This window comes from Nocardia barduliensis (genome assembly GCF_013315795.1).
Taxonomy (GTDB): domain Bacteria; phylum Actinomycetota; class Actinomycetes; order Mycobacteriales; family Mycobacteriaceae; genus Nocardia; species Nocardia barduliensis.
This window is the reverse complement of the sequence record NZ_JABLTE010000041.1, coordinates 1-56,270: the sequence shown is the minus strand read 5'-3', so window position 1 is coordinate 56,270 and position 56,270 is coordinate 1. Positions and strand designations below refer to the sequence as shown.

Annotated in this window: 57 protein-coding genes (1 of these 57 running past the window's edge); 26 read left to right on the top strand and 31 right to left on the bottom strand. The window is 68.5% G+C overall.

Going from position 1 to position 56,270, the window contains the following annotated elements; translation table 11 throughout:
- Nucleotides 1-1,086, bottom strand: the 5' portion of a protein-coding gene (gene egtA, locus HOV91_RS19235; protein WP_174186782.1) for an ergothioneine biosynthesis glutamate--cysteine ligase EgtA. The gene continues 261 nt to the left of window position 1, outside the view; 1,086 of the gene's 1,347 nt are visible here — the first part of the coding sequence; its start codon is at nt 1,084-1,086; the stop codon falls past the left edge of the window.
- Between the two features lie 176 nt (nt 1,087-1,262).
- Between egtA and HOV91_RS19230 the strand changes: the two genes are divergently transcribed.
- Nucleotides 1,263-2,453, top strand: coding sequence for an aminotransferase class V-fold PLP-dependent enzyme (locus HOV91_RS19230; protein WP_174186781.1), 1,191 nt, complete (start codon nt 1,263-1,265; stop codon nt 2,451-2,453).
- A 34-nt stretch (nt 2,454-2,487) separates the two neighbouring features.
- Here the strand turns inward: HOV91_RS19230 and HOV91_RS19225 are convergent, their stop codons facing one another.
- Entirely contained in the window at nt 2,488-3,048 is a 561-nt protein-coding gene (locus HOV91_RS19225; RefSeq protein ID WP_174186780.1) for a TetR/AcrR family transcriptional regulator, read from the bottom strand.
- A gap of 101 nt (nt 3,049-3,149) precedes the next feature.
- On the opposite strand from HOV91_RS19225, the gene HOV91_RS19220 reads away from it, so the two are divergent.
- Together HOV91_RS19220 and HOV91_RS19215 are read left to right on the top strand one after the other, a co-directional pair.
- Entirely contained in the window at nt 3,150-3,821 is a 672-nt protein-coding gene (locus HOV91_RS19220; protein WP_174186779.1) for a lysophospholipid acyltransferase family protein, read from the top strand.
- Between the two features lie 98 nt (nt 3,822-3,919).
- On the top strand, nt 3,920-5,572 hold the full coding sequence (locus HOV91_RS19215; protein ID WP_174186778.1) for a fatty acyl-AMP ligase: 1,653 nt from the start codon (nt 3,920-3,922) through the stop codon (nt 5,570-5,572).
- A gap of 23 nt (nt 5,573-5,595) precedes the next feature.
- On the opposite strand, the gene pth is transcribed toward HOV91_RS19215, so the two are convergent.
- Nucleotides 5,596-6,183, bottom strand: coding sequence for an aminoacyl-tRNA hydrolase (gene pth / locus HOV91_RS19210; protein WP_174186794.1), 588 nt, complete (start codon nt 6,181-6,183; stop codon nt 5,596-5,598).
- Nucleotides 6,176-6,778, bottom strand: coding sequence for a 50S ribosomal protein L25/general stress protein Ctc (locus tag HOV91_RS19205; protein WP_174186777.1), 603 nt, complete (start codon nt 6,776-6,778; stop codon nt 6,176-6,178). The genes pth and HOV91_RS19205 overlap by 8 nt, the downstream gene beginning before the upstream one ends.
- A 304-nt stretch (nt 6,779-7,082) precedes the next feature.
- On the opposite strand from HOV91_RS19205, the gene HOV91_RS19200 reads away from it, so the two are divergent.
- Nucleotides 7,083-8,726, top strand: coding sequence for a peptide chain release factor 3 (locus HOV91_RS19200; RefSeq protein WP_174186776.1), 1,644 nt, complete (start codon nt 7,083-7,085; stop codon nt 8,724-8,726).
- 1 nt (nt 8,727) lies between these two features.
- Here the strand turns inward: HOV91_RS19200 and HOV91_RS19195 are convergent, their stop codons facing one another.
- Both HOV91_RS19195 and HOV91_RS39940 read right to left on the bottom strand, forming a co-directional pair.
- The gene (locus tag HOV91_RS19195; RefSeq protein WP_174186793.1) at nt 8,728-9,297 is read right to left on the bottom strand and encodes a nuclear transport factor 2 family protein; all 570 of its coding nucleotides are present in this window, start codon (nt 9,295-9,297) and stop codon (nt 8,728-8,730) included.
- A 413-nt stretch (nt 9,298-9,710) separates the two neighbouring features.
- A complete protein-coding gene (locus HOV91_RS39940; protein WP_312884691.1) occupies nt 9,711-10,589 on the bottom strand; it encodes an Abi-alpha family protein in 879 nt (292 codons plus the stop codon).
- A 240-nt stretch (nt 10,590-10,829) separates the two neighbouring features.
- On the opposite strand from HOV91_RS39940, the gene HOV91_RS19185 reads away from it, so the two are divergent.
- Nucleotides 10,830-12,104: a DUF445 domain-containing protein gene (locus HOV91_RS19185; protein WP_312884690.1), complete on the top strand. Its 1,275-nt coding sequence runs from the start codon at nt 10,830-10,832 to the stop codon at nt 12,102-12,104.
- A complete protein-coding gene (locus tag HOV91_RS19180; RefSeq protein WP_174186774.1) occupies nt 12,095-12,988 on the top strand; it encodes an Abi-alpha family protein in 894 nt (297 codons plus the stop codon). The genes HOV91_RS19185 and HOV91_RS19180 overlap by 10 nt, the downstream gene beginning before the upstream one ends.
- Here HOV91_RS19180 and HOV91_RS19175 read toward each other — a convergent pair.
- Entirely contained in the window at nt 12,985-13,578 is a 594-nt protein-coding gene (locus tag HOV91_RS19175; RefSeq protein ID WP_174186773.1) for a TetR/AcrR family transcriptional regulator, read from the bottom strand. The genes HOV91_RS19180 and HOV91_RS19175 overlap by 4 nt on opposite strands.
- Before the next feature lie 78 nt (nt 13,579-13,656).
- Between HOV91_RS19175 and HOV91_RS19170 the strand changes: the two genes are divergently transcribed.
- Together HOV91_RS19170 and HOV91_RS19165 are read left to right on the top strand one after the other, a co-directional pair.
- Nucleotides 13,657-14,409, top strand: coding sequence for an SDR family oxidoreductase (locus HOV91_RS19170; RefSeq protein ID WP_174186772.1), 753 nt, complete (start codon nt 13,657-13,659; stop codon nt 14,407-14,409).
- Between the two features lie 90 nt (nt 14,410-14,499).
- Nucleotides 14,500-15,435: a 4-(cytidine 5'-diphospho)-2-C-methyl-D-erythritol kinase gene (locus HOV91_RS19165; RefSeq protein WP_174186771.1), complete on the top strand. Its 936-nt coding sequence runs from the start codon at nt 14,500-14,502 to the stop codon at nt 15,433-15,435.
- A gap of 155 nt (nt 15,436-15,590) precedes the next feature.
- Here the strand turns inward: HOV91_RS19165 and HOV91_RS19160 are convergent, their stop codons facing one another.
- Complete coding sequence (locus tag HOV91_RS19160; RefSeq protein ID WP_174186770.1) at nt 15,591-16,439, bottom strand: LLM class flavin-dependent oxidoreductase; 849 nt, start codon at nt 16,437-16,439, stop codon at nt 15,591-15,593.
- A gap of 269 nt (nt 16,440-16,708) precedes the next feature.
- On the opposite strand from HOV91_RS19160, the gene HOV91_RS19155 reads away from it, so the two are divergent.
- Together HOV91_RS19155 and HOV91_RS19150 are read left to right on the top strand one after the other, a co-directional pair.
- The gene (locus HOV91_RS19155; protein ID WP_174186769.1) at nt 16,709-18,520 is read left to right on the top strand and encodes an ABC-F family ATP-binding cassette domain-containing protein; all 1,812 of its coding nucleotides are present in this window, start codon (nt 16,709-16,711) and stop codon (nt 18,518-18,520) included.
- Nucleotides 18,521-18,689: 169 nt separating this feature from the next.
- Nucleotides 18,690-18,896 (top strand): heavy-metal-associated domain-containing protein, encoded by a 207-nt coding sequence (locus tag HOV91_RS19150; RefSeq protein ID WP_043697887.1) that lies wholly within the window; start codon nt 18,690-18,692, stop codon nt 18,894-18,896.
- Between the two features lie 72 nt (nt 18,897-18,968).
- On the opposite strand, the gene rsmA is transcribed toward HOV91_RS19150, so the two are convergent.
- The 3 genes from rsmA to HOV91_RS19135 form a co-directional block, all read right to left on the bottom strand.
- The gene (gene rsmA / locus HOV91_RS19145; protein ID WP_174186768.1) at nt 18,969-19,850 is read right to left on the bottom strand and encodes a 16S rRNA (adenine(1518)-N(6)/adenine(1519)-N(6))-dimethyltransferase RsmA; all 882 of its coding nucleotides are present in this window, start codon (nt 19,848-19,850) and stop codon (nt 18,969-18,971) included.
- 211 nt (nt 19,851-20,061) lie between these two features.
- On the bottom strand, nt 20,062-21,189 hold the full coding sequence (locus tag HOV91_RS19140) for a resuscitation-promoting factor (protein WP_217440738.1): 1,128 nt from the start codon (nt 21,187-21,189) through the stop codon (nt 20,062-20,064).
- Nucleotides 21,190-21,387: 198 nt separating this feature from the next.
- Nucleotides 21,388-22,215, bottom strand: coding sequence for a TatD family hydrolase (locus HOV91_RS19135; protein ID WP_174186767.1), 828 nt, complete (start codon nt 22,213-22,215; stop codon nt 21,388-21,390).
- Nucleotides 22,216-22,286: 71 nt separating this feature from the next.
- Between HOV91_RS19135 and metG the strand changes: the two genes are divergently transcribed.
- Both metG and HOV91_RS19125 read left to right on the top strand, forming a co-directional pair.
- Nucleotides 22,287-23,873, top strand: coding sequence for a methionine--tRNA ligase (gene metG, locus HOV91_RS19130; protein ID WP_281370914.1), 1,587 nt, complete (start codon nt 22,287-22,289; stop codon nt 23,871-23,873).
- 222 nt (nt 23,874-24,095) lie between these two features.
- Nucleotides 24,096-24,764, top strand: coding sequence for a TetR/AcrR family transcriptional regulator (locus HOV91_RS19125; protein ID WP_174186765.1), 669 nt, complete (start codon nt 24,096-24,098; stop codon nt 24,762-24,764).
- 72 nt (nt 24,765-24,836) lie between these two features.
- On the opposite strand, the gene HOV91_RS19120 is transcribed toward HOV91_RS19125, so the two are convergent.
- On the bottom strand, nt 24,837-25,589 hold the full coding sequence (locus tag HOV91_RS19120; protein ID WP_174186764.1) for an isocitrate lyase/PEP mutase family protein: 753 nt from the start codon (nt 25,587-25,589) through the stop codon (nt 24,837-24,839).
- Between the two features lie 66 nt (nt 25,590-25,655).
- Entirely contained in the window at nt 25,656-26,495 is an 840-nt protein-coding gene (gene rsmI, locus HOV91_RS19115; RefSeq protein WP_174186763.1) for a 16S rRNA (cytidine(1402)-2'-O)-methyltransferase, read from the bottom strand.
- 242 nt (nt 26,496-26,737) lie between these two features.
- On the opposite strand from rsmI, the gene HOV91_RS19110 reads away from it, so the two are divergent.
- Nucleotides 26,738-28,363: a dolichyl-phosphate-mannose--protein mannosyltransferase gene (locus HOV91_RS19110; RefSeq protein ID WP_174186762.1), complete on the top strand. Its 1,626-nt coding sequence runs from the start codon at nt 26,738-26,740 to the stop codon at nt 28,361-28,363.
- A gap of 323 nt (nt 28,364-28,686) precedes the next feature.
- Here the strand turns inward: HOV91_RS19110 and HOV91_RS19105 are convergent, their stop codons facing one another.
- Together HOV91_RS19105 and arcA are read right to left on the bottom strand one after the other, a co-directional pair.
- Nucleotides 28,687-29,046: a GntR family transcriptional regulator gene (locus HOV91_RS19105; RefSeq protein WP_174186761.1), complete on the bottom strand. Its 360-nt coding sequence runs from the start codon at nt 29,044-29,046 to the stop codon at nt 28,687-28,689.
- A gap of 7 nt (nt 29,047-29,053) precedes the next feature.
- On the bottom strand, nt 29,054-30,310 hold the full coding sequence (gene arcA, locus HOV91_RS19100) for an arginine deiminase (RefSeq protein WP_174186760.1): 1,257 nt from the start codon (nt 30,308-30,310) through the stop codon (nt 29,054-29,056).
- A gap of 123 nt (nt 30,311-30,433) precedes the next feature.
- Between arcA and soxR the strand changes: the two genes are divergently transcribed.
- Entirely contained in the window at nt 30,434-30,922 is a 489-nt protein-coding gene (gene soxR, locus HOV91_RS19095; RefSeq protein ID WP_043731956.1) for a redox-sensitive transcriptional activator SoxR, read from the top strand.
- On the opposite strand, the gene HOV91_RS19090 is transcribed toward soxR, so the two are convergent.
- The 7 genes from HOV91_RS19090 to HOV91_RS19060 form a co-directional block, all read right to left on the bottom strand.
- Nucleotides 30,891-31,781, bottom strand: a complete 891-nt coding sequence (locus HOV91_RS19090; RefSeq protein ID WP_174186759.1) for an SDR family oxidoreductase — start codon at nt 31,779-31,781, stop codon at nt 30,891-30,893. The two genes, soxR and HOV91_RS19090, sit on opposite strands and share 32 nt — an antisense overlap.
- A gap of 51 nt (nt 31,782-31,832) precedes the next feature.
- The gene (locus tag HOV91_RS19085; protein ID WP_174186758.1) at nt 31,833-32,960 is read right to left on the bottom strand and encodes a glycosyltransferase; all 1,128 of its coding nucleotides are present in this window, start codon (nt 32,958-32,960) and stop codon (nt 31,833-31,835) included.
- Nucleotides 32,961-33,053: 93 nt separating this feature from the next.
- Nucleotides 33,054-34,895, bottom strand: coding sequence for a putative bifunctional diguanylate cyclase/phosphodiesterase (locus HOV91_RS19080; protein ID WP_312884694.1), 1,842 nt, complete (start codon nt 34,893-34,895; stop codon nt 33,054-33,056).
- A 43-nt stretch (nt 34,896-34,938) separates the two neighbouring features.
- Nucleotides 34,939-37,074 (bottom strand): Rv1355c family protein, encoded by a 2,136-nt coding sequence (locus HOV91_RS19075; protein ID WP_174186757.1) that lies wholly within the window; start codon nt 37,072-37,074, stop codon nt 34,939-34,941.
- The gene (locus tag HOV91_RS19070) at nt 37,064-37,837 is read right to left on the bottom strand and encodes a hypothetical protein (protein WP_174186756.1); all 774 of its coding nucleotides are present in this window, start codon (nt 37,835-37,837) and stop codon (nt 37,064-37,066) included. The genes HOV91_RS19075 and HOV91_RS19070 overlap by 11 nt, the downstream gene beginning before the upstream one ends.
- 250 nt (nt 37,838-38,087) lie before the next feature.
- Nucleotides 38,088-38,522, bottom strand: a complete 435-nt coding sequence (locus tag HOV91_RS19065; protein WP_043731971.1) for an effector binding domain-containing protein — start codon at nt 38,520-38,522, stop codon at nt 38,088-38,090.
- On the bottom strand, nt 38,519-38,962 hold the full coding sequence (locus HOV91_RS19060; RefSeq protein ID WP_039801088.1) for a GyrI-like domain-containing protein: 444 nt from the start codon (nt 38,960-38,962) through the stop codon (nt 38,519-38,521). The genes HOV91_RS19065 and HOV91_RS19060 overlap by 4 nt, the downstream gene beginning before the upstream one ends.
- A gap of 339 nt (nt 38,963-39,301) precedes the next feature.
- On the opposite strand from HOV91_RS19060, the gene HOV91_RS19055 reads away from it, so the two are divergent.
- On the top strand, nt 39,302-40,075 hold the full coding sequence (locus tag HOV91_RS19055) for a uracil-DNA glycosylase (RefSeq protein ID WP_438822679.1): 774 nt from the start codon (nt 39,302-39,304) through the stop codon (nt 40,073-40,075).
- Nucleotides 40,076-40,107: 32 nt separating this feature from the next.
- Here the strand turns inward: HOV91_RS19055 and HOV91_RS19050 are convergent, their stop codons facing one another.
- The 3 genes from HOV91_RS19050 to HOV91_RS19040 all read right to left on the bottom strand — a co-directional run bounded on the left by HOV91_RS19050 (nt 40,108) and on the right by HOV91_RS19040 (nt 42,080).
- Nucleotides 40,108-40,341: a metallothionein gene (locus HOV91_RS19050; RefSeq protein WP_174186754.1), complete on the bottom strand. Its 234-nt coding sequence runs from the start codon at nt 40,339-40,341 to the stop codon at nt 40,108-40,110.
- Between the two features lie 86 nt (nt 40,342-40,427).
- A complete protein-coding gene (locus HOV91_RS19045; protein WP_174186753.1) occupies nt 40,428-40,613 on the bottom strand; it encodes a ferredoxin in 186 nt (61 codons plus the stop codon).
- 3 nt (nt 40,614-40,616) lie between these two features.
- On the bottom strand, nt 40,617-42,080 hold the full coding sequence (locus HOV91_RS19040; protein ID WP_174186752.1) for a cytochrome P450: 1,464 nt from the start codon (nt 42,078-42,080) through the stop codon (nt 40,617-40,619).
- A gap of 101 nt (nt 42,081-42,181) precedes the next feature.
- On the opposite strand from HOV91_RS19040, the gene HOV91_RS19035 reads away from it, so the two are divergent.
- Nucleotides 42,182-42,847: a TetR/AcrR family transcriptional regulator gene (locus HOV91_RS19035; protein WP_174186751.1), complete on the top strand. Its 666-nt coding sequence runs from the start codon at nt 42,182-42,184 to the stop codon at nt 42,845-42,847.
- On the opposite strand, the gene HOV91_RS19030 is transcribed toward HOV91_RS19035, so the two are convergent.
- On the bottom strand, nt 42,831-43,457 hold the full coding sequence (locus HOV91_RS19030; protein ID WP_174186750.1) for a TetR/AcrR family transcriptional regulator: 627 nt from the start codon (nt 43,455-43,457) through the stop codon (nt 42,831-42,833). The two genes, HOV91_RS19035 and HOV91_RS19030, sit on opposite strands and share 17 nt — an antisense overlap.
- A gap of 133 nt (nt 43,458-43,590) precedes the next feature.
- Between HOV91_RS19030 and HOV91_RS19025 the strand changes: the two genes are divergently transcribed.
- From HOV91_RS19025 to HOV91_RS19010, 4 genes are all read left to right on the top strand, one after another.
- On the top strand, nt 43,591-44,040 hold the full coding sequence (locus tag HOV91_RS19025; protein ID WP_174186749.1) for a hypothetical protein: 450 nt from the start codon (nt 43,591-43,593) through the stop codon (nt 44,038-44,040).
- 194 nt (nt 44,041-44,234) lie between these two features.
- Nucleotides 44,235-44,591, top strand: coding sequence for a DUF2511 domain-containing protein (locus tag HOV91_RS19020; RefSeq protein ID WP_174186748.1), 357 nt, complete (start codon nt 44,235-44,237; stop codon nt 44,589-44,591).
- 212 nt (nt 44,592-44,803) lie between these two features.
- Nucleotides 44,804-45,340 carry a hypothetical protein gene (locus HOV91_RS19015; RefSeq protein WP_174186747.1) on the top strand — a complete coding sequence of 179 codons (537 nt, stop codon included), beginning with the start codon at nt 44,804-44,806 and terminating at the stop codon, nt 45,338-45,340.
- A gap of 334 nt (nt 45,341-45,674) precedes the next feature.
- Entirely contained in the window at nt 45,675-45,932 is a 258-nt protein-coding gene (locus HOV91_RS19010) for an AAA family ATPase (protein ID WP_217440733.1), read from the top strand.
- A 540-nt stretch (nt 45,933-46,472) separates the two neighbouring features.
- Here the strand turns inward: HOV91_RS19010 and HOV91_RS19005 are convergent.
- Entirely contained in the window at nt 46,473-46,994 is a 522-nt protein-coding gene (locus HOV91_RS19005; protein ID WP_174186746.1) for a type II toxin-antitoxin system RelE family toxin, read from the bottom strand.
- Nucleotides 46,995-46,998: 4 nt separating this feature from the next.
- The gene (locus HOV91_RS19000) at nt 46,999-47,307 is read right to left on the bottom strand and encodes a prevent-host-death family protein (RefSeq protein WP_174186745.1); all 309 of its coding nucleotides are present in this window, start codon (nt 47,305-47,307) and stop codon (nt 46,999-47,001) included.
- A 436-nt stretch (nt 47,308-47,743) separates the two neighbouring features.
- On the opposite strand from HOV91_RS19000, the gene HOV91_RS18995 reads away from it, so the two are divergent.
- From HOV91_RS18995 to HOV91_RS18980, 4 genes are all read left to right on the top strand, one after another.
- The gene (locus HOV91_RS18995) at nt 47,744-48,079 is read left to right on the top strand and encodes a helix-turn-helix domain-containing protein (protein ID WP_197986988.1); all 336 of its coding nucleotides are present in this window, start codon (nt 47,744-47,746) and stop codon (nt 48,077-48,079) included.
- A 401-nt stretch (nt 48,080-48,480) separates the two neighbouring features.
- On the top strand, nt 48,481-49,956 hold the full coding sequence (locus tag HOV91_RS18990) for a hypothetical protein (protein ID WP_043736662.1): 1,476 nt from the start codon (nt 48,481-48,483) through the stop codon (nt 49,954-49,956).
- A 126-nt stretch (nt 49,957-50,082) separates the two neighbouring features.
- Nucleotides 50,083-51,585: an exonuclease subunit SbcD gene (sbcD, locus tag HOV91_RS18985; protein WP_113975353.1), complete on the top strand. Its 1,503-nt coding sequence runs from the start codon at nt 50,083-50,085 to the stop codon at nt 51,583-51,585.
- 55 nt (nt 51,586-51,640) lie between these two features.
- On the top strand, nt 51,641-52,252 hold the full coding sequence (locus HOV91_RS18980) for a P-loop nucleotide/nucleoside kinase family protein (protein ID WP_051047265.1): 612 nt from the start codon (nt 51,641-51,643) through the stop codon (nt 52,250-52,252).
- Between the two features lie 12 nt (nt 52,253-52,264).
- On the opposite strand, the gene HOV91_RS18975 is transcribed toward HOV91_RS18980, so the two are convergent.
- Both HOV91_RS18975 and HOV91_RS18970 read right to left on the bottom strand, forming a co-directional pair.
- Complete coding sequence (locus HOV91_RS18975) at nt 52,265-53,209, bottom strand: dihydrodipicolinate synthase family protein (protein WP_082393294.1); 945 nt, start codon at nt 53,207-53,209, stop codon at nt 52,265-52,267.
- Between the two features lie 53 nt (nt 53,210-53,262).
- The gene (locus HOV91_RS18970; protein ID WP_043736656.1) at nt 53,263-54,036 is read right to left on the bottom strand and encodes a class I SAM-dependent methyltransferase; all 774 of its coding nucleotides are present in this window, start codon (nt 54,034-54,036) and stop codon (nt 53,263-53,265) included.
- A 112-nt stretch (nt 54,037-54,148) separates the two neighbouring features.
- Between HOV91_RS18970 and HOV91_RS18965 the strand changes: the two genes are divergently transcribed.
- Nucleotides 54,149-54,652 (top strand): HIT family protein, encoded by a 504-nt coding sequence (locus HOV91_RS18965; protein WP_043736653.1) that lies wholly within the window; start codon nt 54,149-54,151, stop codon nt 54,650-54,652.
- 237 nt (nt 54,653-54,889) lie between these two features.
- On the top strand, nt 54,890-55,249 hold the full coding sequence (locus HOV91_RS18960) for a hypothetical protein (RefSeq protein ID WP_043736650.1): 360 nt from the start codon (nt 54,890-54,892) through the stop codon (nt 55,247-55,249).
- Nucleotides 55,250-55,405: 156 nt separating this feature from the next.
- Here the strand turns inward: HOV91_RS18960 and HOV91_RS18955 are convergent, their stop codons facing one another.
- Nucleotides 55,406-56,107, bottom strand: coding sequence for an HAD family hydrolase (locus HOV91_RS18955; RefSeq protein WP_043736648.1), 702 nt, complete (start codon nt 56,105-56,107; stop codon nt 55,406-55,408).
- Nucleotides 56,108-56,270 lie beyond the last annotated feature (163 nt).

The following is a 56,270-nucleotide window of genomic DNA, read 5'->3' as shown; positions in this document are numbered from 1 at the left end:
GCTGGACATGAGCGCGTCGATCACGTGCACCGGGACGGTCCACCCCTCCCCGGGCTGAGCATCGATGTAGCGGACTTCCAGGTGGCCCGAGGCGCGCACCGGCGGGAACAGCGTGGTCAGGTGATAGTCGAGATCGCGGATATCGGGGCGGCGTCCCACCTCGTCGTCCAGCGCGCCGGACAGCCAGTCGGCGAAGGTCGCCCCTGGCGGTGCGAACCATCCCTCGTCCTGGCCGTCACCGGGTGCCGCGACCCCTTCGGGTCTGCGCACGCACAGCAGCGGCACGTCCAGCGCCCATCGGCCGTACGCGGCCACCGGGTCGGTCCAGTCCAGCACCGGAGGGCGGGTGCGGGTGTTGTCCAGGCGCAGCCAGGCCCGCATGCGCTGGGACGCCCAGGCTCCGGGCGGCGCGCCACGCAGGGCGGGGGAACAGGCGAAAGCGGCCAGCAGCGCGGGGCCGACGGCGTACAGGGCGCTCCAGCGCGCGGTGACGTCCGCGTGGTCGGCGCCGGCGTCCACGCTGACCTGGGTGGCGGCGGTATTGCACATCATCAGCTTGCCGAACGGCCCGATGCCGCCGAAGGCGCGCTCCATCGCGCGGTAGCGCGGGAGCTGGAGCAGGCGTTTGGGGCGGCGGTCGGCGTCCGCGGCGACGGAAACCGGGCGGATGGACCGGGATTCGAGGAGTTCCCGCAACAGGCGGGCATCGTCGCGCAGCCGATCACACAGCTGCGCGGCAGCGCCGTAGGGAGCGCTGGAGAGTTCGATCTGACCGCCGGGTTCGAGAGTGACCCGGCTGCCCCCCGGCAGCGCGAGCGCCGGTGAATCGGGGGCGATGGACCGTGGTGCGTACGGTCCGAGCGCGTCCGCCAAGGCGGACAGCTGCGGGCGCGGAGCGGCCGCGGGGCCGGACGCCGAACACTCACCGTGCACCGTGAGCCACTCCAGTTCGGCGCCGATCAGGGCGGGTGGCCCGAGTTTGAAGCACACCCCGCCGATATACGCTTCCGCCGCCGCTCGGGAGGACAGTTCCCCCTGCTCGGTGGCACAACCGGCCGACTCAGGACTCTCGAGCGTGACCGCCATGCCAACCTCCAGTAGGCGTCCGGGACGTAGTCCGCTGCTCTTCGGTTATCGCCATTCGGCGCGGCGGTATTCCACTCCCCGGCCGAAATCGCGTGCGGCGACCAATCCAGCGTAGCCACGCACGCCGACAAGAAACCGACATGAAGCCGAACATTTCACCGGCTAGGGTCGGCTGCATGCTGGATGACGATCGCGTACGAGCCGACACGCCCGGGTGCGTATCCGGGCCGGGACCGGGCCCCGTTTTCCTCGACAGCGCCGGATCGTCGCTCCCGCCGCGAGTCGTCACCGACACCGTCGTCGCGCATCTGCTGCGCGAGTCGGAGATCGGTGGCTATCGCGCGGCGAACGAGCGGCTCGACGATCTCGCCGAGGTCAAGACCGCGATCGGCGCGCTGATCAACGCCGCGCCCGAGAGCATCGCGCTCAGCGACAGCGCCACCCGCTCCTGGGCGGATTTCTTCTACTCGGTCCCGCTCGCCGCGGGCGACCGCATCCTGGTCTCCGAGGCCGACTACGCCAGCAACGCCATCGCCGCCTTGCAGCGCGCCCGCGCCACCGGAGCCACGGTGGAGAAGATACCGAGCGACGGCAGCGGCCAGATCGACCTCGACGCGCTGGAAGCGCTGGTGGACGAGCGGGTCAAGCTGGTCTCGGTGCTGCACGCGCCGACCAACGGCGGCCTGGTGAACCCGGCCGCCGAGGCCACCCGGATCGCGCACTCGGTCGGTGCGCTTGTGCTGCTGGACGCCTGCCAGTCGGCCGGTCAACTGCCCATCGACGTGGCCGAACTCGGCGTGGACGCGCTGTCGGCGACCGGCCGCAAGTGGCTGCGCGGCCCGCGCGGCACCGGGTTCCTGTACCTGCGCCCGGAGTTGGCGCGCTCGATGGAACCCGCGCGGCTGAATCTGCACGGCGCGGAATGGACCGGCCCCGACGAGTACCGGCTCGCGCCCGATGCCAGCCGCTTCGAGTTCTGGGAGTGCGACGTCGCGGGCCGCCTCGGCTTGGGCGCGGCGGTGCGGTACCTGCTCGAGCTGGGCCCGCAGGAGGTCTACGCAACGATCGCGGCCCGCGCCGAACACCTGCGCAAAGCCCTGCCGGAGCTGCCCGGCGTGACGGTGCGCGACCTGGGCATCCGGCACAGCGGCATCGTGTCCTTCACCGTCGACGGCCTCGACCCCGTCGAGGTGCGCGACCGGTTGCTGGCGCAGGACATCACGGTCACGGTCAGCCATGCCGGTTCGACCCTGCTGGATATGACCGGGCGCGGTCTGCGGTCGGTCGTGCGCGCCTCGCCGCACTGCTTCGTCAGCTTCGACGAACTCGACCGATTCGTCGCCGCGGTGGCAGCGCTGCGAGCCTGAGCGGCGGACGCGGAAACCCGAGCCGGACAGCGGTTCAGGCCAGGTGCACTTCGAGTGCCCTGGCCACCAGAGCCGCCACGTCGAAGCCCGGTTCGACCAGACGCAAGCTGCGATTGGCGCGCACGGTGGCGATGCCGTGCAGATTGGTCCACAGGGCGATGGCGCGAGCGCGCGGATCGATCGAGCCGGAGGTCGCCGCCGCGGCGACCAGGTCGGCGAAGCGCGCGAACAGCGGCAGGGTGACCGACCGCAGATTCTCGCCGGAGCCCTCGAGCAGGTCGTGCCGGAACATCAGGCTGAACATTTCCGGCCTGCGCCCGGCGAACTCGATGTACTCGGCGCTCATCCGGGTGAGCCGCTCGCGCGCGGACCCGGCGTCCACCTCGGTGAACCGTTCGGTGAGGTCGGCGAACCCGCGTGCGGCGACGGCAGCCAGCAGTGCGCGGTGCGTCGGGAAGTGCCGCCGCGGCGCACCGTGGGAGACACCTGCGGCCCGGGTGATCGCACGCAGTCCCAGTCGCGCCGCACCGACCTCTTCGAGCAGGTCGACGCCCGCGTCCACCAGCCGATCCCGCAGCGATTCGCTCTCCACCATGCAGACATTGTCTACGGCCGGGACCGCCGGGTCACGCCGAGTAGACAGTGTCTACAAGATCGGGTAGACAGTGTCTACACACTCGTCTCCTGGAGGTTCCCGTGTGGTATCCGCTGTTCAAGTACGTCTTGCTCGGCCCGGCGCTGCGGTTGCTCGGCAGACCCGTGGTTACCGGGCTGGACAATATTCCGCGAACCGGGCCGGTCATCATCGCGGCCAATCACCTCGCCGTGATCGACTCGCTGTATCTCGCGCTGGTCGTCCCGCGGCGCGTGACGTTCCTGGCGAAACAGGAGTACTTCACCGGAAAGGGCCTGCGAGGCCGGTTCAACCGGTGGTTCTACACGGTCTCCGGACAGGTTCCGGTCGATCGGACCGGTGGCAGCGCGGCCGCGGACGCGCTCGCCGCCGCCACTCGCCTCCTGGCGGCGGGCGGGGTCTGGGCCATCCATCCCGAGGGCACCCGATCCCCGGACGGGCGGATCTATCGCGGCCGCACCGGCGCCTTGCGGGTCGCGATGGCCACCGGCGCGCCGGTCGTTCCGGTGACTCTCGCGGGCACCGACCGGGTGAACCCACGCGGCAGCCGTCTGCCGCGTTTCGGCAAGGTGCGCATCGAGTTCGGGGCCCCGCGCCGCTATCCGGCGACCGAGCAGCGTCACCTGGTGCGCGCCGCCACCGACGAACTGATGCGCGAGATCGCCGCGCGCTCGGGCCGGCACTACGTCGACCGCTACGCGGCTACCTTTCGGACGCACGCATCCCGCCGCTGACCTGCACCCCCCAGAAAGGGGGTTAACGTCGCCCCGCGATGGCGGGATAGTTGGGGGAGGCCGGTTCCCGGCGACAGCTGGTGGTTAGGAGTTGAACATTGAGCAGGTTCACCGACGAGATGTATGCCACGGCGCAATCCTCCGAGCGCGGACTGGTGACCGGCGAGCCGGGCGCCCCGCTGCGGCGCACCTGGGCCGAGATCCACCGGATCGCTCGACGTATGGCGGGCGGGCTGGCCGAAGCGGGCATCGGGCACGGCGACGCGGTGGGTGTGCTGGCCGGTATGCCGGTCGACATCGCCCCGGCCTGCCAGGCCGTCTGGATGCGCGGCGCGTCGATCACCATGCTGCACCAGCCGACTCCGCGCACCGATCTGGTGGTCTGGGCGCGCGACACCGAAACCGTGCTGACCATGATCGAAGCGCGCGCCGTCGTGCTCGGCGCGCCGTTCGAGGCGGCCGAGCCGCTGCTGCGGGAAGGCGGCATCACCGTGGTGCGCATCGATCAGCTGCCCGACGGTCCCGACGTCGACCCGGTACCCACCGCCGAGGGCGATATCGCCCTGCAGCAGTTGACGTCCGGTTCGACCGGTTCGCCCAAGGCGGTGCGGATCACACACGAGAACTTCTTCGTCAATGCCCACGCCATGTTCGACCGGGTGAAATTCCAGCTCGAGGACGACGTCATGGTCAGCTGGCTGCCCCTGTTCCACGACATGGGCATGGTCGGATTCCTCAGTGTGCCCATGCAATTCGGCGCCGAAGTGGTGTGCGTGACGCCGCTGGACTTCCTCACCAAGCCACTGCTGTGGGCCGAGCTGATCAGCAAATACCGTGGAACCGTCACCGCCGCACCCAATTTCGCCTACTCACTGCTGGCAAGACGGCTACGGCAGGCCGACGACGGAGCGTTCGACCTCAGCAGCGTGCGCTACATGTGGAACGGCGCCGAACCGGTGGACCCGGACACCATGGACGCCTTGGCCGCGGCCGGGAAACGCTTCGGCCTCAACCCCATGGCGCTCACGCCGGTCTACGGCATGGCCGAGACCACGCTCGCGGTGTCCATCCCGGACCCCGGCCACGGTCAGGTGCTCGACGTGATCGATGCCGATCTGCTCGAGGCCCTCGGCAAGGCGGTGCCCGTACCGGAGGAACTCGGCCACCCCGCGAACATCCGCCGGTTGCCCACCCTCGGCTACCTGGTCGACCAGCTGGAGGGCCGGATCGTCGACAGCGAACGTCAGCCGCTGCCGACCCGGTCGGTGGGCGTGATCGAATTGCGCGGTCCCGCGGTCACTTCCGGGTACGTGACGGTGGACGGGTTCCAGCCCGCCAGGGACGACGAAGGCTGGCTGGACACCGGTGACATCGGCTACTTCACCGACGAGGGACTGATCGTGGTGTGCGGCCGGATGAAGGACGTCATCATCATGGGCGGCCGCAACATCTACCCCACCGACATCGAGCGCGCCGCGACCAGGGTGGCCGGTGTCCGCCCCGGCAACGCGGTGGCGGTGCGGCTGGACGCGGGCCAGAAGCGGGAGAGTTTCGCCGTGGTGGTGGAAAGCGGCAGCCACCAGAACCCCGAGGAGGTCAAGCGCATCGAGCGCGAGATCGTGCACGAGGTGTTCGCGGAGGTCGGCGCGCGGCCGCGCACCGTCGCCGTGCTCGGCCCCGGCGCGCTGCCGAAGACCTCCTCCGGCAAACTGCGCAGGGCCGCGACCGCGATGCATCTGCCCCGCGGCTGACCGTCCAGGCGCGGCGGTCGCGGTCAGTGCACCTGGTTCTGCGCGGTCTCCAACCCGACGCGCAACAGCAGTTCCACCGCGTCGGCGGCCTGCTCGACGATCACCGGCACCTCTTTGCGCTCCGGGGCGGAGAACGGTTTCAGCACGTAGTCGGCCGGGTCCTGGCGACCGGGCGGACGGCCGATGCCGATGCGGGTGCGCAGGTAGTCCTTGGTGGTCAGGGCGCTGGAGACCGAGCGGAGGCCGTTGTGCCCGCCCTCGCCGCCGCCGCGCTTGAGCCGGATCGCGCCGAAGGGCAGGTCGAGTTCGTCGTGCACGACGATCACCTCGGTCGGCGGCACGGAGAAGAACTTCGCCAGCGCGGCCACCGGCCTGCCGGACAGGTTCATGAACGATCGCGGCTTGGCGATCAGCACCTGGCGTCCGTCCAGTCGCGCCTGCAGCAGGTCGGCGCCGGATTTCTTGTGCACACCGAAACGACCGCCGACGCGCTCGGCGAGCACGTCGGCGACCAGGAAACCGACATTGTGCCGGGTGCGCTCGTATTCGGGACCGGGGTTACCCAGTCCGACGACGAGCGCGGGCCCGGCGGACGTTTCGGTGTTACTCAGCGCTCTCGCCCTCGGACGCGCCCTCTCCCTCGCCCTCGGTGGGCTCGGCGGCCGGGGCGGCAATGACGTTGACGATCAGGGTCTCGGCGTCGGCCGCCAGGCTCACACCCGCGGGCAGCTCGAGCGCGCCCGCGGTGATCTGGGTGCCCGCCTCGACGCCCTCGACGGAGACCTCGATGGCCTCGGGCAGCTTCATGGCGTCGGCCTCGATGGAGACGGTGGTGGCCTCCTGGGTGACCAGGGTGCCGGGGGCGGCGTCGCCGGTGACGGTGACGTTCACGTCGGCGGTGACCTTCTCGCCGCGCTTGATGATCAGCAGGTCGGCGTGCTCGATGTAGCGGCGGATCGGATGCACCACGACGGACTTGGTCAGCGCGAGCTGCTTCTTGCCGTCGATGACGAGGTTCAGCACCGCGTTGGTGCCGTGCTCGCGCAGGATGGCGGCGAAGGCCTGGGCGTTGACCGACAGGTGCTGCGGGTCGGACTGGTGGCCGTACAGCACGGCCGGGACATTGCCCGCACGGCGGGTGCGGCGGGCGGCGCCCTTGCCGAACTCGGTGCGTACGGCTGCTTCGAGAAGGTTGACGTCGGACATGACTGGATCTACTCCTACGGCTCTTCCGGGCTGTCAGTTACACGTCAGGGGTTCTCGCACACCTGACGGGGTGGTCTACTCGTCGGGGCGAAGACCGAACGAGGACGGCCGGAAGCCGAGCCGCGTCGATCACGGTGTCGCAAAACTGGTCTGCGGTCACCCTCGCCGAGACAACCCGAACACCATACCCCAGCGCAGAGGCGGTCTTTGAATCGGGTGGTCACCCGCGGTTCGGTCCGCGCTCGGGTGCGTCACGTACGCTGGCGGGGTTGCCGATCGGTCGTCTGCGAAAGGTTGTCTTGCGTTGAGCGCCTCCCCCGAGGGTGTTGTCGCGCCCGCATCCCGTGGGTTACCCGCCGAGGTCGCCCGTCGGCGCACGTTCGCGGTGATCTCCCATCCCGACGCGGGCAAGTCCACGCTCACCGAGGCGCTCGCCCTGCACGCCAGGATGATCTCCGAGGCGGGCGCGATCCACGGCAAGGCCGGGCGCAGGTCAACGGTCTCGGACTGGATGGAGATGGAGAAGGCGCGCGGCATCTCGGTCAGCTCCACCGCGCTGCAGTTCAACTACCGCGTCGAGGGTTCCGACGTCGACAACGTGATCAACCTGGTCGACACCCCCGGCCACTCCGATTTCTCCGAGGACACCTACCGGGTGCTCACCGCCGTCGACGCCGCGGTGATGCTGATCGACGCGGCCAAGGGCCTCGAACCGCAGACGCTGAAGCTGTTCCAGGTGTGCAGGCACCGCGGTATCCCCGTGATCACCGTGATCAACAAGTGGGACCGGCCGGGCCGGGCGCCGCTGGAACTGCTCGACGAGATCGACGAGCGGATCGGCCTCACCCCCACCCCGCTGTTCCTGCCGGTCGGCATCGCGGGCGACTTCCGCGGCCTGCTGCGCCGCGGCCCGGACGGCGTCCCGCTCGAATACATCCACTTCACCCGCACCGCGGGCGGCGCGACCATCGCGCCGGAGGAGTCGCTCACGCCCGAGGCCGCCGAGGCGCGCGAGGGCGAGCCGTGGACCACCGCCGCGGAGGAGAGCGAGCTGCTCTCGGCCACCGGTCAGGACCATGATCAGGAACTGTTCCTCGCCGGTCAGACCTCACCGGTCATCTACGCCTCCGCGATGCTGAACTTCGGCGTGCGGCAATTGCTGGAGACGCTGGTCGCGCTCGCGCCGCCGCCGGGGGCGCGGCGGGACGTGGACGGCAAGCCGAGGGAGACCGGCGACCCGTTCAGCGCGGTGGTGTTCAAGGTGCAGGCGGGCATGGACGCCGCCCACCGGGACCGGCTCGCCTTCATGCGGATCGTGTCGGGCGAGTTCGAACGCGGCATGGTGGTCACCCACGCGCAGACCGGGCGGCCGTTCGCCACCAAGTACGCGCTGACCGTGTTCGGCCGCGAGCGCGCCACCGTCGACACCGCCTATCCGGGTGACGTGGTCGGCCTGGTCAACGCGACGGCGCTGGCGCCGGGTCACACGCTGTTCGTGGACAAGAAGGTGGAATTCCCGCCGATCCCGTCGTTCGCGCCGGAGCATTTCGCCGTGCTGCGGGCGCGGACCGCGGGCAAGTACAAGCAGTTCCGCAAGGCCGTCGACCAGCTCGACTCCGAAGGCGTGGTGCAGGTGCTGCGCAACGACATCCGCGGCGACGCCTCCCCCGTGCTCGCGGCCGTCGGCCCGATGCAGTTCGAAGTGGTGACCGCGCGGATGCTGACGGAGTTCAACGTCGAGACCACGATGGAGCACCTCGGCTACACGCTGGCCCGGCGTACCGATGCCGCGTCGGCGGAGGAACTCGGGCGGCAGCGCGGCGTGGAGGTGTTCACCCGCTCAGACGGTGCGCTGCTCGCGCTGTTCAGTGACAAGTGGCGGCTGCAATACATCGAGAAGGAACACCCGGCGCTCACCTTGGAGCCCCTGGTCGCCACCGCCGACTGAGTCAGCCGGCCTCCGACTCCGGCCGCAACGGCGGGACGCCTGGATCGCGCTCGACCGAGGAGATGCCGTCTTCTTTGGCGATCAGGCCCCAGCGGCTGGAGGTCAGGCGCAGGCTGGGCAGGTCGCTGAGCGAGAGCACCACCTCGTAGGTGCGTTCGTAGCCGGTGTGCGAGATCCGCCAGCGTCCGTCGTCGCAGCGGACGTAGCGGTCGGTGTAGAAGGCCGCGCCGCGCAGCAGCATGTTGTGGCCCGGAATGAGCACCGTGTCGGCGAGGTACCAGGTGCCGGTGGCGGTGTCGCCGTCCACGTCGATCTCGGGATGATCGCAGCGGTGCTCGGTGATCACGTGCGGGCCGAGCGTATTGCGCATGAACGCGATGAACGCCTCGCGCGATTCGAATTGCAGATATTCGCTGTAGGTGGCGGTGGCCTCGGGAACCATGGTGTCCGCGAAATCATCCCATGACTTGGTGTCGAGGGTGCGCAGATACCGATATTTCAGCCGAGAGATCGCCGAGACGTCGTCCTGCCCCCGCTCCTGGCCGCCACCCGGCCGTGGATCGCCGCGCACCTGCCCGAAGTCGATCGGTCCGGCGTCGAAACGCAGCCGCCCGCCGCCGGCGCGCCGGTCGCCCTGTTCCCGTTCACCCATGGGCGTCGCCCGCTGGCCGCCACCCGGGCCGGAACCGCCCGGATCGACGTCCCGCTCCCCAGGGTCGGGTCCGCCGGGATCGATGTCCACTCCGCCGCGCTCCTGCCGCTCCGGGGTGAATCCCGGGTCGTCGCGCTGCTGACCACCGGAGCCCACACCCCGGTCATTACGCACTTGGCCAGCGATGCCCAAACCTGGGTCGCCGCGCCCCTGCCCGCCGGTTCGCTGATCCATACCCTCAACAATCCCACCCCGGAGGCCGGATTGGGAGAGTTGTATCAGATTGCTATCGCGGTGGTGCGGAACATGCCGCCGAAGATCAACTCCGGGCCTCAGGAACCGATCGTGAAGCAGGTGCGGCAGAAGTCCTCGCCGAACTCGGTCAGCCGGAGACTCTTGCGCACGATCTTGGGCGCCCGGCCCGCTTTCTTCAGCGCCGCCTCCACCACCGGCTGCACCTCGAGCACCATGTACCGGCTCAGCACCACCGGATCGTCCGAGGTCAGCGTCAGCCCGAGGCGGTTGAGGTTGATCAGGTAGGAGCGCGCGCGGTCCGGGTAACGCACTCCCGCCTGCTCGGGCACCGAGGTCAGATCGCCCTGCACCAGTTCCGAGCCGATCCCGAGCGGACGGTTGGTGCGCACGTCGACCGAGGGCTGCGGGCCGTTGAGCGCCATGAAGCGCAGGATGCGCGCCTCGTCGGGAGCGAGTTCGTCGAGGATGCGGTCGTAGGCCGGGTGCACGTCCTCGGTGAAGTAGACGTCGGCGGACCTGGCCAGCAGCGCGTCGCCGCGGCGGCGCAGCTCCTCGCTGCTGGCCGAGCGGAAGTAGGAGCCCACCGCCAGCGCCTGCTGCGAGGTGGGGCCGTTGGAGGTCGGGACATAGCTGACGATCTCCCGGACCGAGCCCTCGGTGACGCCGAGCGCGCTGCGGGCGATGGAACGCAACGCGTTTCCGGTGCGCTCGGCGATCTCGGCCGAGGACTCCCCGTCCAGCGCGGCCTGGGTGATCTCCCTGGTGACCTCGTAGGTCGTGCCGACCGCCCATTGGCTTCCGCGCACGACGGTGCCCGCGGCCACGCCTGCCGCTCGGAACACGCCGCGGATCAGCCGGGCCTCGTTGCTGATCTGCCGCTGTTCGACATCCGAACTGCGCTCGACGGCGCGCGAACCTGGCTTGGCCACGTCCTGTCCGGTCCTGTCGTCTGCCACGTCTTCTCCGATATCGCCGGGGGAACGAATCCGCTCCACAGATTACTTCCCCTTGTGTCGCGGGTCATTCGCACCGCCTGACTCGGACAGTACGACCGGCACACGGCGCGCAATGGGGTTTCTTTGCCGAGGGGGTGCTAGTTTTGGGTGCCGGTGAGGCGGCGATCACCGGTGTATCGGCAGGAGGGTGTCGTGTTAGAGAGCGTATTCGGAATCCACCCCACGATCCTCCTCGAGCTCGTGACCATACCTCTTTTCACCGGGGTGATCGGCTACATCACCAACTGGACCGGCGTACTCATGCTGTTCAAACCGGTCGCCTTCTACGGCGTTCGAGTTCCCGGTCTGCGCGCGCTGTATCCGTTCCTTCCCAAGCGAATTCAAGTTCTTCCCCTGCTGAGCTACGACGGCCGATTCGGCTGGCAGGGCATCGTCCCCTCCCGCGCGGACAAGATGGCCAGCATCGCGGTCGACAAGGGCCTGGCCAAACTCGGCAGCGTCGCCGACTTCTATCGGGAACTGGAGCCGGACAAGCTGGCCGAGCACCTGGCCAGCATCGCCGACGCGCAGATCAAGGACATCGTCGAGGACATCCTGCGCCGCGAGCACCCCCAGCTCTGGTACAACCTGCCCGCGCAGGTACGCGACATGGTGCACGCCAGAGTGCGCCAGCAGCTGCCGGAGATCCTGCGCGAGCTGACCGAGGAATTGGGCGCCAATATCGATCAACTGCTCGATGTGAAGCAGATGGTGATCCGCTACTTCCAGGCCCGGCCGCATCTGCTCAACACGCTGTTCCAGGTGCTCGGCGCGAAGGAACTGCGATTCATGCAGAACTTCGGTTTCTACTTCGGCGCGCCGATGGGCGTGTTGCTGGTCGTCGTGCTGCATCTGACCGGCTGGTCCAGCCTGGTCGTGCTGCCGATCGGCGGCGTGATCATCGGCTGGGTGGTCAACTGGATCGGCATCAATATGATCTTCGCGCCCGCCTATCCGAAGTGGTGGGTTCCGTGGCGGCAGGGCCTGCTGATCAAACGCAAGTCCGAAATCACCGACGGGTACGCGGAATTGGTTTCCAGCCAGGTGATCACCGTGGCGAATATCGGCGACGAGTTGCTCAACGGCCCGCGCTCGGATCGCACCATGCAGATGCTGGAGGACACGCTGCGCCCCGCCGCCGACCGCGCGCTCGGCCCGGCGCGTCCCGCCGTCAAGTTCATGCTCGGCAGCCGCGAATACGACTCGTTGCAGTCCACGTTCACCAGCGAAGCCATGGCCATCGCGCCCATCGCGTTCGCCGACCCGGAGTTCAACCTCCGCCAGGGCAGGCAGATCAACGAATACATCGCCAGGCAGATGGCGATGTTGTCGCCGCCGGACTTCGTCGACATGCTCCGCGCGGCTATCAAGCAGGACGAATGGCTCCTTTTCGTCCATGGCGGCGTGCTGGGGCTGTTCGCCGGATACGCTCATATCCTGATCTTCGGAACGGGAGTGGCGACATCATGGCTGTAGCGGGTCCGGACGACGGCGATATCGAGGCCGTCGAGCACCTCGACGCGACGGCGGCGAATGCCGAGCCAGCGCAGGAGATCGCCCGGCGGCCGGCTTCCGACCTCGCTCGCACCGACGAATTATCCAGACGGGTAACCGTTCCCGTGGCGACCGTGCGTGCCGCGACGGGCGTCGCCCGGGTCGCGTGGACCGCCGTCGCCGGAGTGACCTCCTGGGGTGTCGGCACCGCGGTCGGCGTCACCTCGACCGTCGTGCGGCGCAGCATCGAGGGAGCGCCGCCGCGAGAGGTGTTGGCCGAGGCGGAGTCCGAGGTCCGCGAAGCGATGCGCAAAGCGCTCGGCCTCCCGGTCGCCGGGGAACCCACCGCGCCGGACGCCGTGCCGACGCTGCGCGAGCAGGGCGCCGCGCTGCTGCGATTGTCGGCCAACCCGCACGGCGAGGACGACAACCACCCGGCTTTCGCGGGCATGCTCGCCGAGCTGACCCCGGACGAGGCGCGCATCCTGCGTTTCCTGCATCTGGACGGGCCACAGCCCTCGATCGACATCCGCACCGGCCGCCCGCGCGCCCTCGGCTCCGAACGCCTCGGCTCGATGCTCACGCTGATCGGCGAGCACGCCGGCCTGCGCTTCCCCAACCGGATCCAGCAGTACCTGACCAACCTGCGCAGGCTCGGCTTGGTCGAGCACGCGCGCGAGCCGGTCGGCAACCCGAACCGATACCAGCTGCTGGAGGCGCAGTCGCCGGTGCGGGAGATCCTGAAGCGGTCCGGCTTCGGCACCAAAGTGATCTACCGCAGCGTGGTGCTCACCGACTTCGGCGCGGACTTCGTGCGCACCTGCCTGCCGGTGGTGGTACAGGACGGACGCGCCTCGGGACACTAGGTCTCCCAACCACGCAGCGCGAGTTCGGCCACCCGCTCCAATTCGGCCCGGCTCGCGCCGTCCCGAGCCGCCTGGGACATTCCCTGCATCATCGTGCCGACATAGCGGGCCAGCGTGCGCGCGTCCAGGCTGTCCGGCAGGACGCCCGCGTCGATGTCGGCCTGGATGCGCTCGGCGAACGCGTCGATGTTCCGATTGCGCATATCGCGCAGGGAGTCGGCGATCTCGGCGCTCGTGGTGTTGACGCCCGCGCTGATCACCAGACAGCCCTGCGGGCACTCCGGCCGGGTGTACTCGGCCGCCGCCTCGCGCAGGATGCGCCGCACCGCCGCGTCGGCGGTGCGTTCCTCGGCGAGCGCCCGCGTGACGAATCCGCCGTAGCGCGCGCCGAACTTCGCGACGACCTCGGCGAACAGCGTCTTCTTGTCCCCGAACGCCGCGTACAGGCTGGGCGCACCGATACCCATCGCCGCGGTCAGGTCACCGATCGACGTGGCCTCGTACCCGCGTTCCCAGAACAGCCGCATGGCCTTCTCCAGCGCCGCGTCCCGATCGAAGGAGCGCGGCCGCCCGCGGGTCGTGGTACTCATGCCGCAATTTTATAGCGGTCACTAGAGAATGTGCTACTTTGCTTTCTGTAGCGACCGCTAGAGAAAGGAAGTCCCGCGATGGGCGCATTGACGGGCAAGACGGCACTGGTGACCGGAAGCAGCCGGGGCATCGGCCGGGCGATAGCCGAGCGGCTCGGGCGCGACGGCGCGCGCGTGGCGGTCCACTACAACGGCGACGAGCAGGCGGCGAAAACCACCGTCGCCGCGATCGAGGCGGCGGGCGGGACGGCGTTCGCGATCCGCGCCGAACTGGGCGTGCCGGGCGACGCCGAGGCGCTGTGGGCGGCCTTCGACGCACACGCCGACGGACTGGACATCCTGGTGAACAACGCGGGCGTCGACGGCATCAGGGAGCCGATCGCCGGGACCGACGAAGCGGCGTTCGACCGCGTCTTCGCGATCAACGCCAAGGCGCCCTTCTTCATCACCCGCCTCGGCCTGGACCGGTTGCGCACGGACGGGCGGATCGTCAACATCTCCACCGGCCTGACCCACGGCGCGCACATGCCGCAGCTGATCGCCTACACCATGACCAAAGCCGCGATCGACAGTTTCACCAGCGTGCTCGCCAAGGAGGTCGGCGCGCGCGGCATCACCGTGAACGCGGTGGCGCCGGGCATCGTCGACACCGACATGAACGCGAACTGGTTGCGCAATGCCGAGACCCAGACGGCGGTGGCGGCGATGTCCCCGCTCAACCGCGTCGGGCAGCCCGCGGACGTGGCCGACGTCGTCGGGTTCCTCGCCTCCGAGGACGCGCGGTGGGTGACCGGGCAGTGGATCGATGCCACCGGCGGCGCGCTGCTGTGAACGCGGTGAGCGGCCGCCGCCCGCACACACCGCCTTCGGAGCGAGCTACGCCACGGCGTCGCCCGGCTACGCCCATTAGGCTTGAGCACCGTGCTGTCAGTAGTGCCGAGTCCCGTCACCGTGCGGGCGCCGTCGAAGGTGAACCTCCATCTCGGAGTGGGCGACCTGCGTGCCGACGGCTACCACGACCTGACCACGGTGTTCCAAGCACTGTCCCTGAGCGACGATCTGGAGATCTCCCCGTCTGGTTCGCTGGCCGTGCGGGTCACCGGTGAGGGCGCCGCGGACGTGCCGACCGACCGGACGAACCTGGTCTGGAAGGCCGCCGTCCGGCTCGCGCACCTCGGCGGCCGCGCTCCCCTGGTGGAAATCGCCATCGCCAAAGGCATTCCGGTGGCCGGGGGCATGGCGGGCGGCAGCGCCGACGCCGCCGCCGCGCTGGTCGGGCTGAACGAGCTGTGGGACATGGGCCTGTCCAGGGAGGAACTCGCCGCGGTGGCGGCCGAACTCGGCAGCGACGTGCCGTTCGCGCTGCACGGCGGCACCGCGCTCGGCACCGGTCGCGGTGAGCGCCTGCTGCCGGTGCTGTCGCGCAATACCTTTCACTGGGTGCTCGCCTTCGCCAAAGGCGGCCTGTCCACGCCTGCGGTATTCGCCGAACTCGACCGGTTGCGCGAGCACGGCGACCCGCCTCGGCTCGGTGAGCCGCAGCAGCTGATGCAGGCGCTGGCCTCCGGCGACCCGCGACAGCTCGCACCTCTGCTCGGCAACGACCTCCAGGCGGCGGCGGTGTCGCTGAAGCCGGAACTGCGCCGCACCCTGCGCGCAGGCGTGACCGCGGGCGCGCTGGCCGGGCTGGTCTCCGGATCCGGGCCCACGTGCGCGTTCCTCTGCGAGAGCGAGGAATCGGCGATCTCGGTGGCCGCCGAACTCGCGGGCGCGGGCGTCTGCCGCAGCGTGCGGACGGCCAGCGGCCCTGTGCCGGGTGCGCGCATCCTCAGCGGCGACCAGTCCGGGAAGCACTGACCGCCGGAGCGAGCGCTTCACGGCGGCGACATGCGGCGCGGGCGGGAGTCCGTTCGCGGTTCCCACGCCTCTCGGCGCGCGGGCCGTCCGCCCGCGATTGCGGCCTGCTCGCCGCTCGGACATCGAGCCCGCGCACCGGTGGTCTACAGCGTTGCTCAGGAAAGCACGTCGGCGAGCCGGTCGACCTGATCGGCATCGCGGCCGTAGCAGTAGAACATCACCTCGTCCGCGCCGAGATCGGCGAATTCGGCGACGGTCGAGCGGATCTGCGCGGGCGTGCTGAGCATTCCGGCGAGAATGCCTTCGGTGTAGCCGCTGAACGCGTAGTAGGCGCCCATCGACGCGCGGGCGTCCTCGATCACCTCGTCGGTGCCGAGGGCCACGTTGACCTGGGCGACGATTCTCGGCGCACCCGACCGGCCGTTGTCCGTCCAGGAACGGCGCACGGTATCGAAAAGCTTGCCCGCCCAGGAGGGCGGTGCGGCGGCGAGGAACCCTCCGCCGCACCGGCCGACGCGTTCGAGTGCGGCCGGCTGGAAGCCGCCGAACAGGATTTCGGGTCCTTCCGGTCGCAGCGGCGCGGGGCCGATCGGCCCGCACTCGTCGCTGAAGGGTTGCCCGGACCACAGGCGGCGCATGAGGGCGATCTGCTCGTCGAGGCGGCGGCCCCGTGTACGCAGGTCGGTGCCCGAGGCGAGATGGTCGTCGGCGCGGCCGCCGACGCCGAGGCCGAGCACGAGGCGGCCGCCGGACATGCGGTCCAGCGTGGCGACCTGCTTGGCGAGCAGCACCGGGTCACGCAGCGGCGCGAGCAGCACTTCGGTCTGGACATTGACGCGAGTGGTGGCACCGGCGATCGTGGCCAGCGCGATCAGCGGTTCGGGGTTGTCGTAGACCAGCCGGTCCAGCAGGCCGAGCGTGCGGAACGGGCCCGCGTCGGCGCGCCGGGCCCAGTCGAGCAGGGCGGCGGGATCGGAGATGGGCAGGCCGAGGCCGACGTGCATGGGATTCCTCCAGAAGACGAGTGGAAGGGCAAGGTGCCGCCCGCCGACGCCTCTCTCACGAGGCGGGCGTCCCACTCCGCGGCTGTAGTTCTGGGGAACGCCGGATCGGTTACATGGAACGAACAGTGTTCGTTCGACACGAATCTAAACGAACACTGTTCGTCACGCAAGCTTCCCCGCTGCTCGCCGGGCAGACCGGCCCTCCGCCCGGGTCGGTACGCTGGCCCGGGGCGATCATCGGGCCGCCCCCGCAAGACACGGAAGGATCCATGTCCAACCTGATCAATCTCGAACAGGTCCACAAGAGCTTCGGGATCAAGCCGCTGCTGGAGAATGTCTCGCTCGGCGTGCACGCGGGCGAGCGGATCGGTGTCGTCGGCCTCAACGGCGGCGGTAAGACCACCCTGCTCGAGGTGCTCACCGGCATCGAGGAGCCGGACAGCGGCCGGGTCAGCCGGCTCGGCGGCCTGCGCATGGCCGTGGTCACCCAGCGCGGCGTGCTGCCCGCGGGCGCGACGGTCGGTTCGGTGGTGCTGGCCGGCCTGGCCGACGACGCCATGACCGACGAGGTCGCCGAACACGAATGGGCCGCCGACCCGCGCATCCGCTCGGTGATGGACGGCATCGGCATCGCGAATCTGGGCATGGACACCCCCGTGGACAACCTCTCCGGCGGCGAACGCCGCCGGGTCGCGCTCGCCGCCGCGCTGGTGCGCGAACTCGATCTGCTGGTGCTGGACGAGCCGACCAACCACCTGGACGTGGAGGGCGTGCAGTGGCTGGCCGAACATCTGCTCGGCCGCCGCAGCGCCCTGGTCGTCGTGACCCACGACCGCTGGTTCCTGGACACCGTCGCCACCAGCACCTGGGAGGTGGTCGGCGGCCGGGTCGAAAGCTACGAGGGCGGCTACGGCGACTGGATCTTCGCCCGCGCCGAGCGCGCCCGCCAGGCGGACGCGAGCGAGGCCAGGCGGCGCAACCTGGCCCGCAAGGAACTGGCCTGGTTGCGGCGCGGCCCGCAGGCGCGCACCTCCAAACCGCGCTACCGGGTCGAGGCCGCCGAAGCGCTGATCGCCGACGTGCCGCCGCCGCGCGACAGCGTCTCGCTGGCCGCCTTCGCGCGCAAGCGCCTCGGCCGCGTGGTCGTCGAATTGGAGGACGTCACGCTCACCACTCCCGATGGCCGCGAGCTGGTGCGGGATCTGACCTGGCGGCTGGCGCCGGGCGAGCGCGTCGGCCTGGTGGGGGTCAACGGCTCGGGCAAGACCACACTGCTGCGCGCGCTGGCCGGAGACACCGGCCCGAACGGCTCGACGCTCGCCGCCGGCAAGCGCGTCCAAGGCCAGACCGTGCAGATCGGCTGGCTGCGCCAGGAACTCGACGACCTGCCCACCCACCTGCGCGTGCTGGAGGCGGTGCAGCAGGTGGCCCAGCGAATCATGCTGGGCGACAAGGAGGTCTCGGCGGGGCAGCTGGCCGAGCGGCTCGGCTTCACTCCCGCCCGCCAGCGCACGCCGGTCGGTGACCTGTCCGGCGGCGAGCGGCGGCGCCTGCAGCTGACCCGCATCCTGATGTCCGAGCCGAACGTGCTTCTGCTCGACGAGCCGACCAACGACCTGGACATCGACACTCTGCAACAACTGGAGGACCTGCTCGACAATTGGGCGGGCACCCTGGTCGTGATCAGCCACGACCGGTACCTCATCGAGCGGATCTGCGACTCGACCTGGGCGCTGTTCGGCGACGGCAAACTCACGAACCTGCCCGGCGGCATCGAGGAGTACCTGGCCAAGCGCGCGACCCTCGCCGCGAGTCGCACACGCGCCGCGGCGCCCGAGGCCAAGCCGGTCGACGCTCCCGCCACCGATTCCGCCACCTACCGGGCAGCCCGCAAAGAGCTGACCCGCCTGGAACGCGCCATCGACAAACTGACCGATCGCGAACAGCGCCTGCACGCCGCGCTGGCCGACGCGGCCACCGAACCGGACAAGCTTGTCACCCTCGGCGCGGAACTGAAGCAGGTGCTCGCGGAGAAGGAGACGGCCGAGGAGCGCTGGCTGGAACTGGCCGACGGCGTGTGAGCCCCGGCCACGCGGCCGGCTCGAAGGACGGTGGGGCGTAGATCGTGGCAGCCGTCCGCAGAGGGCTCAGCACCGCGCCACCCCTTGCGCTCGCATACCCCATGGGGGTATGTTTCGAGTGTCGGGGTACCCCCAGACCGTAAAAGTTCTGGACACGAAGGAGTCGGACATGCCCACCACCACCTACACCGTCACGGGGATGACCTGCGGGCACTGCGTCAGCTCCGTCAAGACCGAGATCGGCAAGATCGACGGTGTGACCAGCGTCGACGTCGACCTCGCCAGCGGAGCGGTGCGGGTCGACAGCACCGCGCCGATCGCCGAGGCGGACATCGTCGCCGCCGTGGACGAAGCCGGTTACGAAGTCGCCGTCTGACCCGTTCGCACACCGCGTGGCTCCCCGCACCGGCCGACGCCGACGCGAGGAGCCACCGCCTTGCAGGCAGTGCTACGCCTGGGCCGCCAGGCGCACGAATGCGGCGGTGTCGAGCGTTTCGCCGCGAGCGGTAGGAGCGATGCCCGCGGCGAGCAGGCGGCGCTCGGCTTCGGCGGGCGACCCGGCCCAGGCGGCGAGCGCCGCGCGAAGGGTTTTGCGGCGCTGCGCGAACGCGGCGTCGACGACCTCGAAGACGCGGCGGCGGTGCGCCGCGTCCATCGGCCACGGCGGCTGGGCGTACCGATCGATGCGGACCAGACCCGACTCGACCCGCGGCACCGGCCAGAACACCTGGGTGCCGACCGCGCCCGCGCGCCGGACCGTCCCGAAGAAGCCCGCTTTCACGCTGGGGACGCCGTAGGTCCGGTTGCCGGGCTCGGCGGCGAGCCGATCGGCCACCTCTGCCTGCACCATCACCAAAGCGACCGCGATGCCGGGCAATTCGGCGAGCAGATGCAGCAGCACCGGCACCGCCACGTTGTACGGGAGATTGGCCACCAGCGCGGTGGGCTCGACGGGCAGATCGGCGGCGGCCACGCGCAGCGCGTCCGCCTCGACCACCGACAGACGCCGCGCCAGCTCCGGCGCCCGGTCCGCGACCGTCTCCGGAAGGTGCCCCGCCAGCACGGGATCGATCTCGACCGCGACCACCGAGTCCACCACGTCCAGCAGCGCTAGGGTCAGCGAACCGAGACCGGGCCCGACCTCCAGCACCACGTCCCCGCGCCCCACCCCGGCCGCCGCGACGATCCGGCGCACCGTGTTCGCGTCGTGCACGAAGTTCTGCCCGAGTTGCTTGGTCGGCCGCACGCCGAATCGCTCGGCCAGTACCCGCACCTCGGCGGGCCCGAGCAGGGCCGCGCTCCCACGAGCGGAGATTTCAGGTTCGGACACCTCGAGAATCTATCAACCGCCATGCCGACCGGGCCGTGACGTCTCCCATGCCACCTCGACGCCCAGCCTCTCGATCCCGGGCGGCACCTGCGAGCGCGGCACGCGGCGAGCCCGATGAGACGCGTCGAGACGGCGGTAGAACCTCCGATCAGAAGTGTGCCGCTCTACCGATGCATTCGGCGGCCAGGCCCGGCCTATGACACCCGCGGCCTCAGCTGATGCCGAGCCGGCCGGTGCACGCGGGCCAGGCTCCCCAGCCCTGCCGCTGCCGGGTGATCTCGGCGATGGCGATCTGCTCTTCCCGAGTGGCCAGGTCGGCGCGCGGCGCGTACCGCAGACCGCCCTGCCGCTCCCAAGTGCCCTGGTCGAACTGCACGCCGCCGTAGTAGCCGTTGCCGGTGTTGATCGACCAGTTGCCGGTGGACTCGCAGCGGGCCAGCGCGTCCCAGATCGCGCCGTCGCGCACCGGCGGCACCTCGGTACCCGGCTTGGCGCCCTTGCGAACGGTCTTCGGCTGCGCCGCCACGGTCACCGTGGATTCGATGGCCTGCCGGTCCACTTCCTGGCCGTTGACCATGGTGACCGCGAACCTGACGTTCTGCACGCCGGGCGCGCCGGGGGATTCCACCACCGTGCGACTCATGTTCATGGTCGGGTCCTCGATGACGTTCTCCGGCGGATCCAGCGGCAGCGTCTCGGTGTGCTGTTCGACGCGCTTGCGGGTCACCGTGACGCGCAGACCGTTCGTCAGCGGCGTGGTCGCCGCTGGCTCGACGGTGTCCTGCTCGACCAGCGGAATGCCGGTCACCTCGAGGAATTTGCCCACCGTGGGGGCGGCGGCGCGCACCTCCACCGGATTGCCGATGCCGTCGACCAGCGAGACAACGCGCGGTGTCGCGATCAGCAGCGTGGCGCCCTGCAACGGGAGCCGCTCGTCGCGGGCGGGCGAGACGTAGACCTCTTTCGAGATCTTCAACTGCTCGAGCGCCTCCCCCGCGGTCACCCCGGTGGTCCACACCTTCTGCGTCAACCCGTCGACGGACAGGTCGACCTCGCGGGCGCGGTTGAGCGTGATGATCGCGCCGTCGGCGATGGACGCGGCCAGGGCGGGCGCCACCTTGTCCCGCTCGGTCACCGCGAAGCCCGCGGCCTTCAGGACGCCGCGCACGTCACGCGACATGGTCGTCTGGAACAGCTTCTCGCCGTCCACGACGACCGTCACCGTCTTGCGGTTCACAATCGCCAGCCCGGCGCCGACGATCAGCGTCAGCAACAGCGCGCCGACCGCGATGTACAGCAGCGGCGAACGCGACTGGTTGATCCGCGTGAAGGGGGACATGGTCACAGCACGATAACGAGAGGGCAGGGCGCCGACAACAGCAAGCTCAGGAACAGGGCCTTTTCAATATCACGATCGAATATCGACCCCGCAGGTAAATCACGAAACGGAACGCCGAAAGTGACATAGGACACATTTCGCATAGCCCGGCATATAGCGGGCATTCGGTGGGGTCCTCGGGCCGCGCGGGCGTCCGGCTCAGATCCGGTAGACGCGGCGCGCGTTGGCGGTGGTGATCTTCGCCAGTTCCACCGGATCCTGCTCGCGCAACTCGGCCAGCGCTCGCACCGTGTACGGCAGGCAGTACGGCTCGTTGGGCGCGCCGCGGAACGGATGCGGAGTCAGATACGGCGCGTCCGTCTCGACCAGGATCTGATCGTCGGGCACGACCTTGGCCGCTTCCCGCAACTCGTGCGCGTTCTTGAAGCTCACCGTCCCGGAGAAACTCAGGATGTAGCCCTCGGCCACACATGACAGCGCCATGTTCACGTCCGAGGAGAAGCAGTGGAAGATCACCGTGTCCGGCGGGCCTTCGTCCAGCAGCACCGTCAGCAGGTCGTGATCGGCCTCGCGGTTGTGGATCATGAGCGGCTTGCGGATGCGCTTGGCCAGGTCGATATGCCAGCGGAAACCCTCGATCTGCGTCTCGATGTCCGCGCAGTCCGCCAGCTTGCCCGGCCAGTAGTAGTCCAGGCCGGTCTCGCCGACGGCCACCACGCGCGGGTCGTCGGCCAACTGCTCGAGTTCGGCCTTCGCGGCGTCGTCGAGGGCGTTCGCCCTGGTCGGATGCAGCGCGACAGCGGCGAACACGCGATCGTCCCAGTGCGCGGCCCGCACCGCCCACCGCGCGGCGGCCAGGTCGTCGGCGACGGTGACCACCCGGCCGACGCCCACCGAAGCGGCGCGGTCCACGATCGCCGCGGTGGACGACGCGTCGGTCGCGCCGCAGGCGTCCAAGTGGGTGTGCGCGTCCACGATCGGCGACAGCGGCTCGGGCAATTCCGGCGCGGGACGTCCGGCGCTCATCGGCGGCCGCCACGCGGCGCGGACGACACGACCCGCGAATCGGCGCGGGGCATATTCACGTGGGCGAGAGAATGCACGCGCATTACAGTAGACACACCATGAGCGAAGCTGACCGCCCCGCCTTCTACATCACCACGGCCATCGCCTATCCCAACGGCGCGCCGCACATCGGGCATGCGTACGAGTACATCTCCGCCGACGCCATCGCCCGTTTCAAGCGCCTCGACGGCTACGACGTGTTCTTCATGACCGGCACCGACGAGCACGGCCAGAAGATGCAGCAGGCCGCGGCCGCCGAGGGCATCCCGGTGGAAGAGCTCGCGGCCCGCAACTCCGATGTGTTCGAGGCGCTGGACAAGTCGCTCGACATCTCCCTCGACCGGTTCATCCGCACGACCGACGAGGACCACCACGCCGCCAGCGTCGCCATCTGGGAGCGGATGCTCGCCAACGGCGACATCTACCTGGGCAACTACTCGGGCTGGTACTCGGTGCGCGACGAGGCGTTCTACACCGACGAGGAGACCACGGTGCTGGAGGACGGCACCCGCGTCTCCACCGAGTCGAGGACGCCGGTCACCTGGACCGAGGAGTCGAACTACTTCTTCCGGCTGTCGGCCTACCAGGACAAGCTGCTGGCAGTCTACGAGGAGCACCCGGAATTCATCGCGCCCGCCACCCGGCGCAACGAGATCGTCAGCTATGTCAAGGCGGGTCTGAAGGACCTGTCCATCTCGCGCACCACCTTCGACTGGGGCGTGCCGGTGCCCGGCCATCCCGACCACGTCATGTACGTGTGGGTGGACGCGCTGACCAACTACATCACCGGCGTCGGCTTCCCGGACACCGAGTCCGAGGCGTTCCGCCGGTTCTGGCCCGCCGACGTGCACATCATCGGCAAGGACATCACGCGGTTCCACACGGTGTACTGGCCCGCGTTCCTCATGTCGGCCGGCCTGGAGCTGCCGAAACGCGTGTTCGTGCACGGATTCCTGTACAACAAGGGCGAGAAGATGTCCAAGTCGGTCGGCAACGTGGTCGACCCGCTGGAACTGATCGAGAACTACGGCTTGGACGCGGTGCGCTTCTTCTTGCTGCGCGAGATCTCCTACGGTCAGGACGGCAGCTACAGCCACGCGGCCATCGTGAGCCGGATCAACAGCGATCTGGCCAACGAGTTCGGCAATCTGGTGCAGCGCAGTACCAAGCTGGTCGCGCGGGACTGCGGCGGCGTGGTGCCGACGCCCGGCGCGTTCACCGACGACGACCGCGCCCTGCTCGACCTGGCGGGCGGCCTGCTGGAGCGCTGCCGTGCCGAATTCGACGCGCAGCAGATGCATCTGGCGCTGGAGGCGATCTGGCTGACGCTGGGCGAGACGAACCGGTACTTCTCCGCGCAGGCGCCGTGGGCGCTGGCGAAGTCCGGCACGCCGGAGGACCTCGCCCGCGAGGCCACCGTGCTGTACGTGACGCTGGAGGTGCTGCGCATCGTCGCGATCCTGGTGCAGCCCGTGCTGCCGGGGTCGGCGGGCCGCATTCTCGATCAGTTGGGGCAGGAAAACAGGACTTTCGCCGATATCGCGACACCGATCGAGCCCGGCCTCGCGCTGCCCGCGCCGGAACCGGTGTTCCCCAAGTACATCGAACCGAAGGAATGACCCTTCCGGCCCGCCGCCCGGCGGGCCGGAACCATAAGGCGCACAATGCTTTCGCCGCATTCCGCACCGGGCTACCCATGGGTGGGTCGTACCTGCCTTCCCGCCCTGGAATGCGTTGTCGGATAATGAAACACCGGTTCGCGGCCCTGCGACGCCCGGACCGTGTCCGATCGGTACGACTACGTTCCGTTCGGGATCGGTTCCGGCACAGAGAGGGCACACATGGGCCAGCAGCATGCGACGGCATCCGCTCAGCGGTCCGGTTTCGCCGAGCGGCATCGGGCGGCACGCGAAGCCGTGCTCACGTCGCAGCGCGGCAGGCTGGTCGAGGCGATGGTGGAATCGGTGGACAGCAAGGGCTATCCGGCGACCACGCTCACCGACATCGTCGGACGCGCGCGGGTTTCGCGCACCACCTTCTACGACCACTTCGCGAACAAGGAGGAGTGCTTCGCCGAGGCGGTGCACACCGGCGTCGACATCATGGCGACCCGGATCGCCGACGAACTCGCCCAGCTGCCCTCGGACGCCGACGCCTACGCGAAGATCGAGTCGATCGTGGTCACCTTCTGCCGAACCGTCGCCACCGAGCCGGATTTCGCGCGGCTGGTGCTGGTGGAGTCGTTCAAGGTGAACCAGGCCGCCGTCGGCTACCGCGACCTCGCCGTCGACCGTTTCGCCCAGCTGTATCGGATCTTCTACGACCAGGCTCGCGCGGCGGACCCGACGCTGCCGGAGGTCTCCGACGGGCTCATCGCCCTGATCCCGGACGCGATCGGCGAGCGAACCCGGCGGGTCATCATCTCCGACGGACCGGCGCGGGTGCCCGATATGGCGCCGCTTTTCGTCGAGTTCGTCATGAGCGCCCTCGGGCTATCCGTGCCCTCCTGAACACCGTTCCGTCCGCATAGCGTCTTTCGTCCTGCGCGGCCGGTACCCCGGGTGGGATACCGGCCGGGGATCTCACTTCCAGCGGTCGAGCAGGGTCTCGATCTCCTTGGTCAGCACGGCCTGCAGGAAGGGGCCGAAAGTGATCCGCGCGACGCCCTGCTCGGCGAGAGCCGCCTTGTCGGCCTGATCCGGCGCCACGGTGGCGCTGATCGGCAGCGGCAGTTCGCCGGTGAGGCGGCGCATGTCGGCCTCGGCGTGGCGGCCGACCGGGAACAGCACGTCCGCGCCCGCCTCGGCGGCCAGCTTCAGGCGTTCGATCGCGCGGTCGACGCGGTCGGCGTCGTCGCCGTCCCGGCGCACGAACAGGTCGGTGCGCGCGTTGAGCACCACGTGCACGCCCGCCGCGTCGGCGGCCGAGCGCAGCCCGTGCACGAGATCGGCGTGCTCCTGGGCCGTGCGCAGGCGCTTGCCCTCGCTGTGCACGGTGTCCTCGATATTGAGTCCGATCGCACCCGCTTCCAGCAATCCGTCGACCAGCCGCGCGGGCTCCTGCCCGTAGCCGGACTCGATGTCGACCGACACCGGAACGTCCACCGCCGCCGTGATCTGCCGTACCCGGGTCATCGACTCGTCGAACGTCATCTGCTCCCCGTCACCGCGGCCGATCGAGTCGGCCAGCGGATGACTGCCCACCGTCAAAGCCGAGAAGCCCGCCGCCACCGCCACTTTCGCGGACCAGGCATCCCACACCGTCGGGAAGACGCCCGGATTCCCCGGCACGTGCAGTCCGAGAAACGTCGTGGCCTTGCTCTCCAGAGAAGTCATGACGATGATCATGCCCGTCGCGCCGGCTCCGGTCGACCAGGCGACCGCACCGGCATGGGTGTGCCGCTACGACGTGCGGCGCGCGCTGAGCACCGCGTCGTAGAGCTCCCGGCGGGACACGGCGTGGACGGCGGCGACTTCGGCGCAGGCGTCCTTGAGTCGCGCGCCTGCGGCGGTCAGCGATTCGACGGCGTCGACCAGGTCGGCGGGATCGGCGGCGGCGGGCCGGGCGCCCGCGAGCACCACCGTGATCTCGCCGCGCGCGCCCTCGACGGCCCATGCGGCCAGCTCGGCCAGGGTGCCGCGGACCACTTCCTCGTAGGTCTTGGTCAACTCCCGGCAGACGGCGGCGCGGCGGTCCGGGCCGAGGATCTCGACCGCGTCGGCCAGGCAGTCGGCGAGCCGGTGCGGCGCCTCGAAGAACACGCAGGCGCGCGGTTCGGCGGACAAGCTGCGCAACCATTCCCGGCGCTGGCCGGACTTGCGCGGCGGGAATCCGTCGAAACAGAACCGTTCCACCGGCAGGGCCGACAGCGCGAGCGCCGTGGTCACCGCCGAGGGGCCGGGCAGACAGGTCACCGGCAGGTCGCGCTCGACGCACGCCGCAACCATGCGGTAGCCGGGATCGCTCACCGACGGCATGCCCGCGTCGGTCACCAGCAGCACCGTGCGGCCCTCGGCGATCTCGTCGAGCAGCATCGGGATGCGCGCGGCCTCGACGTGGTCGTAGAAGCTGACCACCCGGCCCGCGATCTCGACGCCGAGCGCCTTGGCCAGCGACCTGGTCCGCCGCGTGTCCTCGGCGGCCACCACGTCGGCCGTGGCCAAGCCATCGCGCAGGCGCTGCGAAGCGTCCCCGATGTCGCCCATCGGTGTCGCCGCGAGCACCAGCCTGCCCGTCGTCACTGTCGCTGTTCCGCCTCTCCGAGTCTCCGTACAAGGTGGGCGCCGCGGGACAAGTGTTCAGGTCCTGCGTTGACGTGCGCCCGAGTTCTGGGCGTACCCGATGAGTTACCCATGTAGGTACGGAATCGGTTCGTAGCGTATTCCGGCGCCGGCGACGACTACGGGCGGGTCTCGTGGTCCGGCCCCGACCCAACGCGTACGGCCTCGATACCCGCACAGGCGGCACAGCATACGATCGGGGCGTGACCCAGGTGACCGACCAGCGCGCGACCGCACGGTTCGGGACCGTGCCTTCCTGGTCGAGTCCGGGACCGCTGCGGCCGACGCCCGACTTCGGCCCCACCGATCGCGTGCGCGGCTGGCTGGTGACGGCATTCCTCACCGCGATCGCGGCGGTGACGCGCTTCACGATGCTGAACTACCCGACCGACGCAGGCACGCCGGTGTTCGACGAGAAGCACTACGCCCCGCAGGCCTGGCAGATGCTCACCGGCGGCTGGGTGGAGGACAACCCCGGCTACGGCCTGGTGGTGCATCCACCGGTCGGCAAGCAATTCATCGCGATCGGGGAGGCGATATTCGGCTACAACGGCTGGGGCTGGCGCTTCACCGCCGCGGTCGCCGGAACGGTGCTGGTGCTGCTGGTGATCCGGATCGTGCGGCGGATGGCGCGCTCCACCCTGATCGGCGCGATCGCGGGCATCCTGCTGATCGCCGACGGGCTCACCTTCGTCTCCTCGCGCATCGGCATGCTCGACATCTTCATGGCGCTGTTCGTCACCGCCGCGTTCGGCTGCCTGATCGTCGACCGCGACGAGATCCGCGGCCGGTTCGCCCGCGCGGACGCGGAGGGCCGCATCGGCGTGACGGACTGGGGACCGCGCCTCGGGGTGCGCTGGTGGCGCTTCGGCGCGGGCGTGCTGCTCGGCCTGGCCTGCGGAACCAAATGGTCAGGTATCTATTTCATCGCCGCCTTCGGCCTGATGAGCGTCTACTTCGACCTCTCGGCGCGGCGGACCTACGGGGTGCGCCGCCCGTGGCTCGGCGTCGCGCTGCGCGATATCGGTCCCGCGCTGTACGCGCTGGTGCTCGTCCCGCTCGGCGTCTATCTGGCGAGCTACTGGGCCTGGTTCGCCAGCGAGACCGGCGTGTACCGATACATGCCGGGCAATCCGTCGGCGCCCACGGACCCGATCGGCACCGGCGGATTCTGGTCGCATGTCGTGCCGGGCGCGCTGCGCTCGCTGTGGTACTTCAACGCCAGATCACTGGAATTCCACACCGAGCTGACCAATTCGGCGGGCAACCACCACCCCTGGGAATCCAAGCCCTGGACCTGGCCGATGGGTTTGCGCCCGATGCTGTACTACTACGCCGACGGCGGCGTCACCGGCTGCGGTCAGACCCAGTGCGTGAAGGCCGTGATGCTGATCGGGACACCCGCCATCTGGTGGGTCGCCGGTCCGGTACTGGCCTGGATGCTGTGGCGGACCGTGGTGCGCCGCGACTGGCGCTACGGCACGGTGCTGGTGGGCTACGGCGCCGCCCTGCTGCCCTGGTTCGCCACCCTCGACCGGCAGATGTACTACTTCTACGCCGTGCCGATGGCCCCGTTCCTGGTGATGGGCGTGGCGCTGGCGCTGGGCGACGTACTGGGCCCGGCGCGCCCGAGCACCATCCCGCGCAGCCCCGCCGGAACCTACCTGCCCGCCCCACCGAACGAACGACGCGGCCTCGGCCTGCTCGCGGTCTGCCTCTACCTGGGCCTGGTGATCGCCAACTTCATCTGGCTCTGGCCGATCCTCACCGCCATGCCGATCACCCCGAGCAACTGGCACGACCACCTCTGGCTGCCCAGCTGGAGGTAAGGCTGTGTTGTTTTGCCAGCGCCTGCGGCGCTGGGGGTTCGCGGCCCCCTTGTGGCTCGCGTCCGAGCGGCCACCGCTGGCGACTGCGTCGCGGACGCGGCGGCCGCTCGGACGCGAGCCGGGCCGCGAACGGCGCATGCTCGGTCTCGCTTCGCTCGAAAGACGTGGTTGGGGTGCGCTGGGCGCGTGGGGTGGTAACCGCAGCACTCGGTGTCCGCCGCTGCGACGAATGCCCACCGAACGCCCGAAGCGGTAACCGCAGCACTCCGTGTGCGGGGCGGTTGTGGATGGGTTCGGTAACTGTGGCCGGTGATCGCGGTCGATCAACCTTCCAGCGCCGCTTGTACGTAGCGCAGGGCGGTGGCGTCGTCCAGGCCCAGTCTGCGCACGGTCGCGACGTAGGCGGTGGCCGCTCGGCCTGCCACGTCCCGGGTCGGGTCACCGGACGAGGCGATGAACGAGCCCTGTCGGCCTCGGGTCTCGACCACGCCGTCGGCCTCCAGCTCGCGGTAGGCCCGGGCCACCGTGTTGGGGGCCAGTCCGAGCTGGGCGGCCAGGGCGCGGACGGTCGGGATCTTGGTTCCTGCGGTCAGCTCGCCGGAGCGCACCTGGGCGATGACGCCCAGGCGGAGCTGCTCGTAGGGCGGCACCGCCGAGTCATGGGAGACCGTGATGGTGAACACGGCGGGCTCACACGTGGTCTCGGGACAGCGGACAGGACAGGCAGCGTGGACCACCGCGGCCGGAACCCAATTCGGAGCCGGGGATGCGCAGCACCTCGATGCCCGCGTCCTCCAGCCTGGCGTTGGTCATCTCGTTGCGCTCGTAGGCGACCACCACGCCGGGAGCGAGGGCGAGGGTGTTGTTGCCGTCGTCCCACTGCTCGCGTTCGGCGGTGACCCCGTCCAGCCCCGTGTCGATGACCCGCAGCTTGCCGATGCCCATCGCCTCGGCGGCCGCAGGCAGGAACGGATCGGGGCCGCGCATGCTGACCCGGCCGCTGCCGAGCCGCCCGCCGTAGTCGTCCTCCTTGCGGATCGTGAACGCGCACAGCGACTCCCGCACCGCGGGGTACATCACCACGGCATCCGCGTCGACCATGGTGCACACGGTGTCCAGGTGCATGGTCGCGCGGGTCTGCGCGATCGGCAGGACGAGCACGGTGTGCGCGAGGTCGTCGTCGAACAGGCTGCGCGCCAGCGCTTCCGCGCCTGCGGGCGAGGTGCGCTCCCCGACACCCACCGCGACCACGCCCTCCGACAGCAGCAGCACGTCACCCCCTTCGATCGGAGCGGTATGCGATTCGTAGGCCCGGCGCACCCCGAGGAAGCGGGGATGGAAGGCGTAGATGAGATCGGTGAGCGAGGTCTCCCTGGCGCGGGCGGGCAGCGCGAGGGAGGTGATCGCGACGCGCGGCCCGACCCAGAACGAAGAGTCCCTGGTGAACAGCAGATTGGGCAGCGGATCGATGACGAAGTCGGCGCCGTGGTGCATCCGGCGGACCAAGGAGGTGGCGTCGGGCCCGAACGGCAGTTCGTCGAAGGTCATCCCCGCCATGAGGATCTCGGCCAGTTCTACGGCGGGCACGCCGCGCAGGAAGGCGGCCAGCTCCTCGGCCAGCGCGTGGCCGAGCCTGCGCGCGTCGACCGCGGCGGAGATGCCCTGGATCCGGGCCGCTCCGCTGACCTCGAGCGTCTCGGCGAGCAATGTCGACAGCAACAGCACCTCCGTGCCACGGCCGCGCAGCACGTCGGCGAACGTGTCGTGCTCCTGCTGCGCGCGCTCCACCCACGGGATCCCGTCGAACAGCAGCTGATCGTTGTTGCGCGGGGTGAGCCTGCGCAATTCGTTGCCGGGCCGGTGCAACAGCACCGTGCGCAGCGTGCCGACTTCGGACGTCACGGCCAAACGCGCACCCTCCTGCGCGGACACAGCATCTGCTCCCATGATCAGACCGTAGTGCGCCACGGCCCGCAGAGCACGCGATTCCCGGCTTCGGATGCCGATCACCGAATCCGGCCCGGCACACCCTAACCTGAAGTATTGTTTAGGTGATAGGGAGGAGCGTGTATGTCGACAGCAGCCGATTGGCGGGCGAAAGAGCTGACCCCCGGGCAGCTCTCCGAGCGTAGTGGAGTCGCGGTCTCCGCGTTGCACTTCTACGAACGCGAAGGGCTCATCACGAGCAGACGGACCAGCGGGAACCAGCGCAGATACGCCCGCGAGACGCTGCGGCGCGTGGCATTCATCCGCATCTCCCAGCGGGTCGGCATACCGCTGAGCGAGATCCGGGCCGCCCTCGATCAGTTGCCCGAGGGCCGCACCCCCACCCGGCGCGACTGGGAGGCCCTCTCGACCGTCTGGCGCGCCGATCTCGACGACCGGATCACCCAGCTGATCCGCCTGCGCGACAGCCTCACCGGCTGCATCGGCTGCGGCTGCCTGTCACTGGGCAGCTGCCGCCTGGTCAACGAGCACGACCGGCTCGGCGCCGAGGGCCCCGGCGCCCGCGTGCTCGACGTGCACCTCAACTGCCCGTCGAAGCCAGCAGCCTGCTGAAGCGCGCGCTGGTGCGGCGCATGACGAACTCGTAGGGGAACGCGAATTTGCGCGCCCACCAGTAGCCGAAACGGATGTCGAACGAGCTGTAGACCAGGAACCGGTTGCGTTCGATCCCGCGCAGGATGGCCGTAGCCACCCGCTCCGGCGGCACCGCGTGCTCGGCGAATGCCGCGGTGAGCCGCTTGATCTTCGGGTCCTCCTTGTCGACCCCGACCAGCTCGACGCTCTGCACCAGCGGCGTGTTCACCGCGCCCGGCGCCACCAGGTGCACCGTGATGCCGTGTTGCGCCAGATCGAAGCGCAGCACCTCCGACACACCCCGGATGCCGTATTTGCCCGCGCTGTAGGCCGCGTGCCAGGGCAGCGCGAGCAGGCCCGCCGCCGACGACACGTTCACCAGCGCGCCGCCCTTGCCCGCGCGCACCATAGGCGGCACGAAGGTCTCGATGACGTGGATCGGACCCATCAGGTTGACCTCGACCATGCGCCGCCAGTGTTCGTGCTCCAGGTTCTCCACGGTCCCCCAGACCGAGGTGCCCGCGATGTTCATCACGACGTCCAGGCTGCCGAGTTCGGCGTGCACCCGGTCGGCGAAGGCGCGCACCGCCTCGTAATCGGTGATGTCCAGCGCCTCCGCCACGGCGACGCGGCCACCCGCCGCGCGGATGTCGCGCACCGTGGCGTCCAAGCCCTCGGCATTGATGTCGGTGAGCACCAGTTCGGCGCCCTTGCCCGCGCCGGCCAGCGCCGTGGCCCGGCCGATGCCGCTCGCCGCACCGGTGACCAGTACCTTCGCCCCGTCTACCGTGGTTCGACCCGCTCGCCCGCGACTTCTACCCAGCACTGCGCATCCCATCTCGAATCGCCGAATCGGTTCTCCGCAGGGTAGTCCAGCCGACGGCCGCCGCTAACGACCCAGCACCGCGAGCATGCCCGCCACGGACCGCGGCCAAGTGAACTGCTCGGCGCGGTTGCGCGCGGCCCTGCGCCGACCGGCCTGCGGCATGGCCAGCACGTCGCTGACCGCCCGCGCGAAGGCGGAGGGATGGTCGGCGGCCACCGCACCACAGTCGGCGGTCACGATGTCGGCCAGCGCCGAGGAACGGCTCGCGACCACCGGCGTGCCCGCGGCGAGTGCCTCCAGCGCCGCGAGCCCGAACGTCTCGTGCGGGCCGGGCGCCAGCGAGACGTCGGCGGTGGCAAGCAGTTTCGCGACCATCGCGCGTTCGGAGATGAACCCGGTGAAGTGCACGGCAGGCACCCCGCCCGGCAGCGGCGCCAGCGCGCGAGCCCGCCGCCGCAGCGCGTCCCGGCGCGGACCGTCCCCCGCCACCACCAACCTGGCCTCGATGCCCGCCTCCCGCAACGCCGCGACCGCCTCGATGCTGCGGTCCACCCGCTTCTCGACCGACAACCGGCCGCAGTGCACGAGCAGCGGATGACCTGGCACGCCGAGATCGGCGCGCAGCCTGCGATCGCGCCGGTGCGGGTTGAACAGTTCCAGATCCACCCCGAGCGGGACCAGTTCCACGTTCGCCGCGCCGATGCGCAGGAACTCTTCCCTGGCGAATTCGGTGGTGCATACGACGATGTCGTAATCGGTGGCGGTGTGCCGGTTGGCGACGTCGGCGCAGCGGCGCGCCACCGGGCCGGGCAGCACCTGTCCCAGCAGCCGGTCCAGCCGCTCGTGCGAGATCATCACGCCGGTCACATCGCGCCTGCGCGCCCAGCGGCCGAAGCCGCGCAGGGTGAGCCGGTCGGACACCTCGAGCACGTCCGGCCGCAATCCGTTCAGGACGTCGGCCACCCGGCGCGGATCCGCGGCACGGTAGCCCCCGGTCCCCGGGATGGCCAACGCGGGCAGCGTGATGCGCGCGACCCCGGTGGGCAGGATCTCCTCCGACCTGCGCGCGCCCGGCACGATCAGCACCACGTCGTGTCCGGCGGCGACATACCCCTCCCCCAGGTGGTGCAGCGCCGTGCGCAGCCCACCCGAACGCGGGCCGTAGAAGTTCGCCAGCTGAACTATGCGCACGTGGCCGATCGTGCAGCGGATCGGGTTACCGGCGCCCAACGGTGCGTGAACAGTGGTGAAAGAACCGGGTAACCAGTGGCTGCGACCGCTTTCTCAGTGCGCGGGCAACCCGCGCCCGGCCTTGGGCAGATCGAGGTCGAGCGGAATCCGGCCTGCGGCGAGGTGGGCCTCGACCTGCTCGGCGGGCATCGGCTTGGCGATCAGGAAGCCCTGCGCACGGTAGCAACCGAGGCCGACCAGCGTACGCGCGGCGACCGCCGTCTCGACGCCCTCGCCGACGACGCCCAGCCCGAACGAGCCGGCCAGGCCGATGATGGATTTCACGATGGCCAGGTCGTCGGTGCTGGCGCCGAGCCGCTGCACGAACCCGCGATCGATCTTCACCGCGTCCACCGGCAGCGCTTTCAGATGCGACAGCGAGCTGTAGCCGGTGCCGAAGTCGTCGATGGCGATCTGCACGCCCATCCGCTTCAGCCCGCGCAGGGTGACCTGGGTCCTGGCCAGATCCTGGACCACTACGTGCTCGGTGATCTCCAGGCACACCGAGCTGCCGTCGATGCCGAACAGGCGCAGGATGTCCTCGATGCGCTCCACGAAATCCAGGCTGACCAACTGCACCGGCGAGACGTTGATCCGCATCACCACGTTGCCCGCCAGCCCGCGGCGGCGCCACTCGGCGAACTGCGCGCACGCCGAGCGGATCACCCAGCGCCCCAGCTCACCGGCCAGGTTGGTGGCCTCGGCGACGGTGACGAACGCGGCGGGCGGTAGCAACCCCCTGGTCGGGTGCAGCCAGCGGACCAGCGCCTCCAACGCGACGATGCGGCCGGTGCGCAGATCCACCTCGGGCTGGAAGTGCAGCAGCAGCGAGCCGTCCGACACCGCGCCGCGCAGGTTGAGCTCCACGTCGTCCTGGAGTTCGAACTGGGCGCGCATGGTGTCGGTGAACACCGCGACGCCGTTGCCGCCGCCCGATTTCGCCGACAGCAATGCGTGGTCGGCGCGGCGCAGCACGTCGGCGACGGTGGTCTCACCGGGGAAGCCCAGCGCCACCCCCACGCTGGCGCCCCGGCTGACGGACTCGCCGCCGACGGTGACACGCCGGGCGATCAACTGCTGGATGCGGTTGGCCTCGTACTCGGCGGCCACCGCGTCCATGGGCTTGGCCGGAACGATGACGAATTCGTCGCCGCCCAGGCGCGCGATCATGTCGTTCGGGTCCAGGTTCTCCCGCAACCGCGTCGACAACGTGCGGATGAAGTTGTCCCCCGCGGTGTGCCCGAGAAAGTCGTTGAGGGCTTTCAAGCGGTCCAGGTCGAGGAAGAAGGCGGCCACCGGGCCGGGGCTGCCGGACCGTAATCGCTCCTCCATGTGCTCGAGCAGCGCGCGGCGATTCGCCAGGCCGGTCAGATCGTCGTGCAGCGCGATATATCGCAGCCGCTCCTCCGCGACCACCCGCGCTTGCAGTTGCGCGAACAGCGCCGCGATGGCCTTGAGCACGTTGAGTTCGCGGGTGCTCCACTCGCGGTCGCCCGACTTGACGAACCCGAGCACGCCGGTCGGCTCGCCACGCGACAGCAGCGGCACCGCCGCCGAGGTCACCCCGGCGATGCCGGACCCGCGGCGGACGGTCTCCTGGTAATCGGCGAATTCCGGCGTCGGGCGCGCCACCATCGGCTCGGTGGCGTTCTCCAGCGCACGGAACACCGGGTCGGCGCCGTCGAAGTAGATCACGCCGAGCGGGTCCGGATCGGGCACGTTCTGCCGGTGCGGCCACTCGGCGATGAGCACGGTTGCCCGGCGTTCGCGGTCGGTGTGTCGCACGTAGCTGAAGTCGACGTCGAAGTACTCGACCAAGTGGGCGAGGACGCGTTCGGTTGCGGCGACCATGGTCGTGGCGTCCACACCCATGAGCTCAGAGGCGACCTGGGTCACCAACGAGTCGAGTGTCCGCCGTGGCACATTGTCTCCGATCGCGCTAACTACTGGTGTCCACACCGAGCACCGGACGCCGCCTGCTGCGTACGGTGGCGGCGGAGGCGTAGCTCAGGCGAAGCACCAACGCCATGGTCTCATGCTCAGGCACTTCCAGCAGGTCCAGGAAACGGCCCTGAAGTGACGCTAGTGTATCCGCGAAGTCGGGAGAAATCGCAGCAAGTTCCGCATGGCGTCGGACGTAGAGGTATACCGGCGAAATCGGTTGCACGCACAATCCGAGGCGTTCGGCCCGCACCCAAACCCGCGCGACGGCCGCGCCCGCTTCCGCGTAGTCGGTCAATCGCGGGTCGGTGGCGTCGAAGGTCACCGCGAGAATCGCGGAGCTGGACCGCACCCGGTCGGCGGTGTATTTCCCCAGTGCCGAGCCGCCCGACCAGGAGCGCAACTGCGCCATGACGTCGGCGCGGGTGGTGATCTGGAATGCCGCCCACTCGTCGTCGGTCAACTCCAAGCTTCGGGCATCGATCCCGGTGTCCGGGTCGTCGTCCGGCCACCGGACCTCGGCGAGCATTTCCTCGTATAACCGGGGCGTGAGATAGCGAATTCGGTCGGAATCCCCCAGCAAACGTGCCGCAACATCAATGTCCTGCCGATCCACCACCGCGCGCGCATGCGCGCCGGCCGCCTCGGCGACCGCTTCGAGCGCATCGAGCACCCCGTCGGCCAGCTCGGCCCCGGTGCCGACCCTGCGGTTGGTCTCGCGACGCAGGACGGCGGGATAGTCGGCGGCCAGCTCGGCGCTGCGGTCGTTCCCCAGCCGCAGACGGGCGACCAGGCGGCCGGAACCGGGCGCGCCCTCGACGAACTCGTGCGGGCCCAGAATCCCGTGCGCGGCCGCCGCCACCCGCGCGTTGTACACAGCGGCGCCGAGCGCGACCGCACTGCCGCGATAGCCGATATCCATCGCCGTGCTGTGCTCGCGCGCCAGCTCGATCGAGATCTCGCTGTCCCCCGCACGCAGCGACCACGGCTGCATGTTTCCGCCGGACGGAGCCCGCTGCGCGCAGGCCAGAACGCTTTCGATCGGCCCCGCGGCAGGCTCGGGCGGTGCCTGCGGCCACACCGGCTCGTCGTTCGGCGGCGGGTCGGCCAGCTCGTCCAGGTGCCGTTCCACATCGATCCGGACGCGACCGGAATCCAGCTTCGCCCCCAGTCCGATGCGGCGGACCGCGGCGACCACACCGGCGGCGCCGAGGGTGACGTCACCGGCCAGCTGCGGCCAGCTGGTCACCGTTTCGCCGACTTCGACCAGGCTCGCGCCCAGCCGCGGCGACAGCCCGGCGGCGCCGAGCAGCCGCACCACGTACGGCGCCTTCTGCCGCGCGGTCAGCCCGCGCAGGTCCGCCGCCCGGACGTCGCCGAGCAACCCGTGGAACGCCGGGCGCTCGGGTTCGAGATCGAAACGCTCGACGTCCAGCAAACCGCGGTCACTGGTCTCCATGAGCAACGGAATTCGGTGCCGGGCCGCCGCCTCCCTCACCACCAGCTTCATATCGAGGGAATCACACTCCTCGACGACGATCGCTAGACCGTCCAAGAACTCGTCCACCGAATTCTCGTCGATACCCGCTTCGAAGACCCGCACCGGCAGATAGGGATCCAACTCGGCAATACGGCGTGCGGTTACCACCGCTTTGTTGACGCCGATGTCGAACAGCGTTCCCGGTACACGATTCAGATTGGACAACTCGATTTCGTCGAGATCGGCCAAGCGCAATCCACCGCAAACTCCCTCCAGGGCGAGCAGATGCGCGATCGCGTGCCCGGCGCTCTGCCCGATGATCCCGATGGTGCGTTCGGCGAGCCGATCCTGTTCGGCTCCGGTCAGTTTGTTCCTATTGCGATCCAGCCGAATCGCCCGGAAAGTCCGCGGCCCCGGCAATCCGATCACCGCGGCCCGCCACGGATAGTAGATCCAGCGGTCGGCTTCGGGCCCCTCGTGAATATCCGGCGGGGCGACCATTTTGCCGCGCTCGGCGTGTAACGATGCGCGCAGATCGAGGAATTCGACGTGCGGGTCCGCGCGCAGGGCGGCGAGTATCCGGGCGTCTTCCGGTTCCGCCGGGTCCAGGATCAGCGGCCGGTGGTCCGCCACTCGGGGCCGGTCATCGCCCATGTCCGCGCCGGCCCTCCGTCCCCCGGCCGACCCCGCAGCGTGCGCCGGGCGCGGCCGCGGCGGGCAGGCCGAGCGCGTCCTGTTCGATCTGCGTGAGAGACCGCTGCGAGTGCTCGGCGAACGCGGCGTAACCGCGGGTGTCCCACCACAGCGGAACGGTTCGATAGCGCTGGTCGGGATACGGGACCGCGGGGATGCCCTCGGCGAGCACCGCGCCGCACGCTTCGTGCCGGGACACGGTGAACGAGGCCACCGTCGCGAAGCCGTAGCGGGCGCCGAGCAGCCGCGCGGCGTGCAGCACGGTACGCGAGATCGCGGCGCCGAGCTCGGCTCGGTTGTCCGCGTCCCGGGCGACCCACGCGCCCTTGGCCTCGATCACGCCGTGCGGTATCCGGTCGGCGATCATCCGGCGCAAGGCGCGCGCCCCCGGCCGACCGGCCCATTCGACCAGCGCGTGCGCCTGTCGCGCGTCGGTGTACGGCCCTTGCATCCGCACGCCCGCGAGCAGGTCGCCGTGGGTGTCGAGTGCGGTGAAGAACAGCGACGTCGATCCACCGTCGGCGACCGTGTCGTATTCGAGTGCGTGTTCGACTCCGAAACGCCGGTAAACGTCCAGCGCCCCGTCCAGATACCGGCGCCAGAGCTCCGGCTGAACGTTCGGTTCGGAGACAAAGAACGCACATTCGGATTGCGCGTCGTAATACCGCAGCACTCCCCGCCCATGGGAGTTCTCCGGCACGACTGCAATCAGATCCACAGTCATGTTGTTCCTACTCCATCGCCGCGCTGTCATGCGCGTTTGATCCAAGCCCGATGCAGCCCCCCGCGGCCCTGCGCCGAGATGAAGTTGCCCAGGGCAGTATCCGTCATCCGACAGGAATTGACCAGCCGTCCGGCTAATCTCCCGGAAACTCTCCGGTACACGCGATATCTGCGCAGGTCAACCTATGCGCAATCAATATCGTAAATAACATGGAGACCAGTCGGTTCGGGGATAGTTACTGTCTAGCAAGCTATACGAGGATAGAAATGAACAACTCCACCGACTCCGGACCGTGCCAGATCTCGATTTCTTCACGGTAGGCACGGGTGATCTCGGCCGACGCCGTGGCGTCGTCCACCTGCGCCCACACGTCTTCCACCGGATCGTGATAGTCGCCGTTGGGCGCGAAACGGGCGTAGACGCCTTTCGGCACCCGCACCAGGATGTCGCCCACCGGCACCGCGTCCGGCGCCGGGTACTCGAAGCAGACCACCGCGTTGTAATTTCCGGCCGGATCCGGCACGTACACCGTGTACATCGGACGGTCCTCGCCCGCCCGGTCGCGCAACCGGTCCTTGAGGAACTCGATCAGGTCGCTGTTGCTGACCTTGAAGCTCGGGCGCACGCGCGGAACCACCAGCCCGCCGTAGACCGCCTCGGCACGCACCACGATCGCATAGCTCATCGCGCGTCGACCGCCAGGTACAGATCGATCTTGTAGGCGTGCGGATAACACTCGAAATCGCCGGTATAGGTCCGCTTGATCTGGTTGTGCTCCTCGGCGTAGGCGATCTGCGTCCACAGATCGGTCATCACCTGCGGGAAGTTACCCACCGAGGAGAACCGGGCGTAGGCGCCGCGCGGCAGCCGAGCGACCAGGTGACCGCGGGTGACGTCGTCGAAGGACGCGCACTGATAGCCGACGATCTGGGTGTTGTAGGTGCCGAGTTCACCGGTGTAATCGGTGTAGGCGCTGGCCAGCGGCCCGCCGAGTTCCTGGTGCAGCACCGCCGCCCAGGCGGCCTCCAGATCGCGGTCCCGCAGTTCCCCGAGCGCGCGTTTGGGGCTGCGTACCGGCAGCCCGGCAACCCACGTCTCGTCCCGCTCGACGATTTCAAACTGCATGAAAAGACTCTTTCGAAGGAAGCCGGAGGTGAACCCTCGCATCCGGTCGGTCGGAAACGCCATGCTACCAACCCGGACCGGGTGGTTCCGATCACATATCGGCCCCGATCGCCGCACGATCACCCCGCTGAACTGGACGGATGTCCGAAGCGGTACGGTCCGGACGGGACCGGTCGGCGAACTGCGCCGCCGCCCGGTAGCGCCGAGGCACGGTGGGCACGAACGTCCGGTTCGCCCATCCCGTGGCACCACCGAACGGAGTTCTGATGACCGTGACGCCGATCTCCGGCCGACACCGCCGCGCCGCCGCGGGGCGCCCGTCCGCGCGTCACGCGGGCAGTGCGCGCGCCGCCGATCCGGACGGCTGGTACTGACGTGTGCCGGAGCATCGCCGAACTCGACGCGGCGGTCGCCGACTGCTTCGCCTGCCCACGCCTGGTGGCGTGGCGCGAACTCGTCGCCAGAGAGAAGCGCGCCGCGTTCCGCGACCAGACCTATTGGGGCAGGCCGGTCCCCGGATTCGGTCCGGCGGACGCGCGGATGCTGCTCGTCGGACTCGCGCCCGCCGCGCACGGCGGCAATCGCACCGGCCGCATGTTCACCGGCGATCGCAGCGGCGATGTGCTCTTCGCGGCGCTGCACGCGGTGGGCCTCGCCAATCAGCCGACCGCGGTCAGCCGCGACGACGGCCTGCGGCTGGACGGCGTGCGGATCACCGCCCCGGTGCACTGCGCGCCGCCGGACAACAAGCCCACTCCGGAGGAACGCGACCGGTGCGGTCACTGGCTGGACACCGAATTGCGCCTGCTCGCCCCCACCGTGCGCTCGGTCGTCGTGCTCGGCGGATTCGGTTGGCAGGCCCTGCTGCCGGTGCTGGCCCGCGCGGGCTGGGTCGTACCGCGTCCGCGACCGAAGTTCGGCCACGGCGCGCACGTGGAACTGACCGCGACGGACGCGGGCCGGGCTCCGCTGCACCTGTTCGGCTGCTATCACGTGAGCCAGCAGAACACCTTCACCGGTCGGCTCACACCGGTCATGCTCGAGGCGGTACTCGCCGACGCGGCGGCGGCCGCCGGGCTCGCGGTGCGGCGCGGTCACGCACCGCACGGGTGACCGGTCGCGCACCGGCACTTCGATCCGGCGGCTCAGACGTGGTCGACCAGAGTGGGATGGCCCGCTTCGTGAGCGCAGTGCGCACAGCAGAAGTAGTCGCCGCGCGCCTCGACGCCGTGGCCGAGGATGCGGCAGGAGCAGTGCGTGCACGTCGGGGCCATGGCGTTGATCGCGCATTCGAAGCTGTCGAAGGTGGCCGACTCGCCGTCACGGGTGATGGTGAACGTCTTGTCGTACTCGTTTCCGCACGTGTCGCAGGTGGCCATGGTTTCACCGGTCCTCTCGCGTCGATGGGCAGAGCATCGCAGTTCGCGGTACCCAGCGCGGGGGACGCAAAACGGACCCGGCGACCTCAGGCCAGGCGCAACGCGCCCACCGGGCAGCTGTCGACGACCAGTTCGAGCAACTCCCGCTCGGACGCGGCGACGGTGCCGGGCGGCGCGACGATCCCGTCGTCGTCGACGCGGAACAGATCGGGCGCGAGCGCTTCGCACATGCCGTGCCCGGCGCAGACGGTGCGGTCGGCGATGATCCGCATCGGTCAGATCCGTTCCAGCCGGATGGGCAGGCCATCGGCGGGCACCGGGCCGGTTCCGGCGACCAGCGGCATCCGATAGCCGTCCGGCACGCTCCAGCGATACCGCAACAACATCTGGTGCACAACGGCTTTCACCGTCATGCCGCCGAAGTAGAGGCCGATGCACTTGTGCGCGCCGCCGCCGAAGGGCGCCCAGGCGAAGCGGTGCGATTTGTCCTCCCTGCGGTGGTCGGCGAAACGTTCCGGATCGAAGACGTCGGCATCGTGCCAGTACGCCTCGTTGCGCATGAGGCCGTAGGTGCCGCACATGATGAGCGTCCCCTTCGGCAGGTAGTACCCGAGGATGTCGGTGTCGGCGATGGTTTCGCGAACCTGCTGGGCCACCGGCGAATAGACCCGCAGCGCCTCCTTGAACGCGAGGTCGAGCGAGGGCAGGCGGTCGAGATCGTCGTAGTCGAGGGCGGGCTTGCCCAGCGCGACGGATTCCGCGCGCAGCCGCTCCTGCCATTCCGGATGCCTGCCGAGTTCGTAGACGAGCATCGACGCGGCGATGGTGCTGGTGTCGTGGGCGGCCATCATCACGAAGATCATGTGCTCGACCACCTCGGCGTCGGTGAAGGTCTCGCCGTCCGCGGTGCTCATCCGGCACAGCACACTGAACAGGTCGTCGCCGCCGCTCGCGCGTTTGGCGGGCAGCTCACGGCGGAAATGCTCCTCGAGCACGCGGCGCCCGCGCACGCCGCGGGCCCACACCCCGCCCGGCACGTTCGCCCGGATCATCGCGGCCCCACCGCGCACCGCGTCCTCGAAGGCGCGCTCCAGCCGTGCGGCGTCGGCGCTGAGCTCCGCGCCCGCGAAGACCTCGGTGGCCTGCTGGAGCAGCAGCTCCTTGATCGCGCGATAGACGCGGAAGTCCTCGCCCGGCTCCCATCGATCGATGCCACGGGTGATGCGCGGCGTGGTCAGGCCGAGGTAGCCGATCAACCGAGGACGGGTGAAGGCCTGCTGCATGATGCGGCGGTGGAACAGGTGCTCGTCGAAATCGCGCAGCAACAACCCGCCGCGGAAGAACGGGCCGATCAGCCACTCCCAGGCGCGCTGCGCGGAGAGCACCTTGTCCCGGTCCAGCATCACCGCCTCGTATCCCTCCGGGCTGCCGAAGGTGACCATCCGCCGACCGAGCATGCCCATCCACTGCACCGGGCCCAGACGATCGAATCGCATCCGCGCGAACTCGATCGGGTCGGCCAGCGCGTGCAGGGTGTAACCGATCCCCGGCGGCCCGAAGTCGCCGAGCACCGGTTTCAGTCCACTGCCGGGCGGCGGATCGGCCAGCGGGCGCACCACCGTGGGGTAGGACGCGACCAGCCGCGCAGCCGCCCGCTGCGCGTGCCACGCCCAGGTGACCCGCGCCTGACGGACCGTGCCGGCGACCTCGTTGACCGACTGGGGCACAAGCAGACTCATAGCAGTCTTCCCTTCGCGACACTGCGATGGTCAGACCATATAGGAAACAAGCGTTTCCGTAAACGTTTGTTTCCCAATTGTGGCTGTGCCAAGCTGGCGAGGTGACCCGTACCGTCAGCGGCACCTACCGCGGAGCCTCCACGGCCGAGCGCCGCGAGGATCGGCGCAGGAGGCTGCTGGACGCCGCCCTGGACATCATCGGCACCCAGGGGTTGTCGGCGCTCACCGTGCGCGGCGTGTGCGAACAGGCCAAGGTGGGGCCGCGATTCTTCTACGAAGCGTTCCCCGATCTCGACGCGCTCGCCGCCGGCGTGCTGGTCGAGATCCAGCAGGCGGCGCTCGACCGGGCGAAGGCCGCGATCGCCGAGACCACGGGCACGCCCGGCGACCGGATCCGCGCGGGGGTCGCGGCCCTCATCGTGGAACTCACCGACGATCCGCGGCGGGCGAAGGTGGCGTTCGCCCAGACCTACGGCAACGAGGCGCTGATGCGCAGCCGGTTCGCGGGCATGCGCCAGGTAGCCGACGCCATCATCGAGCAGACCCGGCTGGTGCTCGAACTGCCCGAAGGACAGGACACCGCGATCGCGGCGACCTCCCAGCTGATCACCGGCGGCGCGGCCGAATTGGTGCTGGTCTGGCTGGACGGCGGACTCGACGTCGACCGGGACGGGCTGATCGCGCTGCTCGCGGATTACACCGTGGCGATGATCGATCGGCTGCCCGCGGTCGCCGGACGACTGTCCGGCCTCACACCAGATTCCTGATCAGCGCGGAAAGCAGCGGCTCGCGCAGCCCCGGCAGCGCGGCGAAGTCCCCCGCGACGACGCGATTGGTCGCCAGCGACACCACCGCGCCGATCACCGCCTCGCCCACCAGCTGCTGATGCGGCCGGGTCGCCCCCAGCGCCGCCGCGAATCCGTCGACCAGAGCGGCCTGGGTCGCCAGCCGCCGCTCCAGCACCGGCCTGCCCGCCGCGTACACCTCCACCAGGAAGACCTTCGCGACCTGCGGTTCCTGCGCCAAGGTGGCGAAGTACGCGGCGAGCGCGCGATCGATCCGCTCCAGCGCGGTGCCATCGCCCGCGAGCGCGTCCCCGATGCGGGTCATCACGATTTCCACGGCCATGTCGTAGGCGGCGAGGAAGCACGCCTCCTTGTTCGCGAAATGCTGGTAGAAGGTCACCCGCGACACCTCGGCCCGCTTCAGCACGTCCGCCACCGTCGCCGCCGCGTACCCCTTGTCCGCGGCCGCCTCGATCATCGCCACCAGCATCCGGGACCGCTGCGCCGCGACCACCTCTTCCGGCGCGATGCCGTGATTTCCGCCGTGCAGTTTCCCGCCCGCCCGCGCTTTCAGCAACGATCCTCGCTCCACGTACCGATGCTAAGCATTCGCGCACGGGGTCGGGCGTCTTCCACGATGCGCGGCAATCGCAGCCGGGAACGATGCGCGACGAGGCACAATGGCCGTCCGAGAATGCTTCGAATCAGAAGGAGCGTGATCGACAGTGAGAGGCAATGGACCGGCCGGACGAACCGCCCTGCTGGCGGCGTTGTGCACCGGCGCGCTCACGGCGGCGCCCCCGGCGACAGCCGATCAACCGGCGTTCGTGAGCATCGGCGTCATCCGCACCTTCGGCGACACCTGCTACGGCCAGGGCGAGGCGGGCATCTCCTCGCCCACCGGAACACCCGGCGCCGCCCGTTTCGGCATCAACTTTGTCAGCTCCACACCGGTGGGTATGCCGTGCACCTTCACGGCCTTCGTGCATTGGCGCAATCTCGACACCGGCGCCACGGGCACCGTGGCCATGCCGGTCACCGACGACACGGCCCCCAACCAGACACCCGCGACCGTCTTCACCGCCTTACCCACCGGCCCCGGTCGCGTGCAGGTCGACGTCACTACCGACTACCCCCACGTGTCGGCCCCGACAGCCGAGATCCGGATCAGCTGAGCCGCGGTTCGGCCCGCAGGGATCCGTGTAGGTCTGAAACCGAAGTTGTGGCGCGACAGTGGTTTCGGTCGGTAGGCTGCCTGCGGAGCGCAGGGGGACTGCGCGACCGCAAAAGGGGGGCAACGCGGATGACCGTGCGGACATGGCGCATCGATACCCTGCCGAGGAATGCCGGCCGGACAGGCTTGATATGCATGATTGCCGGTCTGTTGGCCACGTGCGCGTGCGGCGGCGGCTCAGGTCCGAAGAATCCGGCTCACCCAACTCCGTCGCCTCTTCCCGCGCCCACCTCGAGCAGCCAAGCGATCCGCAGCGAGAACCTCGGCTACCTCTGGCCGCTCACCGTCGACCACGGCACCCTGGAATGCCGCCCCGGCGACCAGGCCGTGTTCATCGACCCGGGTGGCGCCGCCTACGCCTTGAACGACAACGCGTCCGACGCCGGAGTGGCCGACATCGAACCCCTGCGTGCCACCGGCGCGGACCACGACAAGATCAGCCTCGGAGCCCTCCGGACCAGGGCCTTGGCCCTGTGCCACGTGCACGGCTGAGCACCCGGCTTCCGGTCCCGGCCTTCGCGGTGGCGGAACCGGGAAAGTAGGCGCGCGATGCCAATGCGTAGGCGGTGCCCGGCTCCTAGACTGGGGAACTGCGGCACGGTCGACCGCCGAAGCGCTACGGCAACTCCGCGATCGGCATAACTCGAAGTCCCGATCCGGCATGGGCCGGTACATCCGGCCCGGTTCCCATGGAGGAGGGCCGCATGCCCGACTCGTTCCATATGCGCGTCTGTCTACTCGGCGAAGGTTGCGTCTGCCCCACCGTCACCCTGTTCCTGGCCCCGGAGCCACTCATTCCCGGCGGCAACATGCTGCACCTGCTGGAACAGGCCCCGCTCTCCGACGACACCGGCGCCCCCACCCCCGACGCCGAGCTGATCGACTTGGTGCAGAGCGAGCCGGCTCCCCCCGATCGAGGCGTCCGCACCGAACTCCAGGTGTTCCACACCACCCGCCCCGACCCGCACCAGATCCACGCCATCCTGCACGACCACCACATCACCGCCATCACACCGATGGGCCTCGACGTCAACGACCCCGCCGAACTGACCCGCCTGGCCCTACTCCCCGAACACCCCATCGGCTACCGCCGCATCGACGACTTCCAACAAGAGGCAACCTCCCGAGCCATGCTCGCCGTCTACCGCCTCTTCGAAGTAGACCAACGAGTCCGCCTCACCTACCACGGCTTCGCCGACCCCACCACAGGCTGGTTCGCTTTGCGGACTGCGATCGCTTGAGTGCGTAGAACGCGCGGTGCGAGCGCTCCAGCCCTTCCGCCTCCGACTCTCCTGCGAGAGATGCGTGCATGGTCGGGGATGCGCCGATGCACCGGAGGGCAGCGCGCTTGCGGCACAGCGCAACGCGACCGAGCCGCGACCAATTGCGACGCTTTAGGCGACATACTTGCCACCGACACTGCGACCATATTGCTAAGCTGCCCCGACCAAATTGCCAGACTCGGACCGGCCAAATTGCCAGGGAAGAGCCGTCTATCGGCAGGCTGAGCAGCGAGGGGACGAAGCGTTGCAAACCCGACTCGGACCGGCCCTGCCGCGCCGCTTGGAGGCCGCAGTGGCCGACGCCCTCGCCGATACCCGCGTCGTCCTCGTCAACGGTGCCCGTCAGAGCGGCAAGATCACCCTGGTCCGCCTCATCGCCAAGGACCGTGACATCGAGTGGCGCGACCTGGACGTTTCCTTGACCCGGCAGGCGGCGATCAACGATCCCGATGGATTCGTCGACTTCCCGGATCTGATGGTGATTGATGAGATCCAGCGTGCGCCCGAGTTGCTGTTGTCGATCAAGGCATCTGTTCGAGTTCCTGCTTAGAGCAGAGACAGATACCACTTGACTGTGTTCATTCCGAGGCCCAGGTCGTTGCCCATCCACGGTAGGCCCAGACGACTCCCGCCACCTTCACCACCTCGCTGATCTACTGGGCGACGACTTCGTCGTCGGTATCGTGCTGCACACCGGTCAACAAACGCTGCCCTTCGGCCCGAAGATGCTGGCGATGCCGGTCAGCGCGCTATGGGAGCTACCTCAGCCCTGATCGTATTTCCAAGTTCGCACAACGTTCAGGGCGTAGCCCGGCCCGGGGCTCCCGGGTCACCCATGTGCTCGGCAGCGTGTCGATGGGGAACCAGCATGCGAAACCAAAGGAGAGTGCTCTACAAAGCACTCGCCTTTCAATGGTGGATCTAACGCTCCACAACCCGAACACTTTGACGGTCGAAGGGCCAGCGATTCGTATCAGGCCGGTGGGCGTTCGGCAGGTATACCCTGGCGTGGACTGCTGAATTTCACCGAGTTGTCGGCGATCGGATCAAACCGGTGGGAATCCGGCGCGGAGGATCGTGTTCGGCCAGGTTACGTTGATGGCTCAGAGGTGTATTCGGCCCAGCGGTCGACGGCCTGTTCGAGACTGAGTGCCGCGACCTCGGCGGGAGCCATGCCGACCGTGTGGATCAATCGCCGTGCAAGCCAATCGGGCACAGGTTCGCGAATCGGTGTCGGCGGGATATCGAGCGATTCGGCACTGCGGCCGAGTCGCTCGACCGCTTCGCCGAGCTTGCTGAATTCCGGTAGCCGACTGGCGGCCGCGACGATGCGGGCGGTTGCTTCCGCGTAGACCTCGGAGTCGGCGCGTACTCCGATTGCCCAGATCTCGCAGATCTCGATGGTCTGCTGGTCGACGACCCGGTACACGATCCGCCAGGTGTTGCGGCCGACGACAAGTTTGCGGAACCCGGTCAGTTCGCCGCCGAGTGGATAGCCGGCTTGCGGTGAATCCAGTAACAGGAGGATCTTTTTGAGGACTTTGGGCACGGCGTCGGGGCCGAGTTTTCGAAGGTCGTCGATTGCCGCATCGGTGAAGAGGACTTCGACCATCGGCTTACTCGTGGTCGTCGAGTTCGGCGAGGGATTCTCTCGTGTGACCGAAGGCGCCGAGCACATCGTCTAGTGACGTTCGGTTCCCGCTGTCGGTCGCGGCTCGGGCGAGCACCAGTGCGAGATCGCGCAGGTCGGACTCCGCGCGATCCAGCTCGGCGAGCCGATCCATGCTGACCACGGCCGCAACCGGCTGGCGGTGGCGAGTGACCACCAGGTCGGTGCCTCGTTCGGCATCCGCTACCAGTCCAGCCACGCCTCGCTGCGCAGCGTCGGAAACGCTGAGTTCACGAGTGTTGCGCAGGATGGACATGCCATAACTGTACAGAATTCTAGCTAGATTCTCCATGACGTGTCGCCTGTCGGGAACCACCTCCGCCGTCCTTTGCACGACCGGGCTCCAGACAGAGCGTGTCCCAGGCCGGCACCGCAACGGCGACCGTCTACCTGCCTGGGGTCGACGGCGTTTGTGGTCCGCACCCTCGCCGACCGACCTACAACCCCATTACCGTCGCCCGAGCCGACCACCGGTGATCTCCAGAGTTGCCACACCTGACGGAGCGCTCGGGTACTGATCGAATACAACAAAGCCGCAGGTACTCTACCTGCGGCTTTGTGACTTGGTGGACCTTGGGGGACCTTACTACAACCCTAAAAGCGCAGGTAGAAGCCCTGAAACGCAGGCGGAAGCCCTGGAAAACCTGATCCAGAAGCTACCCGACCCCACAACATCGGCCCCACCGCCTGTGGTGAGAATCAGACCCCGGCGGGCACGGCAACTCGACGCCGATGAAGTCGCGGAGCTGATCACCGGCTACCAGGCCGGAGCAACCGTGTATGAACTGGCTGCCCGATTCGGTATCGAACGGCGCACAGTCAGCAATATCCTCCACCGACACGAGGTACCGATGCGCCGCCGCGGGCTGTCCCCCGACCAGGTCGACACCGCCATCCATCTCTACAAGCTCGGCTGGTCACTCGCCCGGGTCGGCAACCATCTCGACGTCAACCACACCACCGTCCTGACGGCACTTCGTCGGCGCGGAATACCCACGCGGGATCCTCATGGGAGAGCGCGAGTGTAATCGGTGGCTACGCTATCGCCTCGTAAGGAGAGGTGTTCCGAGACTGCGGCCCGGATGACCGGTCGGTGGCGGATCGTGGCGATGAGCCCCTGGGGTAGAGATGCCATCGGCCGATGGAGCCGGGCTTTATCGAATGAGACGCGGACGGCCCGGCCAGCTCCGATTCATCGCCGTCCGCGGCTGGTTCGACGGCCGCCGGGCCCCGCCGGAGCACGGCGACCGCCGACGAGAAACCAGAACAGGCGGCTGGCCGAACCACCACCAGGCCGACCCGCTACACCGGGCGCTGTCATCGAAACAGATGTAGCGCCGGACTGCCGTGGCGGGAGAGACTTTCGGCGTGACCGGCACTGAGGGGCTGGTACTGCCCCACGACGCGCCGGAGCATCGCTTCATGAGGTATGTCCGTGCACCACATGGCGAGCATCGGCCGTTGTATCCACTCGTCCCGGCGACGCGGCCCGCTGCGAGTCGGCCTGGATCTGTCGACCCTGGGGGCCGAGCCGCCCGATATCGCCGACTTCGTATCGGTGCTGCGACGGCGCCCGGAAATCGAGCCCGCGTTCCTCGTATTCGGCGAGCAACACGACGATCTGACCGAACCGTGGAGGCAGCGCCTCGATTGCGCGATCGTGCATGTCGTGGACTATCACAGCTTCGGCGAACTGGAAAAGATCGCCGACGCGTCGCAGGTCTGGGTGACCACCTACACCGCAGGCGAGCAGACCTTCGGCGGCTGGTGCCCGTTCTTCGGCGTCTACGCCAACCTCGACGCCCTACAGTCGGCAGAATCCGACCTCACCGAGGAAGACCGCTACCGCGCCGCAGCGCTGGCGGCCGTGGCCCTCAAACTCGGGCTAGACGTTGTGGTGACCGAGGCGCCGACCGCGGGCCGACCCGAAGTCGCCGACAACGATATCGCCGCCATGATCACCCCTCCCGACCTGCTACCGATATTCGGTCACTATCTGCGCATGACGGGAAACCTGAGCCTGCGGTACAACCGAACGGGCGTCATCGTCTACGACGATCTGCGCGCCGGATCGGTCAGCGGGGTCTACCACATCGGGATCGAGAGCCACATCCCGCATCTTCGCCACCTGATGGTGGCCGCCCTGATGGGCAGGCACACCGATGTCGTCTCCGACCTCGGCTCGATCTCGGCACGGGCCCAGCGCGCGCTGCGCGCGCTCGACGAGTTGCTGGCCGCACTGTCGACCCACAACGGGCCGCACACACCTACCGCCGATACCACCGAGCGGGTCAGCGAGGCATTCGACCGCGAACTGCTCTACCTGACCGCAGTATTCGACACATTCGGCCGACTGTTCAGACGGCTGCACGACGGCCGGGGACCGAAGAGGAACGAACCCAAGAGCCTGCACTCTCTGCCCCTAATCACCAGCCACATCGTCGAGAAATACGCCGCCGGTGAGATCGTGGACCGGATCGTCGAATACAGAACCTACGCCTACATCACCTCGACACTGCGCAACTACATCCATGAGGCCGTACTGCCGACTGGGCCGGTACCGAGCCGTGGATACGGCAGCGCTACCACCATCGCCGTAAACCTCGACCTGCTCGACGACGTGAAACTCACCCAGCAACAGGTCGCCAAACTCGGCGTCTGGAAGGCCAGCACCACGGTCCTGTCGGCCGAACCGACGACCGTCGGCGACTTGGCCACCTTCGCGGTCACCTTGATGACCACGGCGCTCGCCTACGTCGACACAGTGATCGAATTGATCCTGTTCCACCACCCCACCGACCCCACCGCAGACGCCCACCCACTCCTCGGATGCGCGCCAAAAGACCTCCATATACCCGAGCCACGCCCGGACGAATTGCTCATCCGCAGCTACTTCGGCTGGTAATCGGAGCAGCGAAACGGCCGGCGCCTGCCGCACGAAGGCCCACCGCTGGAACTCCTTGCGGGTACCCCTGGGCACTGTGACCCCGGTCCGCGAGAGTTGTCAGTGGCGCGGAATATCCTGTCGCGCATGCGGATCCTGCACACGTCCGACTGGCATATCGGGTTCCGGATGCGTGGCATGCCCTTGCTGGCCGCTCAGCGGGTCATACTCGTCGGGGAGATCCCAGCACTCGTAGAGGAGTGGGAAGTCGATCTCGTGGTCGTCGCTGGCGATATATACGACAGAACCGATCCATCTGAGGCCGAGGTTGCTGTGTGTCAGGACGCGTTCGCCGCGATCCGAGCTGCTGGCGCGCAGCTGCTGATAATAGCAGGTAACCATGACTCACCGATCCGTCTGGGAGCCGGAGCAGTGTTCTCTGCCGCAGGCGGGTTGCACTTGGTGACCAGCGTGGCCGGCATCGGCAGGCCGGTGTTGTTCGACGACGAGCACGGGTCTGTCGCGGTGTACGGGGTTCCATGTCTGCAGTTCACTGGATCCGCGCTCGGTTGTGGTGCGGGCCGGTCGCACGCCGATCGCTGGCTTACCGCGATGACGCGAGTGCGTGCGGACCTGGCGGGCCGTCCGGAAGCGCGTTCGGTGGTGGTCGGTCATGTTCCAGTGGCCGACCCCACCGAACGCGGTCCGGAACGGTTGCGGGTCGGTAGCCGTCACACGGTCCCGGTCGAGGTGTTCGCCGGAATCGACTATGTCGCGCTCGGTGACCTACACTGGCCGCACGCGGTCTCCCGCGCGGTCCGCTACTCGGGCTCGCCTCTGCCCTATGTCTACGACTTCGGCCCGCGGCCCATCGATTTCGACCCGCCGAAATCGGTCTGCATGATCGACCTCGGCGCAGACGGGCTGACCTCGACCACCGAAGTCCCTCTACTCATGCCGTCTGGACTGGTCCGGGTCGAAGGCACCCTCACCGAGCTCACGGCCGCCACGCGGTCGCTGGACTACGTGCACGCAACGCTGACAGACGCCTTTCGGCCATCCGGGGCATGGAAGCAGCTACGCAGGCGGTTCCCGTTCCTGGTTCGCGCGGAATGGGTCGATCCCGTCACCGCGAGCGTGACTCCACTTCATCCTGATGAAGCCGAACCACACGCGTCCCTCGCCACAAGCATGCCTGTGACCGGCGAGCTTTGGCGCGGGTTCTACGGCGAAATGGACCAGCCGTGCCTACGCTGCGGCGCGCACCCTGGACGCCCCTGCTTCCAGATTCGCAGCGCCATCGGCGCCTCGACCATCAACACCTTCCATCGCGAACGCGGACTCGACGCCGCCGAACTGGCTCGGCTCGGCTATCAACCCTACGAGGTCGACGACCACGGCACCCACCGCCAGCTGTGGCGCACCGAAAGCCAGTGGCCAGTACACCGGGACGGCTGCCACACCCTACCGCCGACGCCGGCCGAACGGCCCGGCCTTGCCGAAGGTCGCCCGAACCGTCTTGGGATCTGCGCCGCACCGGGGTGCGCGGCGCCACTGAAACAGCGCCGCGGTGGCAGACCAGCACTGTACTGCTCCGGCAAATGCCGTGTTCGCGCCCACCGCGCACGCACACCGGTTCCCGCAACGTGACCAGCACGCGGCTTGAATTCGCCAGCGCAAGCAAGTGTGATGGAGTCCATCGGTGATGAAAGAACAGCAGTCGACGTCCCTGGCCGCCCTGGTCTGCGAGCAGCTCGACCAGGCGGCGGCACCGATCCGGAGCACTGGTGCGATGGTGATTTGCGGATTCCCCGCATCAGGCAAGTCCTCGGCCGCGCGGTGGCTCGCCGCGGGGATGGGCGCGGTCGTGTTGGACAAGGACACACTCGCACCGGCGTTGGAGGAGTCGGTAATGACGCGGCTGACCGGCGATCCGTTCGATCGCGATTCCGACACCTACCGCGAGGTCGTTGCGCCGGGCATCTACGACAGCCTCATCCGTACCGGCCTGACCGTGGCCACCCACCACCCGGTGGTGCTGGACGCACCGTTCCTGTCGACCATGCGTGCGGCAGGCGCCGCAGGACTTCCGTTGGGAGTTTTCATGCGACAGCACACCGAAGCTGAGGCGGACCTGCCGGTCGTGACCGTGTGGATAGACTCGCCCACCGAACAGGTTCGACAGCGGATGATCGCACGGGGTTCTGCCCGCGACGCACCCAAGTTGGCGGACTGGACTGGGTATCGGTCCGGTGTTCTCGATTCCGGAGTTCGGGAACTGGCCCGCACAGTGTGCGATCTCGTGATCGAAAACTGAACCGGATTCTGATCAGTACGCCGGGTTGTCACGGTGGAGTAGCGGAAGTATCGATCTCATGACCGTGTGGATCTCTCGCGCATGTTCGGGTGATGCTGAGGTCAGCGGTGGCCGGACTAGGGTCGGGAACCCGGGCAGCCGGGTCGACACCGCGGCTTTGGCGAAGGCGACATCGCTGATGGGTAGTCGTTTACGGGCGTCGGTGTAGCGGTCGAATTCGTGTTGCCGGGCCTGGGCACGCTCGATGTCACCGGCCGCCACCGCCGCTGCGACCGCTACCGGCAGCTCCGCGACCGGCCCTCCGGCGCCGGTGACCACCCCGGCCGCCCCGATCTCCGCGATCCGGGCCCCGATCCGGTCGTCACCGAGATACACCCGGAAGTCGGGGCCGATCTGCTGATACTCGTAGGTCAATGAGCGGTCCTTCCCGGAGTCTTTGATCCCGGTCAGCTGCGGAAACTCTCCGGCCAGCTGCGCGGCGAGCCGCGGTGGGATTGGTGCCTGGGTGTGGCGTGGGAAGTTGTACAGCAGTGTCGGGCGCAGGCAGTGCGGCAACACTGCGCGGAAGTAGGCCCCGATCCCGGTTTCGGCAGCCTCGGCGAAGAAGAACGGGTTCATCACCGCCAGCGCATCGGCGAAGTCGCTGGCGTGGCGCGCCAATTCCACGGCATCACCGACCGCGCATGCACCCACGTGCACGACCAGGACACCGCTCCACCTGCTTCGGCAGTGCTCGGCGACCTGGATCCGCTCGCGCACCGTCAGACTGGCGAATTCCCCGGTGGTTCCGTTGACCAGGACCGTCTCGACACCCGCAGCCCCAATCAGATCCAGATAGTCGCTCAACGCCGAAAGATCCAGGTGACCGCCACGTTGGTACGGCGTTACCGTAGCGACAATCGGACAGGAGAAGGATTCGGTCACGGCCCCCAGCCTCCCACGCTCTCCGCAGCGCATCGTGCGGACGAGAGGCTCGGCGAACGCCTCGGGACGTACGCCGTGCGGAGCATCTACTGTGCGCGGGCTGCGATGAGGTGGAAGAACCGTGCGGTATGGGTGTACGGAGCGCGGTGGGACAAGGTGAGTTCCAGCCGCTCGAGCTTGCTGTAGAAATCCGGGTCGGACTTGCGGGAGTCGTCGACGATGAGGTCGCAGACACAGCGGATGCCGTACCTCCCGATAACGCTCAGCTCCGCCGTGCGCAGGTCCGCCGCGACCCGGTCGGCATAGCAGGCGTGAGTTCTGGTGTCGTACGCGCCGCTGTACCGGGTGGGGCTATCCAGCAGCCACAGTGCTTCGTCCAGATCCAGGCCACGCACCGCACTCAGCAGTGGGTCGGTGTCAGCGTTGGGTGCTATCAGCGACAGCACCCCAGCCGGCCGAAGCTGGTCCGCCAGCATGGTTGCGGTGCGTTCCCTCTCCGGAAGGTACTGAAGCACGTTATGCAGTAGCACGACATCGAAGCCGTCGGTGCCCAGCGTGGCGCCGAGGGAGTCGATATCGGCCGGGTATGTGGTGATGTGGTCGCGGACGCCACGCTCGGAGGCGATCGTGTTCGCTTCGGCGAGGGACTGGGGTGAGGGGTCGGCGATGGTGACGTGGTGTCCGCGTCGAGCGAGTTCAACCGCTTCCACACCATTGCCACCACCGACATCGAGGATCTCCAGTCCTCGCTCGGCGGGCAGGTGCCGGACAAGGTTCGCCATCGCCACCGTGTACCGCAGCCTGCCCCATGGGCTGGCCTGCCATTGCTGGAACTCGCCCAACTTGTCGTCGAACATCATTGATTCAGCTCCTTCTGCTCACCGCGACCACCCCGATCAGGCGGCACCGCGCCGCGTAATTATCGTGCCGTTCCGGCGCCTTCGTGAGCAGGATCGGCGCAGAATCGTTGTCATGGAACGCATCTCGTTCGACATCGACGACTATGAACGGCGGGTTCGCTCGAAACCGTGCTTCATCTGCGCCATCGTCGCGGGACAGCACGACTCGAAGCTTGAGCAGATCGTTGCTGAGGACGATGAGAACATCGCGTTCCTGTCCCGGTATCCGACCCTGCCCGGCTACGTGCTCGTTTCGCCGAAACATCACCATGAGCATGTGGTTGACGACCTGGACGAAGACGAATATCTGCGACTGATGAGAATGGTTCGCCGCGTTGGGAGAGCACTGCAAACGGTGGTCCCCACCGAACGGCTATATATCGCCAGTCTCGGCAGCCAACAGGGCAACGCTCACCTCCACTGGCACGTTGCCGCCCTACCACCTGGAGTGCCCTACCGCGAACAGCAATTCCATGCCCTGATGGCGGAAAACGGAATACTGTCCTGGTCTCTGGAGCAGGCAGTCGAACTCGCCGGCCTCATCCGCGCCGCCTTGGCTGCCGACGGCACGAACTGAACCACCATGCGTCGAAGAATTCATATCCGCAGGTAGCTGAGTAACCGCCAAGTGTAGGACCAATCCCTAAATTGTTTTCCGATGGACTCGCGAAAAATATTGCTGTGGAAATCTTTTCGCTGAATTACCTATTGATGGTCTCCGGGCGCACATATAGCGTCGTATCCGCCAGAATTGAGACGCCCCGGCTGGTGGGCCAACACCAGACCGGGGCAGGTACGGAGAAAGGGCTCCGCAATGCAAAGTGTAATCATCTCGGTCGGGTCCGAGGTCGAAGTCGAGGCACCATACGACCGCCGTTTCCACGACGCGGCGGACGAACTCGGTGGCACACCCACCTCGGATGGTGAAGCGTGGCGCTTCTCCCGCAACGACGAAGAACGTGTCCGCCAACTATGCAGCACAATCTTCGGAGAAGACCAGGGCACGACCCCGGCGACGGACCAGCCGCTCGACCGCTCCGAAGTCGGCACCAGCGAGGCTTCGGAACTGCCTGTTGTGAGCACCCATCAACGGCGGGCGGACCTGCTCGACCGTCTCGACATGCTGCTCGACGAGGTCGCTGAGGTACATACCGCCCTGCAAGCGCTGAAGTAGGGGCTGGCCTGCCACACAGAAATCAGAGGGCTTCGACCGGTGGCCGATCAATCCACCGGCCATCGGTCGTCGGCTCTCTTCTGATGCTTCGTGTTCTTGCTGCTGCTCGGTTGAACGCTCCGGTTTGCATTTGGCAGCAGGTCTACGGTGGCTCGTTCAGGCGGACAGCTCTTCCAGCCGATATCGGGTCCATTCGATGGCGGCACCGCCGCATCGTTCGAATGCCGCGCAGTTGTCGGCGCGGTCGTCGATCAGAAGCGCCTCGCCGAAGGAGAGCCCTGCGGTGGTCAGCCAGGAGCCGAAGAAGGCTTCAGGGTCTTCGGATTTCAGTACGCCGGTGTCGCTCGAGCTGATGATGTCGTCGAATACGGCGGCAGCCTCTTTCAGCGTCTCCGTGCCTGATGGTTGTTCGTTATGACTGGACGTGACGGCGTGAAAGGTGCTGGTGAACGCGTCGATATTGTCGGTCGCCAGGACAACGGTCGAGTGGTACCGGGCGTCACGCAGTGCTCGGAGAAGCGACTGGTTTACGGGCATGTGGGCGATGTCGTGTGCGAGTTGCGTCAGGAGCTGGTCAACATCGAGGCCCGAGTGCGTGGCAGCGAGGTTGGTGAGGATGTCGCGGGAGCTGCGCTTTCCGCACATCCATTCGCGGCCCTCCCGATTGCCTGTCGTGAACAGCCGGTCCAGTTCTCGATTCAGAACAGCGTAAAGGGAGTGATCCGGATCGTCGGTAATGCTGTGCCAGAACGGTTTCCGGCACAGCACTCCGTGCCAATCGCAGAAGACGACGCGAGGAGGGTCCGCACTTCGCATAACGTCTGCGATGGTCTTGATCGCCGGGTGGGCGAGGGTCACTGGGCGTATTCCCGAGCCGCGGTCGCGCGGTCGAGCCTGTCGAGGGTGAGCAGGCCATCGAGGACTCGGTGGGCGGTGATGGCTTGGTCGGTGATGTGTCGAACGGTTTCGTCGCCTTGTTCGGAGAGGTGCACTCCGTCGGCCCACACGCTGGGTGCTTCGG

Bases quoted from the DNA above. Each gene is read 5' to 3' on its own strand.
- HOV91_RS19230 (WP_174186781.1), top strand. From the start codon at position 1,263: ATGCTGGATGACGATCGCGTACGAGCCGACACGCCCGGGTGCGTATCC.
- HOV91_RS19225 (WP_174186780.1), bottom strand. From the start codon at position 3,048: ATGGTGGAGAGCGAATCGCTGCGGGATCGGCTGGTGGACGCGGGCGTC.
- HOV91_RS19205 (WP_174186777.1), bottom strand. From the start codon at position 6,778: ATGTCCGACGTCAACCTTCTCGAAGCAGCCGTACGCACCGAGTTCGGC.
- HOV91_RS19180 (WP_174186774.1), top strand. From the start codon at position 12,095: ATGGCTGTAGCGGGTCCGGACGACGGCGATATCGAGGCCGTCGAGCAC.
- HOV91_RS19175 (WP_174186773.1), bottom strand. From the start codon at position 13,578: ATGAGTACCACGACCCGCGGGCGGCCGCGCTCCTTCGATCGGGACGCG.
- HOV91_RS19170 (WP_174186772.1), top strand. From the start codon at position 13,657: ATGGGCGCATTGACGGGCAAGACGGCACTGGTGACCGGAAGCAGCCGG.
- HOV91_RS19160 (WP_174186770.1), bottom strand. From the start codon at position 16,439: ATGCACGTCGGCCTCGGCCTGCCCATCTCCGATCCCGCCGCCCTGCTC.
- HOV91_RS19155 (WP_174186769.1), top strand. From the start codon at position 16,709: ATGTCCAACCTGATCAATCTCGAACAGGTCCACAAGAGCTTCGGGATC.
- HOV91_RS19150 (WP_043697887.1), top strand. From the start codon at position 18,690: ATGCCCACCACCACCTACACCGTCACGGGGATGACCTGCGGGCACTGC.
- HOV91_RS19140 (WP_217440738.1), bottom strand. From the start codon at position 21,189: ATGTCCCCCTTCACGCGGATCAACCAGTCGCGTTCGCCGCTGCTGTAC.
- HOV91_RS19135 (WP_174186767.1), bottom strand. From the start codon at position 22,215: ATGAGCGCCGGACGTCCCGCGCCGGAATTGCCCGAGCCGCTGTCGCCG.
- metG (WP_281370914.1), top strand. From the start codon at position 22,287: ATGCACGCGCATTACAGTAGACACACCATGAGCGAAGCTGACCGCCCC.
- HOV91_RS19125 (WP_174186765.1), top strand. From the start codon at position 24,096: ATGGGCCAGCAGCATGCGACGGCATCCGCTCAGCGGTCCGGTTTCGCC.
- HOV91_RS19120 (WP_174186764.1), bottom strand. From the start codon at position 25,589: ATGACTTCTCTGGAGAGCAAGGCCACGACGTTTCTCGGACTGCACGTG.
- arcA (WP_174186760.1), bottom strand. From the start codon at position 30,310: ATGGGAGCAGATGCTGTGTCCGCGCAGGAGGGTGCGCGTTTGGCCGTG.
- soxR (WP_043731956.1), top strand. From the start codon at position 30,434: ATGTCGACAGCAGCCGATTGGCGGGCGAAAGAGCTGACCCCCGGGCAG.
- HOV91_RS19090 (WP_174186759.1), bottom strand. From the start codon at position 31,781: ATGGGATGCGCAGTGCTGGGTAGAAGTCGCGGGCGAGCGGGTCGAACC.
- HOV91_RS19075 (WP_174186757.1), bottom strand. From the start codon at position 37,074: ATGGGCGATGACCGGCCCCGAGTGGCGGACCACCGGCCGCTGATCCTG.
- HOV91_RS19070 (WP_174186756.1), bottom strand. From the start codon at position 37,837: ATGACTGTGGATCTGATTGCAGTCGTGCCGGAGAACTCCCATGGGCGG.
- HOV91_RS19065 (WP_043731971.1), bottom strand. From the start codon at position 38,522: ATGAGCTATGCGATCGTGGTGCGTGCCGAGGCGGTCTACGGCGGGCTG.
- HOV91_RS19060 (WP_039801088.1), bottom strand. From the start codon at position 38,962: ATGCAGTTTGAAATCGTCGAGCGGGACGAGACGTGGGTTGCCGGGCTG.
- HOV91_RS19050 (WP_174186754.1), bottom strand. From the start codon at position 40,341: ATGGCCACCTGCGACACGTGCGGAAACGAGTACGACAAGACGTTCACC.
- HOV91_RS19045 (WP_174186753.1), bottom strand. From the start codon at position 40,613: ATGCGGATCATCGCCGACCGCACCGTCTGCGCCGGGCACGGCATGTGC.
- HOV91_RS19040 (WP_174186752.1), bottom strand. From the start codon at position 42,080: ATGAGTCTGCTTGTGCCCCAGTCGGTCAACGAGGTCGCCGGCACGGTC.
- HOV91_RS19020 (WP_174186748.1), top strand. From the start codon at position 44,235: ATGATTGCCGGTCTGTTGGCCACGTGCGCGTGCGGCGGCGGCTCAGGT.
- HOV91_RS19015 (WP_174186747.1), top strand. From the start codon at position 44,804: ATGCCCGACTCGTTCCATATGCGCGTCTGTCTACTCGGCGAAGGTTGC.
- HOV91_RS19005 (WP_174186746.1), bottom strand. From the start codon at position 46,994: ATGGTCGAAGTCCTCTTCACCGATGCGGCAATCGACGACCTTCGAAAA.
- HOV91_RS19000 (WP_174186745.1), bottom strand. From the start codon at position 47,307: ATGTCCATCCTGCGCAACACTCGTGAACTCAGCGTTTCCGACGCTGCG.
- HOV91_RS18990 (WP_043736662.1), top strand. From the start codon at position 48,481: ATGTCCGTGCACCACATGGCGAGCATCGGCCGTTGTATCCACTCGTCC.
- sbcD (WP_113975353.1), top strand. From the start codon at position 50,083: ATGCGGATCCTGCACACGTCCGACTGGCATATCGGGTTCCGGATGCGT.
- HOV91_RS18980 (WP_051047265.1), top strand. From the start codon at position 51,641: ATGAAAGAACAGCAGTCGACGTCCCTGGCCGCCCTGGTCTGCGAGCAG.
- HOV91_RS18975 (WP_082393294.1), bottom strand. From the start codon at position 53,209: ATGCGCTGCGGAGAGCGTGGGAGGCTGGGGGCCGTGACCGAATCCTTC.
- HOV91_RS18970 (WP_043736656.1), bottom strand. From the start codon at position 54,036: ATGATGTTCGACGACAAGTTGGGCGAGTTCCAGCAATGGCAGGCCAGC.
- HOV91_RS18965 (WP_043736653.1), top strand. From the start codon at position 54,149: ATGGAACGCATCTCGTTCGACATCGACGACTATGAACGGCGGGTTCGC.
- HOV91_RS18960 (WP_043736650.1), top strand. From the start codon at position 54,890: ATGCAAAGTGTAATCATCTCGGTCGGGTCCGAGGTCGAAGTCGAGGCA.